The sequence below is a fragment of the Stenotrophomonas sp. NY11291 genome (assembly GCF_023277365.1).
GTDB lineage: Bacteria > Pseudomonadota > Gammaproteobacteria > Xanthomonadales > Xanthomonadaceae > Stenotrophomonas > Stenotrophomonas geniculata.
Genome location: NZ_CP096975.1, coordinates 226,947 through 282,886 on the forward strand (window position 1 = coordinate 226,947; position 55,940 = coordinate 282,886).

The 55,940-nt window shown below is 67.2% G+C and carries 50 protein-coding genes and 1 riboswitch (1 of these 51 only partly in view); of the genes, 32 read left to right on the top strand and 18 right to left on the bottom strand.

The window, feature by feature from the left end:
• The 3 genes from M1L61_RS00995 to M1L61_RS01005 form a co-directional block, all read left to right on the top strand.
• Window positions 1–173: the 3' portion of a DUF4156 domain-containing protein gene (locus M1L61_RS00995; protein ID WP_005407628.1), read on the top strand. It extends 145 nt beyond the left edge of the window; only the last 173 of its 318 coding nucleotides appear in the window; its start codon lies beyond the left edge, outside the window; the stop codon is at window positions 171–173.
• Window positions 174–275: 102 nt separating this feature from the next.
• Window positions 276–1,292 (top strand): 3-oxoacyl-ACP synthase III, encoded by a 1,017-nt coding sequence (locus tag M1L61_RS01000; protein WP_010487115.1) that lies wholly within the window; start codon window positions 276–278, stop codon window positions 1,290–1,292.
• A gap of 140 nt (window positions 1,293–1,432) precedes the next feature.
• On the top strand, window positions 1,433–2,323 hold the full coding sequence (locus tag M1L61_RS01005; protein WP_049410028.1) for an alpha/beta fold hydrolase: 891 nt from the start codon (window positions 1,433–1,435) through the stop codon (window positions 2,321–2,323).
• Between the two features lie 76 nt (window positions 2,324–2,399).
• Here the strand turns inward: M1L61_RS01005 and M1L61_RS01010 are convergent, their stop codons facing one another.
• Window positions 2,400–2,831, bottom strand: a complete 432-nt coding sequence (locus M1L61_RS01010) for a YkgJ family cysteine cluster protein (protein ID WP_029380125.1) — start codon at window positions 2,829–2,831, stop codon at window positions 2,400–2,402.
• Window positions 2,832–2,935: 104 nt separating this feature from the next.
• Between M1L61_RS01010 and oleC the strand changes: the two genes are divergently transcribed.
• The 3 genes from oleC (at window position 2,936) to M1L61_RS01025 (ending at window position 5,821) form a co-directional block, all read left to right on the top strand.
• The gene (gene oleC / locus M1L61_RS01015) at window positions 2,936–4,594 is read left to right on the top strand and encodes an olefin beta-lactone synthetase (protein ID WP_071306512.1); all 1,659 of its coding nucleotides are present in this window, start codon (window positions 2,936–2,938) and stop codon (window positions 4,592–4,594) included.
• On the top strand, window positions 4,591–5,583 hold the full coding sequence (gene oleD / locus M1L61_RS01020; protein ID WP_191850446.1) for a 2-alkyl-3-oxoalkanoate reductase: 993 nt from the start codon (window positions 4,591–4,593) through the stop codon (window positions 5,581–5,583). Before oleC ends, oleD begins: the two co-directional genes overlap by 4 nt.
• 82 nt (window positions 5,584–5,665) lie before the next feature.
• Window positions 5,666–5,821, top strand: a complete 156-nt coding sequence (locus M1L61_RS01025; RefSeq protein WP_004153593.1) for a DUF1328 domain-containing protein — start codon at window positions 5,666–5,668, stop codon at window positions 5,819–5,821.
• Window positions 5,822–5,903: 82 nt separating this feature from the next.
• Here M1L61_RS01025 and ddlA read toward each other — a convergent pair whose 3' ends face one another.
• Window positions 5,904–6,998 (bottom strand): D-alanine--D-alanine ligase, encoded by a 1,095-nt coding sequence (ddlA, locus tag M1L61_RS01030; RefSeq protein WP_248854197.1) that lies wholly within the window; start codon window positions 6,996–6,998, stop codon window positions 5,904–5,906.
• Window positions 6,999–7,399: 401 nt separating this feature from the next.
• Here ddlA and M1L61_RS01035 point away from each other — a divergent pair, with 401 nt between their 5' ends.
• The 4 genes from M1L61_RS01035 to M1L61_RS01050 all read left to right on the top strand — a co-directional run bounded on the left by M1L61_RS01035 (window position 7,400) and on the right by M1L61_RS01050 (window position 11,122).
• Entirely contained in the window at window positions 7,400–8,035 is a 636-nt protein-coding gene (locus M1L61_RS01035; RefSeq protein WP_019337432.1) for an SCP2 sterol-binding domain-containing protein, read from the top strand.
• Window positions 8,032–9,687, top strand: a complete 1,656-nt coding sequence (ubiB, locus tag M1L61_RS01040) for a ubiquinone biosynthesis regulatory protein kinase UbiB (protein ID WP_126560772.1) — start codon at window positions 8,032–8,034, stop codon at window positions 9,685–9,687. The genes M1L61_RS01035 and ubiB overlap by 4 nt, the downstream gene beginning before the upstream one ends.
• Window positions 9,688–9,692: 5 nt before the next feature.
• Window positions 9,693–10,271 carry an O-methyltransferase gene (locus M1L61_RS01045; protein ID WP_248854198.1) on the top strand — a complete coding sequence of 193 codons (579 nt, stop codon included), beginning with the start codon at window positions 9,693–9,695 and terminating at the stop codon, window positions 10,269–10,271.
• A 107-nt stretch (window positions 10,272–10,378) separates the two neighbouring features.
• Window positions 10,379–11,122: a pseudouridine synthase gene (locus M1L61_RS01050; protein ID WP_057503920.1), complete on the top strand. Its 744-nt coding sequence runs from the start codon at window positions 10,379–10,381 to the stop codon at window positions 11,120–11,122.
• Window positions 11,123–11,192: 70 nt separating this feature from the next.
• On the opposite strand, the gene M1L61_RS01055 is transcribed toward M1L61_RS01050, so the two are convergent.
• Window positions 11,193–11,720, bottom strand: a complete 528-nt coding sequence (locus M1L61_RS01055) for a DUF2059 domain-containing protein (protein WP_010487093.1) — start codon at window positions 11,718–11,720, stop codon at window positions 11,193–11,195.
• A gap of 133 nt (window positions 11,721–11,853) precedes the next feature.
• On the opposite strand from M1L61_RS01055, the gene arfB reads away from it, so the two are divergent.
• The 3 genes from arfB (at window position 11,854) to dcp (ending at window position 15,160) form a co-directional block, all read left to right on the top strand.
• Entirely contained in the window at window positions 11,854–12,285 is a 432-nt protein-coding gene (gene arfB, locus M1L61_RS01060) for an alternative ribosome rescue aminoacyl-tRNA hydrolase ArfB (RefSeq protein ID WP_005420755.1), read from the top strand.
• A gap of 4 nt (window positions 12,286–12,289) precedes the next feature.
• Window positions 12,290–12,892 carry a lysophospholipid acyltransferase family protein gene (locus M1L61_RS01065; protein ID WP_043400664.1) on the top strand — a complete coding sequence of 201 codons (603 nt, stop codon included), beginning with the start codon at window positions 12,290–12,292 and terminating at the stop codon, window positions 12,890–12,892.
• Window positions 12,893–13,003: 111 nt separating this feature from the next.
• Window positions 13,004–15,160 (top strand): peptidyl-dipeptidase Dcp, encoded by a 2,157-nt coding sequence (dcp, locus tag M1L61_RS01070; RefSeq protein ID WP_019337438.1) that lies wholly within the window; start codon window positions 13,004–13,006, stop codon window positions 15,158–15,160.
• A gap of 135 nt (window positions 15,161–15,295) precedes the next feature.
• On the opposite strand, the gene M1L61_RS01075 is transcribed toward dcp, so the two are convergent.
• Window positions 15,296–15,742 carry a 3-dehydroquinate dehydratase gene (locus tag M1L61_RS01075; RefSeq protein ID WP_004153636.1) on the bottom strand — a complete coding sequence of 149 codons (447 nt, stop codon included), beginning with the start codon at window positions 15,740–15,742 and terminating at the stop codon, window positions 15,296–15,298.
• Window positions 15,743–15,745: 3 nt separating this feature from the next.
• Entirely contained in the window at window positions 15,746–16,147 is a 402-nt protein-coding gene (locus M1L61_RS01080) for a hypothetical protein (RefSeq protein ID WP_248854199.1), read from the bottom strand.
• Between the two features lie 257 nt (window positions 16,148–16,404).
• Here M1L61_RS01080 and lepB point away from each other — a divergent pair, with 257 nt between their 5' ends.
• Window positions 16,405–17,031: a signal peptidase I gene (gene lepB, locus M1L61_RS01085; RefSeq protein WP_171954756.1), complete on the top strand. Its 627-nt coding sequence runs from the start codon at window positions 16,405–16,407 to the stop codon at window positions 17,029–17,031.
• 124 nt (window positions 17,032–17,155) lie between these two features.
• The gene (locus M1L61_RS01090; protein WP_164192496.1) at window positions 17,156–18,412 is read left to right on the top strand and encodes an MFS transporter; all 1,257 of its coding nucleotides are present in this window, start codon (window positions 17,156–17,158) and stop codon (window positions 18,410–18,412) included.
• Between the two features lie 83 nt (window positions 18,413–18,495).
• Here the strand turns inward: M1L61_RS01090 and M1L61_RS01095 are convergent, their stop codons facing one another.
• Together M1L61_RS01095 and M1L61_RS01100 are read right to left on the bottom strand one after the other, a co-directional pair.
• The gene (locus M1L61_RS01095; RefSeq protein ID WP_019337440.1) at window positions 18,496–19,404 is read right to left on the bottom strand and encodes a LysR family transcriptional regulator; all 909 of its coding nucleotides are present in this window, start codon (window positions 19,402–19,404) and stop codon (window positions 18,496–18,498) included.
• 332 nt (window positions 19,405–19,736) lie between these two features.
• Entirely contained in the window at window positions 19,737–20,705 is a 969-nt protein-coding gene (locus M1L61_RS01100) for a LysR family transcriptional regulator (RefSeq protein WP_071306331.1), read from the bottom strand.
• Between the two features lie 110 nt (window positions 20,706–20,815).
• Between M1L61_RS01100 and aceB the strand changes: the two genes are divergently transcribed.
• The 4 genes from aceB (at window position 20,816) to M1L61_RS01120 (ending at window position 27,766) form a co-directional block, all read left to right on the top strand.
• Window positions 20,816–22,438: a malate synthase A gene (gene aceB, locus M1L61_RS01105; RefSeq protein ID WP_248854200.1), complete on the top strand. Its 1,623-nt coding sequence runs from the start codon at window positions 20,816–20,818 to the stop codon at window positions 22,436–22,438.
• Between the two features lie 65 nt (window positions 22,439–22,503).
• Complete coding sequence (aceA, locus tag M1L61_RS01110; RefSeq protein ID WP_019337654.1) at window positions 22,504–23,805, top strand: isocitrate lyase; 1,302 nt, start codon at window positions 22,504–22,506, stop codon at window positions 23,803–23,805.
• A 417-nt stretch (window positions 23,806–24,222) separates the two neighbouring features.
• Entirely contained in the window at window positions 24,223–25,263 is a 1,041-nt protein-coding gene (locus M1L61_RS01115; RefSeq protein WP_019337655.1) for a GGDEF domain-containing protein, read from the top strand.
• Between the two features lie 4 nt (window positions 25,264–25,267).
• Complete coding sequence (locus M1L61_RS01120) at window positions 25,268–27,766, top strand: putative peptide modification system cyclase (RefSeq protein WP_248854201.1); 2,499 nt, start codon at window positions 25,268–25,270, stop codon at window positions 27,764–27,766.
• Between the two features lie 7 nt (window positions 27,767–27,773).
• On the opposite strand, the gene M1L61_RS01125 is transcribed toward M1L61_RS01120, so the two are convergent.
• Entirely contained in the window at window positions 27,774–28,070 is a 297-nt protein-coding gene (locus tag M1L61_RS01125; protein ID WP_010487062.1) for an NHLP-related RiPP peptide, read from the bottom strand.
• A 138-nt stretch (window positions 28,071–28,208) separates the two neighbouring features.
• Between M1L61_RS01125 and M1L61_RS01130 the strand changes: the two genes are divergently transcribed.
• Window positions 28,209–29,375, top strand: coding sequence for a putative peptide maturation dehydrogenase (locus tag M1L61_RS01130; protein WP_010487060.1), 1,167 nt, complete (start codon window positions 28,209–28,211; stop codon window positions 29,373–29,375).
• Between the two features lie 19 nt (window positions 29,376–29,394).
• On the opposite strand, the gene M1L61_RS01135 is transcribed toward M1L61_RS01130, so the two are convergent.
• From M1L61_RS01135 to M1L61_RS01145, 3 genes are read right to left on the bottom strand one after another with little or no spacing between them, the layout of a single operon-like run.
• Entirely contained in the window at window positions 29,395–31,377 is a 1,983-nt protein-coding gene (locus tag M1L61_RS01135) for an acetyl/propionyl/methylcrotonyl-CoA carboxylase subunit alpha (RefSeq protein ID WP_029380121.1), read from the bottom strand.
• A 26-nt stretch (window positions 31,378–31,403) separates the two neighbouring features.
• Complete coding sequence (locus M1L61_RS01140; RefSeq protein WP_010487057.1) at window positions 31,404–33,014, bottom strand: carboxyl transferase domain-containing protein; 1,611 nt, start codon at window positions 33,012–33,014, stop codon at window positions 31,404–31,406.
• Between the two features lie 10 nt (window positions 33,015–33,024).
• Complete coding sequence (locus M1L61_RS01145) at window positions 33,025–34,188, bottom strand: isovaleryl-CoA dehydrogenase (protein WP_019337659.1); 1,164 nt, start codon at window positions 34,186–34,188, stop codon at window positions 33,025–33,027.
• A 161-nt stretch (window positions 34,189–34,349) separates the two neighbouring features.
• Between M1L61_RS01145 and M1L61_RS01150 the strand changes: the two genes are divergently transcribed.
• From M1L61_RS01150 to M1L61_RS01160, 3 genes are all read left to right on the top strand, one after another.
• A complete protein-coding gene (locus M1L61_RS01150) occupies window positions 34,350–34,967 on the top strand; it encodes a TetR/AcrR family transcriptional regulator (protein ID WP_019337660.1) in 618 nt (205 codons plus the stop codon).
• A 219-nt stretch (window positions 34,968–35,186) separates the two neighbouring features.
• On the top strand, window positions 35,187–35,705 hold the full coding sequence (locus M1L61_RS01155; protein ID WP_043400625.1) for a c-type cytochrome: 519 nt from the start codon (window positions 35,187–35,189) through the stop codon (window positions 35,703–35,705).
• Window positions 35,706–35,913: 208 nt separating this feature from the next.
• Window positions 35,914–37,359 (top strand): ExeM/NucH family extracellular endonuclease, encoded by a 1,446-nt coding sequence (locus tag M1L61_RS01160; RefSeq protein ID WP_197602214.1) that lies wholly within the window; start codon window positions 35,914–35,916, stop codon window positions 37,357–37,359.
• A 301-nt stretch (window positions 37,360–37,660) separates the two neighbouring features.
• Here M1L61_RS01160 and M1L61_RS01165 read toward each other — a convergent pair whose 3' ends face one another.
• On the bottom strand, window positions 37,661–38,518 hold the full coding sequence (locus tag M1L61_RS01165) for an EamA/RhaT family transporter (RefSeq protein ID WP_248854202.1): 858 nt from the start codon (window positions 38,516–38,518) through the stop codon (window positions 37,661–37,663).
• A gap of 43 nt (window positions 38,519–38,561) precedes the next feature.
• Between M1L61_RS01165 and M1L61_RS01170 the strand changes: the two genes are divergently transcribed.
• Together M1L61_RS01170 and zapE are read left to right on the top strand one after the other, a co-directional pair.
• Window positions 38,562–39,233 carry a CocE/NonD family hydrolase gene (locus tag M1L61_RS01170; protein WP_043400616.1) on the top strand — a complete coding sequence of 224 codons (672 nt, stop codon included), beginning with the start codon at window positions 38,562–38,564 and terminating at the stop codon, window positions 39,231–39,233.
• Window positions 39,230–40,330, top strand: coding sequence for a cell division protein ZapE (gene zapE, locus M1L61_RS01175; protein WP_029380119.1), 1,101 nt, complete (start codon window positions 39,230–39,232; stop codon window positions 40,328–40,330). The genes M1L61_RS01170 and zapE overlap by 4 nt, the downstream gene beginning before the upstream one ends.
• A gap of 102 nt (window positions 40,331–40,432) precedes the next feature.
• Here zapE and M1L61_RS01180 read toward each other — a convergent pair whose 3' ends face one another.
• Window positions 40,433–41,269, bottom strand: a complete 837-nt coding sequence (locus M1L61_RS01180) for a DUF2884 family protein (RefSeq protein WP_248854203.1) — start codon at window positions 41,267–41,269, stop codon at window positions 40,433–40,435.
• A 530-nt stretch (window positions 41,270–41,799) separates the two neighbouring features.
• Between M1L61_RS01180 and M1L61_RS01185 the strand changes: the two genes are divergently transcribed.
• Window positions 41,800–44,202, top strand: coding sequence for a ribonucleoside-diphosphate reductase subunit alpha (locus M1L61_RS01185; RefSeq protein ID WP_049409985.1), 2,403 nt, complete (start codon window positions 41,800–41,802; stop codon window positions 44,200–44,202).
• 430 nt (window positions 44,203–44,632) lie between these two features.
• A complete protein-coding gene (locus M1L61_RS01190; RefSeq protein WP_005407669.1) occupies window positions 44,633–45,652 on the top strand; it encodes a ribonucleotide-diphosphate reductase subunit beta in 1,020 nt (339 codons plus the stop codon).
• A 144-nt stretch (window positions 45,653–45,796) separates the two neighbouring features.
• Here the strand turns inward: M1L61_RS01190 and M1L61_RS01195 are convergent, their stop codons facing one another.
• The gene (locus M1L61_RS01195; RefSeq protein WP_043400609.1) at window positions 45,797–46,432 is read right to left on the bottom strand and encodes a LysE family translocator; all 636 of its coding nucleotides are present in this window, start codon (window positions 46,430–46,432) and stop codon (window positions 45,797–45,799) included.
• Window positions 46,433–46,585: 153 nt separating this feature from the next.
• On the opposite strand from M1L61_RS01195, the gene M1L61_RS01200 reads away from it, so the two are divergent.
• From M1L61_RS01200 to M1L61_RS01210, 3 genes are all read left to right on the top strand, one after another.
• Complete coding sequence (locus M1L61_RS01200; RefSeq protein ID WP_049435481.1) at window positions 46,586–46,987, top strand: acyl-CoA thioesterase; 402 nt, start codon at window positions 46,586–46,588, stop codon at window positions 46,985–46,987.
• 56 nt (window positions 46,988–47,043) lie between these two features.
• Window positions 47,044–47,850: an NAD-dependent protein deacetylase gene (locus M1L61_RS01205; protein WP_248854204.1), complete on the top strand. Its 807-nt coding sequence runs from the start codon at window positions 47,044–47,046 to the stop codon at window positions 47,848–47,850.
• A gap of 160 nt (window positions 47,851–48,010) precedes the next feature.
• A complete protein-coding gene (locus M1L61_RS01210; RefSeq protein WP_248854205.1) occupies window positions 48,011–49,111 on the top strand; it encodes an NADH:flavin oxidoreductase/NADH oxidase in 1,101 nt (366 codons plus the stop codon).
• Between the two features lie 3 nt (window positions 49,112–49,114).
• On the opposite strand, the gene M1L61_RS01215 is transcribed toward M1L61_RS01210, so the two are convergent.
• Window positions 49,115–50,026 carry a LysR family transcriptional regulator gene (locus M1L61_RS01215; RefSeq protein WP_010487028.1) on the bottom strand — a complete coding sequence of 304 codons (912 nt, stop codon included), beginning with the start codon at window positions 50,024–50,026 and terminating at the stop codon, window positions 49,115–49,117.
• Window positions 50,027–50,140: 114 nt separating this feature from the next.
• Here M1L61_RS01215 and purU point away from each other — a divergent pair, with 114 nt between their 5' ends.
• Window positions 50,141–50,992, top strand: a complete 852-nt coding sequence (purU, locus tag M1L61_RS01220; protein WP_248854758.1) for a formyltetrahydrofolate deformylase — start codon at window positions 50,141–50,143, stop codon at window positions 50,990–50,992.
• On the opposite strand, the gene M1L61_RS01225 is transcribed toward purU, so the two are convergent.
• The 3 genes from M1L61_RS01225 to M1L61_RS01235 all read right to left on the bottom strand — a co-directional run bounded on the left by M1L61_RS01225 (window position 50,989) and on the right by M1L61_RS01235 (window position 53,254).
• Complete coding sequence (locus M1L61_RS01225) at window positions 50,989–51,798, bottom strand: NYN domain-containing protein (protein WP_241888918.1); 810 nt, start codon at window positions 51,796–51,798, stop codon at window positions 50,989–50,991. The two genes, purU and M1L61_RS01225, sit on opposite strands and share 4 nt — an antisense overlap.
• Before the next feature lie 101 nt (window positions 51,799–51,899).
• Window positions 51,900–52,526: a bifunctional nicotinamidase/pyrazinamidase gene (gene pncA, locus M1L61_RS01230; RefSeq protein ID WP_049409976.1), complete on the bottom strand. Its 627-nt coding sequence runs from the start codon at window positions 52,524–52,526 to the stop codon at window positions 51,900–51,902.
• A 56-nt stretch (window positions 52,527–52,582) separates the two neighbouring features.
• Entirely contained in the window at window positions 52,583–53,254 is a 672-nt protein-coding gene (locus M1L61_RS01235) for an epoxyqueuosine reductase QueH (protein ID WP_032952814.1), read from the bottom strand.
• 175 nt (window positions 53,255–53,429) lie between these two features.
• Window positions 53,430–53,645, bottom strand: a riboswitch (cobalamin riboswitch).
• Window positions 53,646–53,799: 154 nt separating this feature from the next.
• Between M1L61_RS01235 and M1L61_RS01240 the strand changes: the two genes are divergently transcribed.
• Window positions 53,800–55,647, top strand: coding sequence for a patatin-like phospholipase family protein (locus M1L61_RS01240; RefSeq protein WP_248854206.1), 1,848 nt, complete (start codon window positions 53,800–53,802; stop codon window positions 55,645–55,647).
• Window positions 55,648–55,940: the final 293 nt, after the last annotated feature.

Below are 55,940 nucleotides of genomic sequence, written 5' to 3' on the forward strand. Positions count from 1 at the left end.
CCGTGAAGAGCAAGGTCGGCTTCTACAACCGCAACCCGCTGCGGGTGCAGGAAGAGCTGGAAACCCTGGCCCGCAACGAGGCCCCGAGCGCCGGCGCCAATGCCGTGCAGGCCGCTGCGGCCCCGGCCGATGGCAGCCAGCGCTTCGCCGCCTTCCAGTGCCCGCCGCGCTGAACGCTTCACCATACGGGCAAGGCTGAATTCGTAAAGATGCGGTGAAAGCCCGGGGGTTATAGAATAGCGCCCCCTTTTGCCTGAGCCTTGGCGCTAACCTCGATGCTCTTCAAGAATGTCTCGATCGCCGGCCTGGCACACGTCGACGCGCCGCATACGCTGACGACCAAGGAAATCAACGAACGCCTGCAGCCGACGTTGGATCGCCTCGGTATCCGCACCGACGTGCTCGGCGATATCGCCGGCATCCATGCCCGCCGCCTGTGGGACAACGGCGTGCTGGCGTCGGACGCCGCCACCATGGCCGGCCGCAAGGCACTGGAAGACGCGGGCATCACCGCGACCCAGGTCGGCCTGCTGGTCAACACCTCGGTCAGCCGTGACTACCTGGAGCCGTCCACGGCCTCCATCGTGTCCGGCAACCTCGGCGTCAGCGACGAATGCATGACCTTCGACGTCGCCAATGCCTGCCTGGCCTTCATCAACGGCATGGATATCGCGGCGCGCATGATCGAGCGCGGTGATATCGACTACGCGCTGGTGGTGGATGGCGAGACCGCCAACCTGGTGTACGAGAAGACCCTGGAGCGCATGACCGCCCCGGACGTCACCGCTGACGATTTCCGCAACGAGCTGGCGGCGCTGACCACCGGTTCGGGTGCTGCGGCCATGGTGATGGCGCGCTCGGAACTGGTGCCGGACGCCCCGCGCTACAAGGGCGGCGTGACCCGCTCGGCCACCGAGTGGAACCAGCTGTGCCTGGGCAACCTGGACCGCATGGTCACCGATACCCGCCTGCTGCTGATCGAAGGCATCAAGCTGGCGCAGAAGACCTTCAGCGCCGCCAAGATTGCACTCGGCTGGGCCGTGGAAGAGCTGGACCAGTTCGTGATCCACCAGGTCAGCCAGCCGCACACTGCCGCGTTCATCAAGAACTTCGGCATCGACCCGAAGAAGGTCATGACCATCTTCGGCGAGCACGGCAACATCGGCCCGGCCTCGGTGCCGATCGTGCTGAGCAAGCTCAAGCAGCTGGGCAAGCTGAAGAAGGGCGATCGCATCGCGCTTCTGGGCATTGGTTCCGGCCTGAACTGTTCGATGGCTGAAGTGGTCTGGTAAGCAGCCCGCTGCCCGACCTCCTGTAGAGCCGAGCCATGCTCGGCTCACGCGCGCAGCGCGGCTCTTCCGCAGCGGACCGGAGAGCAGCCGAGCATCGGCTCGGCTCTACACCGCGCCGCGATTCTCCTTAGGTGCTCCGCATGCGCGATCTCCCCGGTTACCCCGCCCACCCGCAGCGCTTCGAAGTGCGCCCTGGCCTGTCGATGAACTATCTCGACGAAGGCCCGCGCGACGGCGAGGTGGTGGTGATGGTGCACGGCAACCCGTCGTGGAGCTATTACTGGCGCACGCTGGTGGCTGGCCTGTCGGACACTTACCGCTGCATCGTGCCGGACCACATCGGCATGGGCCTGTCGGACAAGCCGGACGACAGCCGCTATGAGTACACGCTGCAGTCGCGCGTGGACGATCTCGATGCACTGCTCAGGCACCTGGGCATCACCGGCCCGGTGACCCTGGCCGTGCACGACTGGGGCGGCATGATCGGCTTCGGCTGGGCGCTGTCGCACCACGACCAGGTGAAGCGCCTGGTGGTGCTCAACACCGCCGCCTTCCCGATGCCGGCCGCGAAGAAGATGCCGTGGCAGATCGCGCTGGGCCGCCACTGGAAGATCGGCGAGTGGATCATCCGCAGTTTCAACGCATTCTCGTCCGGCGCCTCGTGGCTGGGCGTGGAGCGGAAGATGCCGGCCGACGTGCGCCGCGCCTACGTGTCGCCGTACAACAGCTACGCCAACCGCATCAGCACCATCCGCTTCATGCAGGACATCCCGCTGTCGCCGGCCGACAAGGCGTGGTCGCTGCTGGAGCGTGCCGGCAAGGCGCTGCCGTCGTTCGCCGACCGCCCCGCCTTCCTCGGCTGGGGCCTGCGCGACTTCGTGTTCGACCACCACTTCCTGAAGGGTTTCCAGGCCGCGCTGCCGAAGGCCCAGGTGCATGCCTTCGAGGATGCCGGGCATTACGTGCTGGAAGACAAGCACGAGGTGCTGGTGCCGGAGATCCGCGCGTTCCTGGACAAGAACCCGATCTGAGGGGCGTGCCGACCAACGGTCGGCACCCACCGGAAGAGGTAATGGGCAGGTGCCGACCGTTGGTCGGCACACCGGACTACGCCGCGACCGGCGCCTGCGGCGGCGAAGACGGGCTGTTGCCGTTGTCGTCCGGATGATCGTCATCATTGTCGGCGTCATCGCGCCAACGCCAGTCGGCCAGCGTCAGTGGATCCAGGCCATAGGCGATGCGCGCCTTGTCGCACTGCGGGCTGGCTTTGCCGTACTCCCACGATGCATCCACCTCACGGCACACGCTGGGCCGGTTGGGGTGGATGGTGCAGCGTGAATACACGCCGATCTGCGCATCCAGCGCCACGCAGCGCACCGGCTTGGAATGGGTGCCACGCATGCACAGGCGATGCGGGTCCAGCACTTCGGTGAGCTGGTGTGGCACGCCGCCGGGGGTGACCTCGTCTGATTCCATCCAGTGGAAGGCCACGCGGTATTGGGTGCAGCAGGCGCCGCAGGTCATGCAGGGATGTTGCATGGGCAAGCCGCCTCGGGCGGCAGTCGGAATCAGGAACGAGGGTGCGGATTTTCCACGAAGTGGGGCGCCGCGCAAGAAATTCCGTAAGCGGCGACAATGAGCGGATGAACCGACCCTGCAATATTGCGGCCCGTTTGCCTGAACTGGCGCGTGAACGCCCCGACCAGATTGCTATCCGCTGCCCCGGCCGCCGGGGCGCCGGCAACGGCATGGCCGCCTACGACGTCACCCTGGATTACCGCCAGCTGGACGCCCGCAGCGATGCCATGGCCGCCGGCCTGGCCGGCTACGGGATCGGCCGAGGGGTGCGCACGGTGGTGATGGTGCGGCCCTCGCCGGAGTTCTTCCTGTTGATGTTCGCCCTGTTCAAGCTGGGCGCGGTGCCAGTGCTGGTCGATCCGGGCATCGACAAGCGCGCGCTGAAACAGTGTCTGGACGAGGCGCAGCCGGAAGCCTTCATCGGCATTCCGCTGGCCCATGTGGCGCGGCTGGTGCTGCGCTGGGCGCCGTCGGCGGCGCGCTTGGTGACCGTCGGCCGCCGCCTCGGCTGGGGCGGAACCACCCTGGCCGCGCTGGAGCGCGCCGGCGCCAATGGTGGGCCGATGCTGGCCGCCACTGACGGCGAGGACATGGCCGCGATCCTGTTCACGAGTGGCTCCACCGGCGTGCCCAAGGGCGTGGTCTACCGCCATCGCCACTTCGTCGGCCAGATCCAGCTGCTGGGCAGTGCCTTCGGCATGGAAGCGGGCGGGGTGGACCTGCCGACCTTCCCGCCGTTCGCGCTGTTCGATCCTGCGCTGGGCCTGACCTCGGTCATCCCGGACATGGACCCGACCCGGCCGGCACAGGCCGACCCGGCGCGCCTCCACGACGCCATCCAGCGTTTCGGCGTCACCCAGCTGTTCGGCTCGCCGGCACTGATGCGGGTGCTGGCGAAGCATGGCCGGCCGCTGCCGACGGTGACCCGGGTGACCTCGGCGGGTGCGCCGGTGCCGCCGGACGTGGTCGCCACCATCCGCAGCCTGCTGCCGGCCGACGCGCAGTTCTGGACGCCGTATGGCGCCACCGAGTGCCTGCCGGTGGCCGTGGTCGAGGGCCGCGAGCTGGAGCGTACGCGCGCCGCTACCGAGGCTGGCGCAGGGACCTGCGTGGGCAGCGTGGTGGCGCCGAACGAAGTGCGCATCATCGCCATCGATGACGCGCCGCTGCCGGACTGGTCGCAGGCACGCGTGCTGGCCACCGGCGAGGTCGGCGAGATCACCGTAGCCGGGCCGACCGCCACCGACAGTTATTTCAACCGCCCGCAGGCCACGGCGGCGGCAAAGATCCACGAGACGCTGGCCGATGGCAGCACGCGCGTGGTCCATCGCATGGGCGACGTCGGTTACTTCGATGCGCAGGGCCGACTGTGGTTCTGCGGGCGCAAGACGCAGCGCGTGGAGACCACGCGCGGACCGCTGTACACCGAACAGGTCGAGCCGGTGTTCAACACCGTGGCCGGGGTGGCGCGCACGGCGCTGGTCGGTGTCGGCGCCCCGGGTGCACAGGTGCCGGTGCTGTGCGTGGAACTGCAGCGTGGCCAGGCAGACAGCCCGGCGCTGCAGGAAGCGCTGCGTGCGCATGCCGCAGCGCGCACGCCTGAGGCCGGCCTGCAGCACTTCCTGGTGCATCCGGCGTTCCCCGTCGATATCCGTCACAACGCCAAGATCGGCCGCGAGAAGCTCGCCGTCTGGGCCAGCGCCGAACTGGAGAAGCGCGCATGAAGATCCTGGTCACCGGTGGTGGTGGTTTCCTCGGCCAGGCGCTGTGCCGCGGGCTGGTCGAACGTGGCCACCAGGTACTGGCGTTCAACCGCAGCCATTACCCGGAACTGCAGGCGATGGGCGTGGGCCAGATCCGTGGCGACCTGGCCGATGCGCAGGCAGTGCTGCACGCGGTGGCCGGCGTTGACGCGGTGTTCCACAACGGTGCCAAGGCCGGTGCGTGGGGCAGCTATGACAGCTACCACCAGGCCAACGTGGTCGGCACTGACAATGTGATCGCCGCCTGCCGCGCGCACGGCATCAGCCGGCTGGTCTACACCTCCACGCCCAGCGTGACGCACCGTGCCACCCACCCGGTGGAAGGTCTGGGCGCGGATGAAGTGCCCTACGGTGAGGACTTCCAGGCCCCGTATGCGGCGACCAAGGCGATTGCCGAACAGCGCGTGCTGGCGGCCAACGACGCCTCGCTGGCGACGGTGGCACTGCGCCCGCGCCTGATCTGGGGCCCGGGCGATCAGCAGCTGGTGCCGCGCCTGGCCGAACGTGCACGGCAGGGCCGCCTGCGTCTGGTGGGCGATGGCAACAACAAGGTGGATACCACCTACATCGACAACGCCGCGCTCGCACACTTTCTCGCTTTCGAGGCATTGGCGCCGGGGGCCGCGTGTGCGGGCAAGGCCTACTTCATTTCCAACGGCGAACCGCTGCCGATGCGCGAGCTGGTCAACAAGCTGCTGGCCGCCGTTGGTGCGCCGACGGTGGACAAGGCGATCAGCTTCAAGGCCGCTTACCGCATCGGTGCGCTCTGCGAGCGCCTGTGGCCGCTGCTGCGCCTGCGCGGCGAGCCGCCATTGACCCGCTTCCTGGCCGAGCAGCTGTGCACGCCGCACTGGTACAGCATGGAGCCGGCACGCCGTGACTTCGGCTACGTGCCGCAGGTCAGCGTCGAAGAAGGGCTGCGCAGGCTGAAGGCTTCATCTGCTGCATAGATCGCCGTCACTGGCTGCACACCGCCAGATCGGGAGGATGGACCCACGCCATCCAACGGCCCGGACATCTGCGAGGAGCGCCATGCTGCATTACGCCGTCATCTTTTTCGTCATCGCCATCATCGCCGCTGTGCTCGGCTTCTCCGGCATTGCCGGCGCTGCCAGCAACATTGCCTGGATCCTGTTCGTTGTGTTCCTGGTACTGGCAGTGATCTCGATGTTCCGCAAGCGCGGGTAGAAGACCGCAGGGTAGTGCCGGCCTCTGGCCGGCACGCCCTCTTTGTAGCGTCGAGCATGGCTCGACGCTACACACAGCGCCGCTACACGGCGCTGTGCAATCCGCGATCGGCTTCATGGCGCTCCAGCGCCAGTTCGATCAGCCGCGTGATCAGCGTCGTGTAGCCCACACCGCTGGCGCCCCACAGCTTCGGGTACATGCTGATGCGGGTGAAGCCCGGCAGTGTGTTGACCTCGTTGATGACGATCTCACCGTCTGTGGTGAGGAACACATCCACGCGCGCCATGCCCGCACACTCCAGCGCCTGGTAGGCCCGCAGCGCGGTCTGCTGGATGCGCGCCTGGGTTGCAGCATCGATATCCGCCGGCACCACCACCTCGGCGCCGTAGGTGTTGATGTACTTGGTGTCGTAGGCGTAGAACTCGTCGTGCACCACCACTTCCCCACACAGGCTGGCCTGAGGATGTTCGTTGCCCAGCACCGCGCACTCGATCTCGCGACCGACCACCGCCGATTCCACCAGCACCTTGTGGTCGTAGCGCAGCGCCAATGCCAGCGCCTCGGCGAAGCCCGCTGCATCCTTGACCTTGCTCACCCCCACCGACGAACCCTGGTTGGCCGGCTTCACGAACAACGGCAGGCCGAGCTGCGCGATCACCGCATCGACATCGACTGCCGCCGCCTGATGGCGACGGATGCACAGCCACGGTGCCACCTGCAGCCCGGCGTCGCGCAGCAGGCGCTTGGTCACGTCCTTGTCCATCGCCACCGCCGAGCCCAGTACCGGTGAACCGACGAAGGGCAGGTTGGCCATGCGCAGCAGCCCCTGCAGCGCACCGTCCTCGCCCAGCGGCCCGTGCACGATCGGCAGCACCACATCGATCTGGCCGAGCGCGCTGGCCGCATCGGACGGCTGCAGCTGCGCCTGCTCGGCGCCCGGGCGCACCGCCAGCGACGTACCGGACCGATGCAGGGCGATGCGCGACGGATCATCGGCATTGATCAGGAAGGTATCCGGCTGGCTCAGATGCCACTGGCCCTGCTTGTCGATACCGACCAGCACCGGCTCGAAGCGCTCGCGATCGAGCGCATCGAGGATGTTCTTCGCCGACTGCAGCGAAACTTCGTGCTCGGAAGACTTGCCACCGAAGATGATGCCGACCCGGGTCCGTGCCATGGGGAATGCGATGTCCTGTGCGTTGCGTGGCCTCATAGCATGAACCTTCATCGGCCTTCCGCGTGAGGCACAGATGAACCAGAAATCCATCCTCGCATGGCGTGGATCTACCGTGTCGACCAAGGTCGACACCCACCACAGCAACACAGAAAGCCGCCCTGACAGCAGCGGGAAACTGTCGAAGGCGGGGTGGGTCCGGTTGTGGGGGTGTCCGCGGCATGGATGCCGCGGCCAAGCCCCCACGGATGGGTTTACGGCGTCCCCCGCAACCGGACCCATCCCGCCAACCCACGGAATGCCCGCTGTTGCTGTTGCTTCGGCTACTGCTGTTGCCGTTGCCTCTGCGGGTGCCGGGCGGCAGCCCGGCCCAAGCCCCCCACCCACGCAGGTAGAATGCACACATGGCTCTCTCCCTGCTCAAGTCCCTCAAGCCGGTCGCCGGCCGCGCCCTGCAGATCGCCCTGAACCGCGCGCTGGCGCTGGATCCGGATACCCGCCATGCGCTGACCAGCCTGGATGGCCGGCATATCGATCTGACCCTGGAAGCGCCGTCGCTGGCCATGCGCATCAGCGTCGACGGCGACCAGCTGCGGGTCGGCCCGGTGGATGCGCAGGAAGCCGACCTGGCCGTGCGCAGCAGCCTGGCCGGCGTGCTCGCGCAGCTGCCGCTGCTGGCCAACGCACGGCGCGGTGACAACAACGGCAAGGGCCGCGTGCGCGTGGCCGGCGACGCCGAACTGGCACGCCGCCTGCAGCAGCTCGCCAAGGGCTTCGACCCGGACTGGCAGCAGCCCTTCGTCAGCGTGTTCGGCGAGGTACTGGGCGTGCAGGTCGCCAATACCCTGCGCAGCGCCCTGCAGCACGCACGCCAGGGCGCGGTCGACCTGGCCCACAGCGCCGCAGAATTCATCACCGAGGAATCGCGCGATGTAGTGCCGCGCGCTGAACTGGATGCCTTCCACGATGATGTGGACGTGCTGCGCGACGACGTGGAGCGCCTTGGTGCACGCGTACAGCGCCTGCGGGGTGCCGCATGAAGGCCGTGCTGCGCGCCAGCCGCATCGGCCGGGTGATCCTGCGTTACCGCCTCGACGACCTGCTGCAGGGCACACCGGCCGAGCGCTGGTTGCGCCTGGCCAAGCCGTTCGTGCCGCGCGCCTCGGCCGACATCGCCGCACAGTCGCGCGGTGCGCGCCTGCGCCTGGCGCTGCAGGATCTCGGCCCGATCTTCGTCAAGTTCGGCCAGATCCTGTCCACCCGCCGCGATCTGGTCCCACCGGATGTGGCCAACGAACTGACCCTGCTGCAGGACCGGGTCAAGCCGTTTGATGGCGAGACCGCGCGTCGCATCGTCGAGGAAGCGCTCGGCCTGCCGGTCAGCGAGGCATTTGCCAGCTTCGACACCGAACCGCTGGCCTCGGCCTCGATCGCGCAGGTGCACGCGGCCACGCTGGCCGATGGCCGCCAGGTCGTGGTCAAGGTGCTGCGCCCGGGCATCGAGAAGCAGATCGACGCTGATATCGCCCTGCTCAATTCGCTGGCCGCCCTGGTCGAGCGCACCCATCCGCGCGCCGACAAGATCCGTCCGCGCGAAGTGGTGGCCGAGGTCGAAAACACCCTGTCCGCCGAGCTGGACCTGCAGCGCGAAGGCGCCAATGCCAGCGTGCTGCGCCGCTTCTGGGAAAACAGCGACGACCTGTACGTGCCGGAAGTGATCTGGAGCCACACCGCCGAGCGCGCGCTGACCCTGGAGCGCGTGTGGGGCATTCCGTCCGACGACATCGCCGCGCTGGACAAGGCCGGCATCGACCGCAAGGCGCTGGCCGCCAAGGGCGTGCGGGTGTTCTACACCCAGGTGTTCCGCGACAACTTCTTCCATGCCGACGCGCACGCCGGCAACATCTGGGTCGACACCGATCCGTCGCGTCGCGCCAACCCGCGCTTCATCGCGCTGGACTTCGGCATCATGGGCCAGCTCTCGCAGGAAGATCAGTACTACCTGGCCGAGAACTTCATGGCCATCTTCAACCGCGACTACCGCCGCATCGCCGAACTACATGTGCAGGCGCGCTGGATGCCGGATAACGTGCGCATCGATGACCTGGAAGCGGCCGTGCGTTCGGTGTGCGAGCCGTACTTTACCCGGCCGCTATCGCAGATCTCGCTGGCCGAAGTGCTGATGAAGCTGTTCCGCGTGGCCCAGCGTTACCAGCTGACGTTGCAGCCGCAGCTGATCCTGCTGCAGAAAACCCTGCTGAACATCGAGGGCGTCGGCCGCCAGCTGGACCCGCAGATCGACATCTGGGCGGTGGCCAAGCCGGTGCTGGCGAAGATCCTGCGCGAGCGCTACAGCCCGCGCCGGGTGGTGCGCGAGCTCGGCAAGCGCCTGCCGGAAATCATGACCCATGCGCCGGACATGCCACGCCTGGTACACGCCTGGCTGACCCAGCAGGTGGAAGGCCGCCACGAACTGTCGATGCGTTCGCGCGACCTGGCCGCACTGGATGCCAGCGTGCAGCGCCTGCAGAAGCGTGCGGTGGGCGCGATCACCGGTGTCGGCCTGCTGGCCATCGCCGCGCTGATCTATGTGGTGCAGCCGCCGGGCTGGTACTGGGGCGACCTGCCGATGTGGAGCTGGCTGTCCGGTGTGGTCGGCGTGGTGGCGCTGGCGCGCGCGTGGTGGAAGTAGGTCCCATGCTGCAGGCACTCAAGGACGAACTGGCCCGCTTCGGCGCCGACAACGATGCCCGCGAAAGCGCGCGCGGGCGCCGCATGCTCAACATCACGCCGGAGACGGGTGAATTCCTGTCCGTGCTGGTCCGCTTCGGCGCTGCGCGCCGGGTGCTGGAGATCGGCACCTCCAACGGCTATTCGACGCTGTGGCTGGCCGAGGCTGCCGCCGCCATCGACGGCCACGTGACCACGCTGGAATACGCGGAGGACAAGGTGGCGATGGCGCGTGACACCTTCGCGCGCAGTGGCTTGGCCGATCGCATCACGCTGGTCCACGACGATGCAGGACCGTGGCTGGCGCTGGTCGCGGATGCCAGCGTCGACCTGCTGTTCCTCGATTCGGACCGCGGGCAATACGCCGGCTGGTGGCCGCAGTTGCGCCGCGTGCTGCGGCCCGGCGGCCTGCTGGTGGTGGACAACGCCACCTCGCATGCAGAACAGATGGAACCGCTGCGGGCGCTGCTGGAGGCTGATCCGGACTTCAGCACCAGCCTGGTGCCGGTGGGCAATGGCGAGCTGTTGGCCGTACGCAGCGCCTGACTGCTCTACAGGCAGGTGCCAACCTTGGTTGGCACGCCGTTGCCGGTCGCGCAGAGTCGCCGAGCGCGGGCTCGGCTCTACAGAAGGCAGGCCTTTATAATCCCGCGGTGAGCACCGAACCCGAGACCCTCGCCGCGGTCGAGACCGACACCGCGCCCCTGCAGCTGCTGCACCTGGATGAACGCCTGGCCGTGGTCAACAAGCCTGCCGGGCTGATGGTCCACGACAGCAAGCTGGCCCGTGGCGAAGACGACTTCCTGGCCGACCGCCTGCGCGAGCAGCTGGGCCGCCCGATCTTCCTCGTGCATCGCCTGGACCGGGCCACCAGCGGCTGCCTGCTGCTGGCCTTCGACCGCGAAACCGCCAGCGCGCTGGGCAAGGCGTTGATGGGCGGTGAAGTGCTGAAGGACTACCTGACCGTCTGCCGTGGCTGGCCGGCAGAACTGTCCTGGCGGGTCGACCACGACCTCGACGGTGGCCCGGGCAAGCCGGTGAAGAAGCCGGCGGTCACCGACTTCCAGCGCCTGGCCACCGGCGAGCTGTCGGTCCCGGTCGGTGAGTTCACCCGTTCGCGCTACGCGCTGCTGCGTTGCCAGCCGCAGACCGGGCGCTTCCGGCAGATCCGCCGGCACCTGAAGCATCTCTCGCATCACATGATCGGCGACACCAGCCACGGTGATGGTCGCCACAACCGCATCTTCCGCATGCAGGGCGTGCACCGCATGCTGCTGCATGCCGAGCGCCTGCGTTTCCCGCATCCGGACGGTGGCACGGTGGATGTGCGTGCGCCGCTGGACCGCGAGTTCCAGAAGGCGCTGGGCCTGTTCGGCTGGCAGGTGGACGACGCCTGATGCTGCTGCGGTAAGCCGAGCGTGGGCTCGGCTCTACAGCCAGCGGCCGGGCGTGGCCCGGCGCACCCCGTTATTTCTTTTCCGGCTCGTTGACGATCGCTTCCAGGTCCTTCTGCAGATCCGCGAACAGCGGCTGCATGCGCGCCTGGATGGCCACCATCACGTTCTGCATCAGCGCCGGGGTCTTGTCCAGCAGGCTCTGGCCGGCCGCGCTCTCGTAGAACTCGGCCATCGCCAGCACGTCTTCCTTGCTGAAGGTCTTCTTGTAGAGGTCCACGTACATCGGCCGCAGCTGCTGCCACGACAGGGCCTGGCGCAGGGTCTGGCTGGTCCGCGCCTGGATCCGCTTCAGCTGTTCCTGCTGCTGGGCGTTGAGCTGGCGCTGTGCGGCCACCTGCTGGAACTGCTGCTGCTGCATCGCCTCGATCTGCGGCAGCATGGTGTCGATCATGCTCTGCGCCCGTGACGCGGACAGCAGGCGGTTGATGTCGCCATCGGTCGGTGGCGCGGCCAGGGCCGGAACGCTGGCCACGGCCAGCGCCAGCAGCAGGGCGGCGCGGCGCAGCAGGGACGGCAGGGCGGGTGCGGTGCGGGTCATGCGGGCTTCCTGCGGTACATGGGACAGCCAGCATACCCGCAGCCAAGGCGAAGGCGGCGTGTTCGGTACCTGATCGGCGGCATACGGTGCGCGATGCCGCACTCCGGCACGTGGCTGCCGCTACAATGCGCGGATGGGCAGTGGACCGGTCACCATCAGCGCGCAGCTTGAAATCCCCGACGGCGAGATCGTCGAGCGGTTCGTGCGTGCCAGCGGTGCCGGTGGCCAGAACGTCAACAAGGTCTCCACCGCGGTGGAACTGCGTTTCGATGTGGCCAACTCGCCCTCGTTGCCCGAACCGTTGCGCGCGCGCCTGTTGGCGCGGCGTGACCGGCGCATGACCGGCGAAGGCGTGCTGGTCATCGACGCGCAACGTTTCCGGACCCAGGATCGCAATCGCGAGGATGCGCGCGAGCGGCTGGCGGCCTTCATCCAGGCCGGGCTGAGCGTGCCCAAGCCGCGCAAGGCCACCAAGCCGACCCTCGGGTCGAAACTGCGTCGTCTGGACGCCAAACGCGGGCGCGCGCAGATCAAGCGCGGGCGCTCATCACGTGACTGGGAGTGATTGCTTGAACAACCCGACTTCGTTGCTGCCGGCCGTGCCGCCGCAGATGCCGCAGGTCAAACCCAACGCCTTCCTGCGCTGGCTGGCGCGCTGCACCCTGCGCATGGGCGGCTGGAAGGTGACCGGCACCCTGCCTGACATTCCCCGCCTGGTGTTCATCATCGCGCCGCATTCGTCCAACTGGGACGGCCTGTGGGGCATGGCGGCCAAGATCGCGCTGGGAATGAAGGTCAAGGTGCTGGGCAAGGCATCGCTGTTCTGGTGGCCGCTGGGCCCGCTGCTGCACAAGCTGGGCGTGATCCCGCTGGACCGCAGCTCGCCGCAGGGCACGGTGGGCCAGGCGGTGGACCTGCTGCGCAACAACGAGAAGATGTGGTTCGCCATCACCCCCGAGGGCACCCGCAAGGCCGTGAAGGACTGGAAGGCCGGCTTCCTGAAGATCGCCCGGATGGCCGACGTGCCGATCCTGGCCGCGTATTTCCACTACCCGGAAAAGACCATCGGCATCGGCCCGCTGTTCACGCCCAGCGGCGATGATGCCGCCGACATGGCCGCCATCCGCGAGTTCTACCGGCCGTGGATGGGCAAGACCCGCGGTACGGTCTGAGCCTGCCGCAGGCCGCCGCATAGACGCCACGTCCGGCACATGCCGGGCGAGCGCGACAGGAGTAGGGTGGAGGGCTGGTATCCCGTACCGTCTGCCCAAGGAGTGTTTTACATGTCGCGTACCGTAGTCCTGGCCGCCGCCATCAGCCTGGCGCTGGCGGCCTGTTCCGGCAAGGAGTCCACCCCCGTGTCCGATGCCCAGAAAGCCCCGGCCCAGCAGCCGGCCGAAGCCTCCACCAATCCGCTGCTGAGCGCCAGCACGTTGCCGTTCCAGGCGCCGCAGTTCGACAAGATCAAGGACAGCGACTACCTGCCGGCGTTCGAGGAAGGCATGCGCCAGCACCTGGCCGACGTGCGCAAGATCGCCGACAGCAGCGAGCCGGCCACCTTCGACAACACCATCGTGGCGATGGAGCGCAGCGGCGAGACCCTGAACCGCGTGTCGCGCATTTTCTTCGGCCTGGTCCAGGCCGATACCAACGATGCACGCCAGAAGATCCAGGAAGAAGTGGCGCCGAAGCTGGCCGCGCACCAGGACGAGATCAACCTCGATCCGAAGCTGTTCGCGCGCGTGAAGTCGCTGTACGACCAGCGTGACACGCTGGAACTGGACCCGGTGCAGAAGCGCCTGGTCGAGCATTACTACGACGGCCTGGTGCGCGCTGGCGCACAGCTGTCCGACGCCGACAAGGCGAGCCTGCGCAAGCTCAACGTGGAAGAAACCACCCTTTCCACCCAGTTCCATACCCGTCTGGTGGCCGCCACCGCCGCTGCGGCCGTCGTTGTCGACGACAAGGCCAAGCTGGCCGGCCTGGACGAGAATGCGATCAACAACGCTGCCACCGCCGCCAAGGATCGCAAGCTGGATGGCAAGTTCCTGCTGCCGTTGCAGAACACCACACAGCAGCCGGTGCTCGGCTCGCTGAGCGACCGCGACCAGCGCGCCGCCGTGCTGAAGGCTTCGGAAACCCGCGCCGAGCGCGGCGATGCCAACGACACCCGGCAGACCGTGCAGCGCCTGGCCCAGCTGCGTGCACAGAAGGCCAAGCTGCTCGGCTTCGACACCTTCGCCGACTACCAGCTGGGTGACCAGATGGCCAAGACCCCGGCTGCCGCGCTCAAGCTGCTGACCGACACCGTGCCGGCCGCCACTGCCAAGGCACGCGCCGAAGCCGGCGAGATCCAGAAGGTGATCGACGCGCAGAAGGGTGGTTTCCAGGTCGCCGCTTCGGACTGGGACTTCTACGCCGAGCAGGTGCGCAAGGCCAAGTACGATCTGGACGAATCGCAGATCAAGCCGTACTTCGAACTGGACAACGTGCTGCAGAACGGCGTCTTCTACGCCGCCACCCAGCTGTACGGCATCACCTTCAAGCCGCGTACCGACATTCCGACCTACAACCCGGACATGAAGGTGTACGAAGTGTTCGACAAGGACGGCACCTCGCTGGCGCTGTTCTACACCGACTACTTCAAGCGTGACAGCAAGTCCGGCGGCGCCTGGATGGACGTGTTCGTCGAGCAGGACGGCCTGACCGGTGCCAAGCCGGTGGTCTACAACGTCTGCAACTTCACCAAGCCGGCCGCCGGCCAGCCTGCGCTGATCAGCTTCGACGACGTCACCACCATGTTCCATGAGTTCGGCCATGCGCTGCACGGCATGTTCTCGAACGTGAAGTACCCGTCGATTGCCGGCACCGCCACCTCGCGTGATTTCGTCGAGTTCCCGTCGCAGTTCAACGAGCACTGGGCGCTGGATCCAAAGGTGTTCGCCAACTACGCCAAGCACTACAAGACCGGCGAGGCGATGCCGCAGGAACTGGTCGACAAGATCCTCAAGGCGCGCAGCTTCAACCAGGGCTACGCGACCACCGAGTACCTGTCGGCCGCACTGCTGGACCTGGCCTGGCACACGCAGAAGGCCGACGCGCCGCTGCAGGATGTCGGCGCCTTTGAAGCCAGCGCGCTGAAGAAGTTCAAGGTCGACCTGCCGCAGGTGCCGCCGCGTTACCGTACCACCTACTTCGACCACATCTGGGGCGGTGGTTACTCGGCCGGCTACTACGCCTACTTCTGGGCCGAAGTGCTGGACCATGACGCCTACCAGTGGTTCACCGAACACGGTGGCCTGACCGCGGCCAACGGCCAGGAATTCCGCGACAAGATCCTCTCGCGCGGCAACAGTGTGGAGCTGTCGACCCTGTACCGCGATTTCCGCGGCAAGGACCCGTCGGTGGAACCGCTGCTGAAGTTCCGCGGGCTGAAATAAGAAAGCGAAAACGGCGGGGGCAACCCCGCCGTTTTTCTTTGCTCTTCTTGTAGAGCCGAGCCTACGCTCGGCTGCCTTTCGCGCCCTTGTAGAGCCGAGCCCATGCTCGGCTGGTTTCCCACGAAAGGAAGCGCGCTACGTCCCCACATGCACCCGGTTGGCCTGCTCGGCCAGCCCCAGGTGATCCAGTGCGATGTCCAGCGCCAGCACATAGCTCTGCGCGCCATAGCCGGCGGCGATGCCCAGGCGCTGGCCGACACCGGCCGGCAGGCACGGCTCGGCCACCGCGCCGTCGTCATGCACTTCCACGTACGCGTTGTGCAGATAGGGCAGCAACCGTTGCAGGCGCAGGCTGTTGGCACATGCACCCGGATCGAGCAGCGTCACCTCGCCGCGACTGTGGTCGGCCACGCGCAGTGCGTCCAGCAGTTCCTGTTCCGAACCGCAGGCACGGATCGCCACGCTGGTGCCGGCATCGATCGCACGATGCACCAGCGACTTCAGTACCGGCGCCGGCAGTGGCATCGCCGTGCGGATCAAGGCGCCGGCCGCTTCCGGGCCACGGATGATGAAGATCGACATGGCTCAGCCCTCCTGCGCCAGGCGACGGCCGACGATGGCCAGCGACAGCGGATAGCCGGCCTGCTGGCTGCGCTGGTCGAGCACCACCGCGGCGGGGCCGTGCTGCAGGCGCAGGCGCGCATCCAGGCCGGGCTCGCTGGGCGACTGCAGCTCGATGTACTGCGCCGGCAGCCGTTCCAGCGCCGCCTGCAGTGCGCCACCCTCGGCCTGCCATTGCGCCTCGTCGGCCACGCCGACATCCAGCAGCACCCAGTCGGCCGAGTGCGCCTGCGGCTGGCACAGGCACTGGCGCACTTCGGACAGACTCGCGCAGTCGCTGCACAGCACGCGATGGCCGCTCAGCTGCGCCGGCAACTGCGGGCGCGGCGCCGACGGAGACGCGTGGCGGATCACCAGGAGGGTCATACAACACCTTGCGGAATGCGCCCTGCGGCGCGGTGGGCACACGATGCACGTGCTGGCCGTAAAGGTGCGATGCCCGTGGCCGGGGCACGGCGTAAAACCTGCGTAACCCATCCTGTAGAGCCGAGCCTACGCTCGGCTGGCGTGCACCGACGCTTGAAGAGCAGCCGAGCGCGGGCTCGGCTCTACAGCAAGCCGGTGCGGGAACCTCTTCGGCCCGGATGTGGTCTGATGCAGCTACCACTGACCCGGAGCCTGCCATGGACGCTGTTGCCCGCCCTCCCTTTTCCGAACGCGCGCTGGCCTGGCTGAAGAAAGAGGCGCTGCCGTTGCTGGTGATGCTCGGCCTGCTCGCCGCCGCCCGCGATACCCTGGCCAACCACTACGTAGTGCCCAGCGGCTCGATGCAGCCGACCCTGCAGCCCGGCGACCGGGTGGTGGTGGACATGCGTGCCTATGGGCTGCGCCTGCCGTTTACCGGCAAGGAACTGATGGCGACCGGCACCCCGCAGCGCGGCGAGGTGGCGGTGTTCGATTCGCCGGCCGACGGTACCCGCCTGATCAAGCGGGTGGCCGCGGTGGCCGGTGACCATGTGCAGCTGCACGAAGGGCACCTGAGCATCAACGGCCAGCCACTGCAGACCGCCGACCTGCAGGACGTGGAAGCCTTCGGTGAACGCCGTGCCCGCCTCGATCTGGACATGGGCGGCGGCCCGGACATCGCCGATCTGGTGGTGCCCAACGGTAAGGTGCTGGTGCTGGGTGACCACCGCGGCAACAGCTTCGATGGCCGCTTCTTCGGCTTCGTCGACGCTGACAAGGTCTACGGCCGCGCTGTGGCGGTGTACTACCGCCGGGGCGCCGGCTTCGAGTGGCAGCGCCTGTAAGCTGAATTGATACTTTCTGTGTATCAATCCTGACCTATCAGGTTATGGATCGACTGGATGGACGGGCCTAGTCTGAGGCCCGTTCCCTCCCATACCCGGCCGTCCCCACCGGCCCACCGATCCCATGACTGGCGAAACCGCCGCGACCGTCGAACGCCGCCCCCACGCTGTTGACCCCGCTTCCGACACCCGCATCCAGCAGGGCACGCCGGCTTTCCGCCGCACCGCGCTGGCGCTGTTCCTGGCCGGCTTCTCCACCTTCGGGCTGCTGTACACGGTGCAGCCGCTGCTGCCCGAATTCAGCCGCCACTTCGGCGTGTCCGCCGCCGGCAGCGCAATGTCGCTGTCGCTGACCACCGGCACGCTGGCGGTGGCCATGCTGCTGGCCGGCCTGCTGTCCGACGCGGTCGGCCGCCGCCCGTTGATGATTGCTGCGCTGCTGGCCTCGGCCATGCTGTCGCTGAGCACCGCGCTGGTGGACGACTGGACCACGTTGCTGGTGCTGCGCACCCTGCTGGGCCTGGCGCTGAGCGGCGTGCCGGCCGTGGCGATGACCTACCTGGTCGAGGAAATGGACAGCCGCGCGCTGGGCCTGGCGATGGGCCTGTACATCGGCGGTAACGCCATCGGTGGCATGAGCGGGCGACTGCTGGCAGGCATCATCGCCGACCACTGGGGCTGGCGCTGGGGCATCGGCGTGGTCTCGATCATCGCCGTGGCCAGCACCGTGCTGCTGTGGCTGCAGCTGCCGCCGTCGCGTCACTTCCACCCCCGCCGTGATGGACTGCGCCAGTTGCCGTCACGCTGGCGCATGCTGTTCGCCGACCCGGGCCTGCCGTGGCTGTTCGCCACCTCGTTCGTGCTGATGGGCGTGTTCGTCACCCTCTACAACTACCTGGGCTACCACCTGCTGGCGCCGCCGTACCACCTCAGCCAGACCGTGGTAGGCCTGATCTTCAGCGTCTACCTGGTGGGCACCTTCAGTTCGGCGTGGATGGGCCAGCAGGCTACGCGTTACGGACGCGGCCGCATCCTGTCGATCTCGTTCGCGCTGATCGGTGCCGGCATCGCGCTGCTGGCACTGCCTTGGCTGAGCACGATGGCACTCGGCATCGCGCTGGTCACGTTCGGCTTCTTCGGTGGTCACTCGGTGGCCAGCAGCTGGGTTGGCAGCCGTGCCGGCACGATGCGCGCGGAAGCCTCGGCGCTGTATCTGTTTGCCTATTACCTGGGTTCGAGTGTGCTCGGTGGTTTAGGCGGCCTGGCTTATGCGGCGTGGGACTGGCGGGGTGTGTGCCTGTTCGCCGCCGTGCTGACCCTGATCGGCGGTGGCATTGTCTGGGCGCTGCAGCAGCGCGCCCCGCAGCCGGTGACGGCGTGATCCTGGTCTGGTAGAGGCCGACCTTGGTCGGCGTTGTGGTCGTGGGCCAACCAAGGTTGGCCACTACCGGGTGGGTTGCACGCTCAGCCCTCCACGAACGCCTCGCGCAACAACCCGGCGAAATTGCGGATCAGCGGCGTCACCCCCTCGCGGTGCCACGCCAGCTGCACCTCCGAATGCGCACCGGCATCGGCCAGCGCCACGAAGCGCGCGCCCTCCACCCGGATGTGATCGCATGACGACGGCAGGATCGCCGCACCCAGGCCGGCAGCAGCAAGACTGATCAGGGTCGAGGCTTCGCCCGCCTCCTGCGCGATGCGCGGCGTGAACCCGGCGGCCGCGCACAACGCGATCATGTGGTCATGGATGCCCGCACCGGCGCTGCGGCGAAATGCCACGAACGGCTCCTGCGCGAAGTCGCGCAGCGACAGCGTTCCTTGTTTCGACAGTTTGCGCAGGGCGGGGTGGTCGGCATGCACGATCAACGCCAGCGGGTCGACGAACAGGCTGTGCGCCACCAGTTCCGGCGGCAACGCGCGCTTGCGGATGATGCCCACGTCCAGGCTGCCGTCGAGCAGCGCATCGATCTGCTGCAGCGTGTTCATCTCGCTCAGCTGCAGCCGTACCTGCGGGTACTGCTGGCGGTAGCGCAGGATCGAACGCGGAATCTGCGGTGACAGTGGCGTGGCCCGGGTCAGGCCGATACGCAGTTCGCCCTGCTCGCCGCGCTGCGCGCGCTGCACCTCGTCCACCGCTGTTTCCACCTGCTGCACGATGGCGCGTGCACGCTCCTGCAGCAGCTCACCGGCAGGCGTCAGCTGCACACGACGGTGGCTGCGCACGAACAGGCGCGCCCCGATCAGATCTTCCAGCTGGCGGATCTGCTGGCTGAGCGGCGGCTGCGACATGCCCAACCGCTCCGCCGCCTGGCCGAAGTGCAGCGTATCGGCGACGGCAAGGAAGTAGCGCAGGTGGCGGAGTTCGACGGACATGGCGCCAGTCTAGCCAGACCGGCACCGTGCCTGGCGTCTTCTTTGATCGTTTCTCCGCCAGTCGAGCATGGCTCGACTCTACAAAAGCCCATTTCGATCATTGATGACGTGTCGACCAAGGTCGACACCTACCAACAGCCGCGGAGAACTGTCAGAGGCGGTGCGCTGTGGGTGGGCAGGACCGTTGGCGCCATGGATGGCGCCATCGAGCCCCCAGGGATGGGTTCACGGCGTGTCCTGCCCACCCACAGCGCACCGCCATCCCACGGATAGCCCGCTGTTGCCGTTGCTTCGGCCTCGGCAGGTGCAGGGCGCAGCCCTGCCGAACACCCCTACCGCTCGGAATGCCCGCTCTGGTCGTAATCGCGCGGACTGAACAACTCCGGCTGGATCAGCTCGATGAACGCCCGCGCCTGCGCCGACAACGCCTTGCCACGCCGCACGATCACCCCGTAGCTGCGCTCGGGGAACCAGCGCTTCATCGACCGCGCCGCCAGCCGCTCGTGGTCGGCCTCGTTCAGGCACAGCGCCGGCACGATGGAAATGCCCATGCCCATCGCCACGTACTGCTTGATCACTTCCCAGCCCCCCACCTCCAGCGCCACGGTGTAGGCGATGCGGTGGCGCTGGAACACCTGGTCCACCAGCCGGTAGGTGATCTGCCGCTTCGGCGGCAGCACCAGCGGATAGCGCGCGATGTCGGCCAACTCCAGCTCGCCGCCCTTGGCCAGCGGATGGTCATGCGGCGCGATCAGCACCTGTTCGAAGCGGTAGGCCGGGGCGTAGGTCAGGTCGGCCGGCACATCGGTCATCGAACCGATCGCCAGGTCGGCGGCATCCTCGCGCAGCAGGTCGGTGCCGTCGGCGCTGATCGCGTTGTGCAGGGTCAGGCGCACGTCCGGGTAGTGCAGGCGGAAGCGTTCGACGATCTTCGGCAGCAGGTACAGGATGGTCGAGCTGTTGGCGGCGATGTTCAGCTCGCCCGCATCCAGGCCGCGTACCTTGTCGCGGAAGCGTGCCTCCAGCCCGTCCAGGTTTTCCACCAGCGGCTGCGCCATTTCATACAGCAGCTGGCCCTCGCGGCTGGGCACCAGGCGCCGCCCGCTGCGCTCGAACAACGGCACCCCCAGCTCCCGTTCCAGCGCCTGCAACTGCAGGCTGATGGCCGGCTGGCTGACGAACAATGCCTCAGCCGCCCGTGAGACCGAGCCCAGGCGCACCGTCTGGCAGAACGCGCGCAGCGGCTTCAACCGGTCGGATTTGTAGGAAAAACGCGGACTTGGCGAGGGGCGCGTGGTCATGGCGTTACAAGTATTAGCACAACTTATGTAGAGCATTGCAAAAACTGTTTTGCCAAATACTCGGCCCGGGCGGCACCGTGGAGGCGTTCCCCCACCGCTGGAGTTGCCCCATGTCCGCCGTCGCTTCCGCTGTTCCCACCCCTGCCAGCAAGGCCACCCCCGGCATCGCCCTGGCGACCCGCGTGGCCGGCCAGGACACCGTGCTGCCGGCGCCGCTGCTGGCCCTGCTGGTGTCGCTGCACCGTGCGGTGGAACCGGGCCGGCAGGCACGGCTGCAGGCCCGCCGCGAGCGCCAGGCGTTCTTCGACCAGGGCGGCCTGCCGGATTTCCGCGAAGACACTGCCGCCATCCGCAGTGGCGACTGGACCGTCGCGCCGCTGCCGGCCGCGCTGCAGGACCGCCGCGTCGAGATCACCGGCCCGACCGACCCGAAGATGGTCATCAACGCGCTGAACTCGGGCGCCAAGGTGTTCATGGCCGACTTCGAGGATTCGACCTCGCCGACCTGGCGCAACCTGCTGGCCGGCCAGCAGTCGCTGGCGGCGGCGGTGCGTGGTGATCTGGAATTCACCGCCGCCCATGGCAAGCACTACACCCTGCGCCCGTACGACGAACAGGCCGTGCTGATCGTGCGCCCGCGCGGCTGGCATCTGGACGAGAAGCACGTGCGCATCGATGGCCAGTTCATCGCCGGCGGCCTGTTCGACGCGGCGGTGTTCGCCTTCCACAACGCCCGCACCCTGCAGGCCAAGGACCGCGGCCCGTACTTCTACCTGCCCAAGCTGCAGAGCATGGAAGAGGCGGCGCTGTGGGAGACCGCGCTGTCGCACATCGAAGGCATGCTCGGCCTGCCGCACGGCCAGATCAAGGTGACCGTGCTGATCGAAACGCTGCCGGCGGTGTTCGAGATGGACGAGATCCTGCACGCGCTGCGTGACCGCATCGTCGGCCTGAACTGCGGGCGCTGGGATTACATCTTTTCCTACCTGAAGACCTTCCGCCGCCACGCCGACCGCGTGCTGCCCGAGCGCGGCCAGGTGACCATGACCCAGCCGTTCCTGAAGGCCTATTCGGAGCTGCTGATCCAGACCTGCCACCGCCGTGGTGCGCATGCGATGGGCGGCATGGCCGCGCAGATCCCGATCAACAACGATGCCGCCGCCAACGAACAGGCGATGGCCCGGGTGCGCGCCGACAAGCTGCGCGAAGTCACCGCCGGCCATGACGGCACCTGGGTTGCGCACCCGGCGCTGATTCCGGTGGCGATGGCGATCTTCGACGAACACATGCCCGGTGCGAACCAGCACAGCGTGCTGCGCCAGGATGTGCGCGTGGGCCGCGATGAACTGATCGCGCGCCCGCCGGGCACCATCACCCGTGCCGGCTTCGAAGGCAACGTGGAAGTCTGCGTGCGCTACCTGGCGGCGTGGCTGGATGGCAACGGTTGCGTGCCGATCCACCACCTGATGGAGGACGCGGCCACCGCCGAGATCAGCCGCAGCCAGCTGTGGCAGTGGCTGCATACGCCGGGCCAGCAACTGGACGACGGCACCGCGATCGATCTGGCGCTGCTGGATTCCACTCTCTCGCAGCTGCCGGCACGGCTGGGCGATACCGCCGCGCTGCCCGGTGGTGCACGCATCGGGGAGGCCATCACCCTGCTCGGCGAACTGAGCCGCAGCGACGAACTGACCGATTTCCTGACCCTGCCGGCCTACGCGCGCATCGATTGACTCCCGCCCGCGTTTCCACGCCGTTTCCCTCCCCGCTGCACGCACGAACCGAACTGGAGAAAGACATGAGCAAGCTGCCCACTGCCGAACAGATCCAGCACGACTGGGATACCAACCCGCGTTGGGAAGGCATCCAGCGCAACTACAGCGCCGCCGACGTGGTGCGCCTGCGCGGCACCGTCCACATCGAGCACTCGCTGGCCCGCCTGGGTGCGGAGAAGCTGTGGGCGTCGCTGCATGAGCGCGAGTTCGTCAACGCGCTGGGTGCGCTGACCGGCAACCAGGCCATGCAGCAGGTCAAGGCTGGCCTGAAGGCCATCTACCTGTCCGGCTGGCAGGTGGCGGCCGACGCCAACCTGGCCGGCCAGATGTACCCGGACCAGTCGCTGTACCCGGCCGATTCGGTGCCGGCAGTGGTCAAGCGCATCAACAACACGCTGCTGCGCGCCGACCAGCTGCACCACGCCGAAGGCAAGGATGACATCGACTTCCTGCAGCCGATCGTGGCCGATGCAGAGGCCGGTTTCGGTGGCGTGCTCAATGCCTTCGAACTGATGAAGGCGATGATCGAGGCCGGTGCCGCCGGCGTGCACTTCGAGGATCAGCTGGCCTCGGTGAAGAAGTGCGGCCACATGGGCGGCAAGGTGCTGGTGCCGACCCGTGAGGCGATCGAGAAGCTCAACGCGGCGCGCCTGGCCGCCGACGTGCTGGGCGTGCCGACCCTGCTGGTCGCGCGCACCGATGCTGAAGCAGCGGATCTGCTGACCAGTGACATCGACGGCAACGACAAGCCGTTCACCACCGGTGAGCGCACCGTCGAAGGCTTCTACAAGACCCGCAATGGCCTGGACCAGGCGATCAGCCGTGGCCTGGCCTATGCACCCTACGCCGACCTGGTGTGGTGCGAGACCGGCAAGCCGGATCTGGAATTCGCACGCAGGTTCGCCGAGGCGATCCATGCGAAGTTCCCGGGCAAGCTGCTGGCCTACAACTGCTCGCCCAGCTTCAACTGGAAGAAGAACCTGGACGACGCCACCATCGCGAAGTTCCAGCGCGAGCTGGGCAGCTACGGCTACAAGTTCCAGTTCATCACCTTGGCCGGCTTCCATGCGCTGAACTACGGCATGTTCAACCTGGCCCACGGCTATGCACGCCGCCAGATGAGCGCGTTCGTGGAGCTGCAGGAAGCCGAGTTCGAAGCGGCCGAGCGTGGCTTCACTGCGGTCAAGCACCAGCGTGAGGTCGGTACCGGTTACTTCGACGCGGTGACCCAGGCGATCCAGCAGGGCCAGTCGTCGACCACCGCGCTGACCGGCTCGACCGAGGAAGAGCAGTTCCACGGCGGGCGCAGCGAACGCGCTGCGTGATGCGGTAGTGCCGGCCGCTGGCCGGCAACCCGTCGATGTTCCCGAGGTCCAGATGGTTGCCGGCCAGCGGCCGGCACTACCGGGCCTCAGAGCGATCAGGGTGGCCAGGGAAGGGCCAGACAACGCCGGCCGGTCGGGGGACCTGCCGGCGTTGTTGTATCGATGCAAAGGCGCGGCCAGCAGGCAGCGTCAATCAGGCGCACCCCGTGTGCCGGCAACTTGGCCGAAACCCTGTGAAACCCGGCATCGGATTGATCCAGCAGGGGTTTTGCCCGGACACCCGTGACCAGAACGCGCCACCATCGATCTTCACATCAATCAAGATCGGCAGAAGGGTCAAAATGAGATAGGGCGCACACTTTAAAGCGGTGCTATGCTCCGCGGCTCACCAGGGGACGCTGGCGGCGGGTGCAGGGAATGACCGGCAGGGGTGCGGCCGAGAACAGTGATGTGACGTCAGGTATCGCCCGGGTGGCGATGGCCGAGATCGTGCACGCGCTGCTGTCCGCTGCCGAGGTGGCATTGTTCGCCAGATTTGCCCGTCCATGCAAGCTTCATGCCGGACAGTGGTTGTTCCAGCGTGGCCATCGCGGCGAACGGATGTATGTGATCCTCCAGGGCCAGATCGAACTGGACTTCGGCGAGGACCTGGTGATCAAGACGCTCGGCCAGCATGAGTTCTTCGGTGAGCTTGGCCTGCTGGTCGGTGATCACCTGCGCAGCGCCAGTGCACGCGCGCTGGCCGACTGCGAAGTACTGGAGCTGGGCCCGGCCGATTTCCATCGCCTGGTGGAATCCGATCCCGGCCTGGTCGCCTACTTCCTGCGGCGCACGATCATGCGCGTGCTGACCAACGAGCAGGCCCTGATCAGCCAGCTGCGCCGGCGCAACCATGATCTGGAAACCGCGCTGGACAATCTGTACATCACCACCCATCAGCTGACCCACACCCGTGAGCTGGTGCGTACCGATGAACTGACCGGGCTGCACAACCGCCGTGGCCTGACCCTGTACCTGCAGGAGTGCCGCGCCGACGGTGACGGGTTGCCGCAGGCCCTGCTGCTGATCGACTGCGACCGCTTCAAGCAGATCAATGATCGTCACGGCCACCAGGCCGGCGACCGTGTGCTGCAGAGCATGGGCAACATCCTGCGCTCGATGGCCGGTGAGCAGGACCTGGCCTGCCGCCTCGGCGGCGATGAGTTCTGCCTGATCCTGCGCCGTGGCAATCACGAGATCGTGCAGCACGCGGCCGAGTTCATCCTCAGCGCGGTGCATGGCCTGCTCGAACGCAGTCATGGCACGCCGCATGTCAGCCTGGTCAGCATCGGTGCCAGCCTGCTGGCGCCGGAGGCCGGCTGGAGCGAGTGGTATGCCAGTGCGGACCGCGCGCTGTACCAGGCCAAGCGCGATGGCGGCAACTGCCTGCGCTGGGTGGATGCTCCGGACGGCCCATAGGGAGATGCAGGCGATGAATGGCGACAACGGAACGTCAGCCCCGCATAGCCCCCAGCTACGCGCCCTGCTGTTCACCGATCTGTGTGATTCGCTGCAGCTGGTCGAGCGGATCGGCGACGTCGCGGCCGCGAGCCTGTTCCAGGAACACGACCGCCTGGTGCTGGTGTTGCAGCACCGCTGGAATGGCCAGCTGATCGATCGCTCCGACGGCCTGTTCATGCTGTTCGAGCGCGCCATCGATGCGCTCGGTTTCGCGCTGGACTACCAGTGCGAACTGCACACGCTGGGCCAGCAGCGTTCGATTGAACTGCGTGCGCGTGCCGGCCTGCATGTGGGTGACGTACTGACCTGGGACAACAGTCCCGAAGCGGTGCGCGCCGGCGCCAAGTCGATGGAAGTGGAAGGGCTGGCCAAGCCGATGGCGGCGCGTCTGATGATGCTGGCACGGCCTGGCCAGATCCTGTTGTCGGCCGTCGCCGAATCACTGACGCGCCGCGCCACCGATGCGTTGGGCGAGCGCGGCCCGCGCCTGCTGTGGAAGTCGCACGGGCGCTGGCGCTTCAAGGGCGTGCCGGTGGTGCAGGAAGTGATCGAAGTAGGCGAGATCGGCTCGGCGCCGTTGCGCATGCCGCGTGCCAATGCCAAGGCGCGCCGTGACCTGCCGCTGTGGCGGCAGCCGCTGGTGCTGGCCGCTGAAGGTCTGGTACTGACGGTGGTGGTGCTGGGCGGCTGGCTGCTGCTGCGACCGGAACCGGCGATCGCGTTCGCCGAGCGCGACTGGGTGGTGCTCGGCGATGTCGACAACCTCACTGGCGACCCGATCTTCGACGACTCGATGCGGCACGCCATCCGGATTGCGCTGGAGCAGTCGCGTTACGTGAACGTGCTGTCGGAGGGCAAGATCCGCGAGAGCCTGGAAATGGCGCGGCTCTCGGGCGATACCCGGCTCAACCGCGATACCGCGGCCGAGGTGGCGGTGCGCGAGGGTGCGCGCGCCGTGTTGTTGCCGACCGTGCGGCAGAAGATTGGTGGCTATGAGCTGGCCATCGACGTCGCCGCACCCGGCACCGGCCAGGTGATCCAGACGTTCACCGCCACCGTGGATCGATCCGATCAGATGGTGTTCGCGGTGGACGACGTGGTCGGGCGCCTGCGGCGCGGACTGGGCGAATCGGTGGCGAGCCTGGAACAGTCGTTGCCGCTGCCGCGGGCATCGACCCAGGACCTGCGCGCACTGCGTGCGTTTGCCCTGGCCGAAAGCGCACTGGGCCAGCGTCGCTTCGAAGAAGCACGCAACCTCTACCAGGCGGCGATCGATATCGATCCCGGTTTCGCCCTGGCCTACATGGGCGTGGCCAAGCTGCTGGCCCGCACTGCGCAGGTTGCGGACGCGCGTGACGCGCTGGAGCACGCGCTGGCCCAGCAGCAGCGCTTGCCCGCGCGTGAGCGCCTGTACCTGAAGGGCTGGCAGGCCGAACTGGAACCCGGTGGCTGGCCACTGGAACAGTGGCGTGCGCTGGCCAAGATCTATCCGGATTCGTTTGCGGGGCTGTCCAATACCTCCTGGGGGCTGCTGCAGGACAATCGCTTCGCCGAGGCCGTGCCCTACGCGCGCGCCGCGACGGTGCCTCAGGACCCGTTGCGGCTGTATCCGATGATCCATCTGGCGCGGGCACAGTTGGGCCTCGGCCAGCCGCAGCAGGCAATGCGCACCTTGCACCAGGCACAGATGCTGCGCGGCAATGACGAGGCCGACGACCTGGATGTGGACGTGCTGGTTGCGCAGGGCCTGGACGCACAGGCACAGCAGCTGTTGATGCGGTTGCCGCGGGGGGATGACCTGCAACAGCGCATGCGCCTGCGGGCAAACCTGCTGGTGGCTGCGGAGCAGCGTGATTGCAGCAGCCTGCATGCCGCGATCGCTGCGGATGGCCCAGCACCGGATCTGATCGACTACCAGATCCATCAACGGCTGCAACACGCCACCGTGACCACGTTGTGCACGGCCGGCGATGCGAAGGAGCTTGAATCCATCGCCGCCATGCTGCGACCGCTGCTGCGGAAGAACGACGACTCCGCCGTGGGTAGCCGCAGTCTGCAGTTGCTGGCCCTGACCTATCTGGCCCAGCGCCAAGGCCAGCATGCGCTGGCCGCAGAGTGGCTGCGTGACCACGGCGAACTGCTGGAGCGGCAGCGCAGCCCTGTGGTGGGCAAGTGGCGCCGGGTTGTGCTGGCGATGGCCGAACTGGCGCAACAGCGTCCGCAAGCGGCACGCCATCTGCTCGAGCCCACCTTTGATGGCAGCGAACCGGTGCAGGCCCATGTTGTGCTGCTGCAGGCATTGCGTGCCGAGCAGGACACTGCCGGCGTGCGCCGCGAGCAGGCCTGGCTGGCCCGGCACCACGGTCAGGCCATTGCCGAGGTGGCGTCCATGCAGGTCTGGCAGCCCCTGAATGTGCACGACATCGCCACGGAGGCGACGTCGGTGCGGGTACCGCGCTGATGCGGACTCAGGCGTTGACGCGCTCGTCGATCCGGTCGGCTTCGAAGCAGAACACCACCGTCATCGAGGCGGTCGAGGCACTCAGGTATGCATGCAGCGAATCGCGGGTGCGGCGCAGCTCCTCGACCGAAGCCAGGGTGCCGATCTTCATGCAGTCGTTCTCGCCAACGGCACCGTCCAGGCCGATCGAGGCCAGGGCCTTGCCCGGCGATGCGGTGAAGTGGTTGCGGAAGTCGTCGTTGCCGATGAGGTGGTCCAGCAGGGTGCTGGCGTCTTCGGCGGAAAGGCGGGGATGGGTGCTCATGGAGATCGTCCGTAGGTTGAGTTTCTCGTATCGGCCGCGACAGCCTGCCATTGAGGGCGGTGGCGTGCATGTCGCTAAAGTTGGCCGCGTCGCGGTCGTTGCTGCTATGCCGGTTGTGCGGCAGAAGGAAGGAAACCCATGCGCCTGCGCCGCTGCGCCAGCCTGATGTTCGAGCCCCGCGAGTCGGTCACCCTGGACCTGCGCGCGATGCTGGCCGGCCAGGCCGAGATGGATAGCCAGATCAGCTGGGTGGCCCTGGCCGCCCATCTGGACCAGCCGCTGCCGGTGGACGCCGAGGAGCGCCAGCTGCTGGGCGAGCTCAGCGCGCACCGCTGGAGCGAACCGCCGGCCGGCACCTCTCCGGCGATGCTGGCGCGCCTGGTCGAGCAGGGGCTGGTGCTGACCGACCCGCCGGATGAGGTCGGGCACCAGATGCGTGATGAGGCATTGCGTCGCAGCCAGTGGTGGCCGTTGGCCGCACTGGCCCATCGCCATGCGCGCTGGCAGGCGGTGGACAGCGTGGAGGACATGCGTCGCCAGGGTCTGGATACCGCTGCCGGCCTGCGCCAGCGGCTGGGGCCGCCACCACCGGTGGTGCAGGCCCTGCAGGGCGACTACCAGCCGCTGCCGCGCAGTGAAGAGGCGGCGTTCGACGCGCTGCTGGCGCAGCGCACGACCTGCCGCAATTTCGACCCGCAGCGCGCGCTGCCATTGCCGCTGCTGGCCCAGGTGCTGCAGCGCACGCTGATGGCCCACGCGGTGCAGAAGGTCGAGCGTGATACCGAGTTCCTGAAGAAGAACGTGCCCTCCGGCGGCGGCCTGCATCCCACCGAAGGTTTCCTGCTGGTGCAGAACGTGGAAGGACTGGCACCGGGCCTGTACCACTACCACCCGGTGCAGCACGCCGTGCTGCCGCTGCCCTCGCCGCCGCCTGATGCATTGCCCGCGCTGGCACGGCGGATGCTGTCCGGTCAGGAGTGGTTCGCCGATGCACCGGCGCTGCTGGTGCTGGCACCGCGGTACGACCGCTGCTTCTGGAAGTACCGCAACCACGCCAAGGCGTATCGTGCGGTGACGCTGGATGTCGGCCACATCTCGCAGCTGCTGTACCTGTGCGCGACCGAGCGTGGCCTGGCGGCATTCGTCACCGCAGCCATCAACGATGCCGATGTCGATCGTGCCTTCGGTTTCGACGGCATCGGGCAGAGCGCGATGGCCATCTGCGGCCTGGGCTGGCGCAGTGCCACGCTGGACACGGCCGAATTCGATCCTGCTGGCCGGGTGGTGGTGGGCGACGACCGCTGAGCGGTCGCCGCCGCGGCGTTCACGCCGCCTCGAAGTCCACCAGTACTGCACCGTCACCCACCTGGTCGCCGGCCTTGGCGCGGTAACCCTTCACCGTGCCGTCCGCCGGTGCCTGCAGGGTGTGCTCCATCTTCATCGCTTCCAGCACCACCAGCGGCGTGCCGCGCTTGACCTCGGTACCGGCGGCGACCAGCGTCGCAACGATCTTGCCCGGCATCGGCGCCAGCAGGCTGCCGGCGTCGGCCACGGCGTGGTCCGATTCACCCACCGGATCGTGCAGGGTGAAACGGTGCTGGCCGTCGGCGCCGAACAGGTACAGCTGGTCACCGTCGCGCAGCAGCTGCAACGACCAGCGGCGCTCGCCCAGCTGCACCGTCAGGCCCTGCATACTGGCCGTGCCGATCACCTGCACCGGCGCCGCATCGTCGCACTGCACGCGCCAGCCATCGGCCTGCGCCCACACCTTCAGCGTGTGCCGGCGCTCTCCCTGCTGCAGCGGCAATACGCGCGGCGCGGACGCGCCAAGGCGCCAGCCGTCCTGCGCCTGCCACGGCGAATGCGGGTCGCGCGCATCGCTGCCGGCACCGGCAGTGCTTGCAACAGCGGCCACGGCGGCCAGCTGCCACAGGGCATCATCCGTATCGCCCGCTGCACTCAATGCCGCCTGTTCGCGTTCGATCAGCGCGGTATCCAGCTTGGCGTGCGCGAACGAATCGGTGTTCACCAGGCGGCGCAGGAAGCCGGCATTGGTGGTCACGCCCACCACCTGGCAGTCGGCCAGTGCCTGGCTCATGCGGCGCAGCGCGGCGTCGCGGTCCACGTCCCAGACGATCAGCTTGGCGATCATCGGGTCGTAGTACGGGGTGATGCTGTCGCCTTCCTCCACGCCGGTATCCACGCGCACATGGGCAGACGGAGCCGGCAGGCGCAGGCGGCGCAGGGTACCGGTGGAGGGCAGGAAGCCGCGGTCGGCATCTTCTGCGTACAGGCGTGCTTCGATGGCATGGCCGTGGATCGCCAGCTGCTCCTGGCGCAGCGGCAGCGGCAAGCCCGAGGCCACGCGCAGCTGCCATTCCACCAGGTCGGTGCCGGTGATGTACTCGGTCACAGGGTGCTCGACCTGAAGGCGGGTGTTCATTTCCATGAAGTAGAAATCGCCGTCCGGGCCGGCGATGAACTCCACCGTGCCGGCACCGACGTAGCCCACCGCGCGCGCGGCATCGACCGCCGCCTTGCCCATCGCCGCGCGACGTTCTGCGCTCATGCCCGGGGCGGGTGCTTCTTCCAGCACCTTCTGGTGGCGGCGCTGCACCGAGCAGTCGCGCTCGAACAGGTAGACCGCCTCACCGTGGCTGTCGCCGAACACCTGGATCTCGATATGGCGCGGGCGCTCGACGTACTTCTCGACCAGCACGTGGTCATTGCCGAACGCCGAGGCCGCCTCGCGCTGGCAGCTGGCCAGCGCATCGACGAAGTCCTCGCTGCGCTCGACCTTGCGCATGCCCTTGCCACCGCCACCGGCGCTGGCCTTGATCAGCACCGGGTAACCGATGGCGTCGGCCTGTTCGCGCAGGAAGGACGGTTCCTGCTGGTCGCCGTGGTAGCCCGGCGTCAGCGGCACGCCGGCTTTCGCCATCAATGCCTTGGCCGCGCTCTTGTCGCCCATCGCGCGGATGGCGCTGGCCGGCGGCCCGATGAAGGTGATGCCGGCGGCGGCGCAGGCATCGGCGAAGTCGGCATTCTCTGACAGGAAGCCGTAACCGGGGTGGATCGCCTGCGCGCCGGTCAGGCGTGCGGCGTCGAGCAGGGCATCGCCGCGCAGGTAACTTTCACGTGCAGCGGCCGGACCGATGTGGATGGCTTCGTCGGCCAGGCGCACGTGGCGCGCGTTGCGGTCGGCATCGGAATATACCGCCACGGTGGCGATGCCGAGGCGGCGGCAGGTGGCGATGACGCGACAGGCGATTTCGCCGCGATTGGCGATCAGGACTTTGGTGAACATGGCAACAGGCTCGGTCATGGCACGGGTTACATGCGGAACACGCCGAAGCGCGTCTGCTGCGGGGCGGCGTTGAGGCTGGCCGACAGCGCCAGGGCCAGTACGCGGCGGGTGTCGGCCGGATCGATCACGCCGTCGTCCCACAGGCGCGCGCTGGCGTAGTACGGGTGGCCCTGCTGCTCGAACTGCTCGCGGATCGGTGCCTTGAACGCGTCTTCCTCCGCTGCCGGCCACTGGCCGCCCTTGGCTTCGATGCCATCGCGCTTGACCGTGGCCAGCACGCTGGCGGCCTGCTCGCCACCCATCACGCCGATGCGCGCGTTGGGCCACATCCACAGGAAGTTGGGCGAGTACGCACGGCCGCACATGCCGTAGTTGCCGGCACCGAACGAGCCGCCGATGACCACGGTGAACTTGGGTACCTTGGCGCAGGCCACCGCCATCACCAGCTTGGCGCCGTCCTTGGCGATGCCGCCCTGTTCGTACTTGCGGCCGACCATGAAGCCGGTGATGTTCTGCAGGAACACCAGCGGGATGTTGCGCTGGGTGCACAGTTCGATGAAATGCGCGCCCTTCAGCGCCGACTCGGAGAACAGGATGCCGTTGTTGGCGATGATGCCGATCGGGTAGCCGTTCAGATGCGCGAAGCCAGTAACCAGTGTTGCGCCATAGCGCGGCTTGAACTCGTCAAAGCGCGAGCCATCGACCAGGCGTGCGATCACTTCGCGCACGTCGTAGGGCTTGCGCGTATCGGCGGGAATCACCCCATACAGTTCATGCGCCGGCAGCAGCGGTTCCTCGGGCGCCTGCACCGCCATCGCCGGCTCCGGCTTGCGCCAGTTCAGCTGGGCGATGATCGCGCGCACCCGTGCCAGCGCCTGCAGATCGTTGTCGGCCATGTGGTCGGCCACGCCGGAGATGCGGGTGTGTACGTCGGCACCGCCCAGTTCCTCGGCCGTCACCACTTCACCGGTGGCGGCCTTCACCAGCGGCGGGCCGCCGAGGAAGATCGTGCCCTGCTCGCGCACGATCACCGTCTCGTCGCTCATCGCCGGCACGTAGGCGCCACCGGCGGTGCAGCTGCCCATCACGCAGGCGATCTGCGGAATGCCCTGCGCCGACAGGTTGGCCTGGTTGTAGAAGATGCGGCCGAAATGATCGCGGTCGGGGAACACCTCGTCCTGCAGCGGCAGGAAGGCGCCGCCGGAATCGACCAAGTAGATGCACGGCAGGTGGTTCTGCTCGGCGATCTCCTGCGCGCGCAGGTGCTTCTTCACCGTCATCGGGTAGTAGGTGCCGCCCTTGACCGTGGCATCGTTGGCCACGATCACGCATTCCACGCCGCTCACGCGGCCGATGCCGGCCACCACGCCCGCAGCGGGCACGGCATCGTCATACATGCCGTGCGCGGCCAGCGGCGCGATTTCCAGGAAGGCGCTGCCGGGGTCGAGCAGGGCGTCGATGCGGTCGCGCACCAGCAGCTTGCCGCGCGCGGTGTGCTTGGCGCGTGCCGCCTCGCTTCCGCCCAGTGCAGTGCGGGCAAGCGTGGCGTGCAGGTCGTCAACCACGGCCTGCATGGCCGCGCGGTTGCTTTCAAAGGTTTCGCTGCCCGGTTGCAGCTGGCTGTTCAGGACGGTCATCGCGGTGGCCTTACAGGGTGCGCTGGAACAGTTCGCGGCCGATCAGCATGCGGCGGATCTCCGACGTGCCGGCGCCGATTTCATACAGCTTGGCGTCGCGCCACAAACGGCCGGTCGGGTATTCGTTGATGTAGCCGTTGCCGCCCAGGATCTGGATCGCCTGGCCGGTCAGCCAGGTCGCCTTCTCGGCGGCGTACAGGATGGCACCGGCGGCGTCCTGGCGGGTGGTGCGGCCCTGGTCGCAGGCGCGTGCCACGGCATAGACATACGCACGGCAGGCGCCCAGGCCCACGTACATGTCGGCAATCTTGCCCTGGATCAGCTGGAAGCTGCCGATCGCCTCACCGAACTGGTGGCGCTCGTGCACGTAGGGCATCACCACGTCCATCGCTGCGGCCATCAGGCCCAGCGGGCCGCCGGACAGCACCACGCGCTCGTAGTCCAGGCCGGACATCAGCACGCGCACGCCGCCACCGATCTGGCCCAGCACGTTTTCTTCCGGTACTTCGCAGTCCTGGAACACCAGCTCGCAGGTGGGCGAGGAACGCATGCCCAGCTTGTCCAGCTTCTGCGCGGTGGAGAAGCCCTTCATGCCCTTCTCGACCAGGAACGCGGTGATGCCCTTGGCGCCGGCGTCCATGTCGGTCTTGGCATAGACCACCAGCACGTCGGCATCCGGGCCGTTGGTGATCCACATCTTGTTGCCGTTGAGCACGTAGCGGTCACCACGCTTGTCGGCGCGCAGTTTCATCGACACCACGTCCGAACCGGCACCCGGCTCGCTCATCGCCAGCGCGCCGACCAGGCTGCCGTTGCACAGGCCCGGCAGGAAGCGCTGTTTCTGTTCTTCGTTGCCATTCTTGCGCAGCTGGTTCACGCACAGGTTGGAGTGCGCGCCGTAGGACAGGCCGATGCCGCCGGAAGCACGCGAGATCTCTTCCATCGCCACCACGTGGGCCAGGTAGCCCATGCCGGTGCCGCCGTATTCTTCTTCCACGGTGAGGCCGAGCAGGCCCTGTTCGCCCAGCTTCGGCCACAGGGCCAGCGGGAACTGATTGGTGGCATCGGCCTCGGCGGCCAGCGGTGCGACCTCGGCGGCGGCAAAATGGGCCACGCTCTGGCGCAGCAGGTCGATGTCTTCGCCAAGGTCGAAGTTCAGGGATGGCACGTGCATTGTGGTGGCTCCACGGCGGGATGGCAGGAAATGGACGCACCCGGCGGGGGAGCGGGCGGCGGTCTGCAGGACCGCTGCCCGCACGGGCGATTGGACCCCAGCGTAGCGGGGTTCGGGTAAGAAGTGAATACAAATTCAAAAATTGAAACTAGAATCAAAACATGGCCTACAAACGCTCTGCACTGATGGAAGAACGGCTGGCCGGGGCCCGTGAACGGATCCTGTTGGCCACCCGCGAGCTGGTCGCCACCGGCGGCTGGCGCAATGCTCCGGTAACCGCCGTGGCGACCCAGGCGGGGGTGTCCACCGGCCTGATCTACCGGCACTTCCCGTCCAAGGCCGAGTTGTTCGTGGAGGTGCTCAACGCCGCCGTGGCCCACGAGGTTGCGATCATGGAACGCATCGCCAGCGGCCCGGAGGTGGCCAGCGAGCGCCTGCGGCTGGCGATCACCGCCTTCGTCCGCCGCGCCCTGGCCGGGCCGGGGCTGGCGCACGCCTTCATCGTTGAACCGGTCGACCCGGACGTGGAAGCCGAGCGCATGCGCGGTCGCCGCGCGTTCGGTGACGTGTTCCTGCGGCTGGTGGAGGAGGGCGTGGCGGCCGGTGAGCTGCCGGCGCAGGACGCGCATGTGGCCGCCGCCTGCCTGGTCGGCGCCTTCACCGAAGCCATGGTCGGCCCGACCGCGCCCAGCCGCGAAGCACACCGCGACGAAGACGCACTGGTGGATGCGATCTGCAGCTTCTGTCTGCGTGCGATCGGCGCCCCCGCAAAACGGTAGCGCCGGGCCATGCCCGGCGGCTGTTGCCATCCTCGACCGTTGTTGCCGCGCTTCGCGCTCGCCGGGCACGCCCCGGCGCTAACCGCATGCGGCCACGGCCGCATGTTGCGCCGCACCAGCAGTGACGCCTGTTGTCGCACGCAAAGCGCGTTCTATACTCGGTCCATCACGCAGTCGCTCAGCCGTGGTCCAACGACTATCAGCCAGGGGTAACGAAGAGTGCGGAATTACGATCTGGAGTTCCTGAAACGCTTCTCCATGGTGATCGCGCTGCTGGCGACCATCACCCTCGGCCTCATCCTCCTTGCCGCCTACATCCACACCAGGATTCCGCCCGAGGTGTCGCCGGCCGCGGCCAAGCGCACCGAACAGCGCATCTCGCCCACCGGCGCGGTCTATGCCGGCAGCACCGGCGCCGCCGCGCAGGCCGCCGCCAAGGCCGCCGCGCTGGCCAAGGCCGCGTCGCAGGTGGCCTACGGCGGCACAAAGGACGGCAAGGTCATCTTCGACAACCTGTGCACCGCCTGCCACACCACCGGTGTGGGCATGGCGCCGACGCTGGACCATTCGCACTGGGACAAGCGCATCGCACAGGGCAAGGACACCCTCTACAAGCACGCCATCGAGGGCTACACCGGCCCGGACGGCGGCATCATGCCGCCCAAGGGCGGCAACCCGGCGCTGACCGAGGAACAGATCCACGCCACCGTGGACTGGATGCTGGGCAACCTGAAGTAGACGCCCCAACGCGCTGCTTCCTGTAGAGCCGAGCCCACGCTCGGCTGCTCTCCGCGCGGTGTGGCCAGGTGCAGCCGAGCATGGGCGCGGCTCTACGATTCCCAGGCTTTGCCCACCGAGGCCTGATCGCTCATATGCCCCCGCTGCGCAGGCGGGGTTTCGCATTTCAGGGTTAGTCTGTGCGCCTCTTCCATGGAGTCGCCCGTCGATGCGCCGCCGTTCCCTCGCCCTTGCCCTGTCCCTGCTGCTGCCGGCCGGCGCCTTTGCCCAGGCCCAGCCGCAGGCCGCACCGGTCGCGTCGCCTTCCACTGCGCGCAGCAGCGCCACCGTGGTGCTGACCGCCGCGCCGGCCGACTGGCGTGTGCTGGATGGCCAGCGCGTGCGCATCGCCGCACCGCTGACCCTGGCCGGTACCGACGGCCTGGAGCGCTTCGGCCAGCTCACCGTGGCCTTCGATGGCCGCCTCTGGCAGCCGACCGAAGTGGCCGCGCCGGGTACTGCCGGCTACGAGCAGGTGATGGCCGACAACCAGCGCCGCCGCCTGGTGCTGGACGACGGCAGCGATGCCCGCGACCCGGCCAGCGTGGCCTATCTGCCGGCCAGCCCGGTGCTGCGTACCGGCATGCAGCTGCGCAATGTGGAAGGTGTCGTGCACATGGACGCGCAGGGGCGGCCGCGCCTGCAGGTCGAAGGTGTGCTGAAACTGCCGGAGCTGAAGCGTCCGGCGGTGCCGACCGTGCCGGGCGGCCTGCACGTGGCGGCCTTCAACCTGGAGAACTTCTTCAACGGTGATGGCCAGGGCGGTGGCTTCCCGACCCTGCGCGGCGCGCGCACGCTGGACGAGCACAAGGCGCAGGTGGCCAAGCTGGTCACCACGGTCAACGCGCTGGGCGCCGATGTCGCCGCGCTGATGGAGCTGGAGAACGACGGCTACGGTCCGCAGTCGGCCATCGCCGAACTGGTCGATGCGCTCAACCGGGACCGCGGCGCGCAGGGCGACTGGCGCTTCGTCGACGCGGGCAACGGCCCCGGCGACAACCCGATCCGGGTCGGCATCATCTACCGCAGCGCGCGCCTGCAGCCGGTCGGCAAGCCGGCCACGCTGACCGGTGGTCCATTCGTCGAGCACAGTCGCGTGCCGCTGGCGCAGGCCTTCCAGGGCAAGCAGGGCGCACCGTTCGTGGTGGTGGCCAACCACTTCAAGTCGAAGGGCTGCCGCGACGCCGCCGGTGCCGACGCCGACCGCAACGACAACCAGGGCTGCTGGAACGCCACCCGCGTGACCTCCGCGCAGCAGCTGCACGCCTGGCTGCAGACCGACCCGACCGGTACCGGTGCAAAGGACGCGGTACTGCTGGGCGATTTCAACGCCTACGCGATGGAAGACCCGATCCGCACCCTGCATGACCTGGGCTGGCAGGACGCGTTCAAGGTCGCCAAGGTCGAGCATCCCTACAGCTACGTCTACAACGGCTACACCGGCCGCCTCGACCATGCATTGCTGAGCCCGGGCATGGCCAAGCGCCTGCGCGGCGCCGCCGAATGGCACAGCAACGCCGACGAGCAGGACGCCAGCGGCTACCAGGGCCGCAACGTGCAGGGCCCGTGGCGCAGCTCCGACCACGACCCGCTGCTGCTGGGTTTCGACAGATAAGGTTCGCCGGGGATCTGCTCTGGGAGGGACCTTGATCGGCACGGATGCCGCCTTTGCTTTTGATCTACCAGTCCGCCTTCAAGCGAGCCGAGCATCGCAGGTGAATCAGGGGCGAAGAGGCGCCGATGTCTGAGCGCAGCGAGTTCGGCGCCGTCCCCTGGTTCACCGAGAAGCGCAGGGAACCGGTGCACAGCACCGGCTCGCGGCTGGCGGCGCGTTTCTTTTGGTTACTTTTCTTTTCGCGCGAAAAGAAAAGTGACATCCCACCGCGGGCGCGGAAATGGCCCGCCGCAACCAACGCTCACCCCCAGGCGATCAACCCGATCGCCAGCACCGCCAGCGCCAGACCTGTGCGGTTCCACTTCGTGGTCGCCTCGCCGAAGACGAACACGCCCACCAGCGCGCCCAGCACCACCACGCCGATGTTCATGCCGGCGAACACGGTGGCTGGGCTCTCCGGCATCGACTGGTGCGCATGCACATAGAACAGGATGTTGCCGCCGTTGAGCAGGCCCAGCAGCGCACCCGCGCCGAGGTTGCGCCAGGCCAGCCGGCTGCGGCCACTGAAGTGCCGCCACAGCTGCAGCGCCAGCATCAGTACGAAGGCCACGCTGAAGCTGGCCAGCACCGCCGCCATCGACGGCGTGCCCGACAGCGCCACCTGCTTGAGCAGCACGTCGACCACCGCGAACCCGGCCCAGACGCCCAGCAGCCAGCCCCAGCCACCGGGTGAGGACGACACCGCCGGTCCGCGCGGGCGCAGGCTGATCGCCACCATGGCGACCAGGCCCAGCGCCAGGCCGACCAACTTCCACGGCGTGGCGGTCTGGCCGAAGAACAGGAACGCGGCGGCCAATGACAGCAGCAGCGACAGCCGCTGCGCCACGTCGCTGCGGACGATGCCGGCCACCGCCACCGCGCGGCCCAGCACCAGGAAGATCGACGGCAGCACCACCGCCAGCGCCAGCAATGACAGCCACGGCGCATGCGGCGCGCGCAGTGCATCCAGCGGCGGCTGCAGCACCCCGGCGGTGAGCGTTGCAGCCACCAGATAGTTCCAGGTGACCATCTGCGCCACATCCAGCTGGCGGCGGTTGGCCAGCTTCAACAACACCGAAACCAGCACGCTGCAGATCACGGCCAAGGACAGGTAGAGCATGGGGCGGGCACAGGGCGGGGGCAGGGGACGGTATCATGGTGCCATGCACAAGCCTTCGTTCCCCGTCGCCCCTGGCGAAACCGCCTGCCTCGAACTGGACGGCCCGGCCGGCCCGCTGGAAGTGGTCGTCGACCTGCCCAAGGCCGATGTGCCGGTGCAGCCGATCGTGGCCATCGTCTGCCATCCGCTGTCCACCGAGGGCGGCACCCTGCACAACAAGGTGGTCACCATGACCGCCACCACCCTGCGCGAGCTGGGCATCGCCACGGTGCGCTTCAACTTCCGCAGTGTTGGCGCGTCGGCCGGTGAGTTCGACCACGGCGTGGGCGAGCAGGACGACCTGAAGGCCGTCGCCGCCTGGGTGCGCAGCCAGCGTCCGGACGACCGCCTGTGGTTGGCCGGTTTCAGCTTCGGCTCGTTCGTGTCGCTGAAGGCCGCTGCCGCGCTGCAGCCGGAAGCGCTGATCTCGATTGCGCCGCCGGCCGGTCGCTGGGATTTCGATGGCATCGCACCGCCGGCGCGCTGGTTGGTGATCCAGGGCGAGCAGGACGAGATCGTCGACCCGCAGGCCGTCTACCAGTGGCTGGACACGCTGGACTTCCCGCATGAGCTGGTGCGCATGCCCGAGACCAGCCACTTCTTCCACCGCAAGCTGATCGACCTGCGCGGCGCGCTGACCCACGGCGTGAAACATTGGCTGGGCGCAGCGGCATGAGTGCAACCGAGTTGACCCCGTCGCAGCGGTACGCGGAAGGGGTCGCCCGTGGCGACTGGCAGAACGACCCGGCCCAGCATGCTGCGCTGGCCGAGCTGGACCGCATCCACCTGGGCCTGCTGGACAGCGCCGAGGACGGCTGGCTGGACCGCCTGTCCTCGTTCTGGAAAAAGCCCGAGCCGGTGAAGGGCCTGTACTTCTGGGGCGGCGTCGGCCGCGGCAAGACCTTCCTGGTCGACCTGTTCTACGACGGGCTGCCGATCAAGCAGAAGTACCGCACGCATTTCCATCGCTTCATGCGCAGCGTCCACGAGCGCCTGCGCGAGCACCAGGGGCAGAGCGACCCGCTGGCGAAGATCGCCCAGGAGTGGCGCAGCAACCTGCGCGTGCTGGTGCTGGACGAGTTCTTCGTCACCGACATCGGCGATGCGATGCTGCTGGCGCGGCTGCTGGAACGCCTGTTTGCCGAAGGCGTGACCCTGGTCACCACTTCCAACACGGCGGTGGAGAACCTGTACCTCAATGGCCTGCAGCGCGAGAGCTTCCTGCCGGCCATCGGCCTGCTGCAGCGCTTCTGCGTCGAGCTGTACGCCGAAGGCACCGAGGATTACCGCATGCGCGCGCTGACCCGCTCGCCGGTGTACCGCGCACCGCTGGCGGCCGACAGCGATGAGTGGCTGGCCACGCGCTGGAATGAGCTGAGTGGCGGCCAGCCGGCCAAGGCCGGCAACATCGAGATCGAGGGTCGCAAGATTCCGGTCCGTGGCCGCGGCAAGAGTATCGCCTGGTTCGATTTCGCCGCGCTGTGCGAGGGCCCGCGGGGGCCCTCGGACTACATCGAGATCGCGCACGAGTTCAACACGGTGCTGCTGGGCGGCATTCCGGCATTCGATCGCCTGAACGAAGATGCCGCGCGCCGCTTCGTCAACCTGATCGACGAGCTGTACGACCGCCACGTCAACCTGGTCTGCACCGCCAGCACCTCGCCGATCGAGCTGTACACCGGCCAGCGCCTGCAGGGCGCGTTCGAGCGCACTGCTTCGCGCCTGATCGAAATGCAGAGCGCCGAATACCTGGGCACCCCGCACCGGGCGTGAGGGTAGTGCCGTTTGTAGAGCCGAGCCCACGCTCGGCTGCCTTTGCATGATGTGCCGAAAAGCAGCCGAGCGTGGGCTCGGCTCTACGACAGCACGGCGCGGCTATCGGGTGGGCGCAACCGCGCTCCCCAACGGCCGCTCATCCGGCCCGGCCGACACATGCAGCCCCGAGCCGCTGCCGTGCTCCACCCGAACGCTCTCGCCGCGCTCCAGCAGCCGCAGTGGCTGTCCCTGGTAGCGCACTTCCAGCGCATCGTGGGCCTCTGCCAGTGAACGCACCATCGGGCAAAGGGCCATTGCCTTGGCTTCCAGCTGCTGGCTGCGCGCTTCCATGCGGCGGTCGACTTCGGCATCGAGGCGATCGGCGCGGCGCTCCATGGCCCCGGCGCGGCCGGTGAACACCTGCCACATCACGCTGCGGGTCATCGACCCGGCCATCGTCTCGGCCATCTGCTCGATGTGCGCGTCGAAGCCGTCGCCGAAGGCTTCCTGTTCCCAGTAGCCGCGGCCCAGGCTGGCGTCGATCCAGTCCTGCATCTCGCCGCGCATCGCCCGCATCTGGCGGTTGCGGGACTTGCCGGTGATGGCCTCGAAGGCAGCGTCCAGCGCATCGAAGGTGACCCCGGAGACTTCGTGGGCCAGTGCGGTGGCCGCCGGCATCAACTGGCGGGCACCGGCCTCCATCTGCCGCAGGCGGGCGGCGTCGGCGGCGCTGACCGTGACCATCCTGCCGTCCAGGCTCAGCTCGCCGTCGTGGAACACCACTTCATGCGGCGCCTGCGGGCCATGCCGCAGCCAGATGCCGCCGCTGTCCACCAGCACGTCATAGTCGGTATGGATGCCGCACTGGTCCGAACGCAGGTCCAGCCCCTCGGCGGCCAGCGCCGGGGCGATGAACAGGGCGGGCAGCAGGGCCAGCGCGGGCAACCGCAGGTGCATCGGAGCATCCTTTTCCGGGAGCGAGCGGCCAGCATCCGCCGTCAGCGCGCGGGCGTCACCGGCCGGAAGTCACCCGTCCACCGGATTCCCACCGGCTGCCCACCATCTATCCACAGGGTTGTCCCTAGCCAGTTTCATCACTGTCATGTGAAGCTGTCATTGTTCCGTTTTCGCGGTGCGTTGTACCACCGCAATGACGCCTTTCGGGCTTGACTGCGCAGCCCGTTCCGGCAGGTCTGAAGCGTCTGATCCGGGCGCCGATGGCACGATCCTTGCGGCGCAAGGGATTGCCGAATTTCACTACATTTGGCGTTGACGGACCCCACTACCCCCACTATCTTGTGGCCGTCGGTCGCAGCAACCCCAATTCCAGGGGATGCCCGGGGTACCCATCCGCGATCGCCAACGGCAGTGGCAGGCGCAGGGTCTCATCCCCTGCGACGCCGTCCTGCCATCCTGGGCTGTCATGTCCCGGGCTGCGTCACCCGATGCATCGAGCACCCACCAATCACGCCAAGAGGACACACGCCGTGACCACCGAATCCAGCGCCACCATCGAGAAGGAAAGCGAATTCCTGTTGACGTCGCCGCCGACGGCCAACGCGATGAGTGTGACCAAGCGCAATGGCACGACCGAACTGGTGGACCTGAACAAGATCGTGCGCGCGGTGCAGCGTTCCTCCGAAGGCCTGCACGCCGTCGATCCGATGCGCGTGGCCACCCGCACCATTTCCGGCCTGTACAACGGCGCCACCACCCGCGAGCTGGACGAACTGTCCATCCGCACCGCCGCCCTGCTGATCGGTGAAGAGCCCGAATACGGCCGCCTGGCTGCGCGCCTGCTGGCCAACTACATCGCCAAGGAAGTCTCCGGCCAGGAAATCTACGCATTCTCGCAGTCGGTCAGCCGTGGCCATGAAGTCGGCCTGATCAACGACCGCCTGCTGAACTTCGTGCAGACCAACGCACGCAAGCTCAACGATGCCATCGACATCTCGCTGGACCTGAACTTCGATTACTTCGGCCTGCGCACCCTGTACGACCGTTACCTGCTGCGCCACCCGCACACCCGCAAGGTGATCGAGACCCCGCAGCAGTTCTTCCTGCGCATCGCCAGCGCGCTGAGCGAGGACGTGTCCGAGACCCTGGCGCTGTACAAGCGCATGGGCAACCTGGACTACCTGCCGTCCAGCCCGACCCTGTTCAACTCCGGCACCACCCACGAGCAGCTGTCCTCGTGCTTCCTGCTGGACTCGCCGCAGGACTCGCTGGAGTCGATCTATTCCAAGTACGGCGACATCGCCCAGCTTTCCAAGTTCTCCGGCGGCATCGGCGTCAGCTACACCCGTGTGCGTTCGCGTGGTTCGCTGATCAAGTCGACCAACGGCCACTCCAACGGCATCGTGCCGTGGCTGAAGACCATGGATTCGTCCGTGGCCGCAGTGAACCAGGGCGGCAAGCGCAAGGGCGCGGCCTGCGTGTACCTGGAAACCTGGCACGCCGACATCGAGGACTTCCTCGAGCTGCGTGACAACACCGGTGACGAAGCCCGTCGTGCGCACAACCTGAACCTGGCCAACTGGGTGCCGGACCTGTTCATGAAGCGCGTCGAGGCCGACCAGGAATGGTCGCTGTTCGATCCGCGCGTCGTGCCGGAGTTCACCGACCTGTTCGGCGAAGCCTTCGAGCAGGCCTACCTGCAGGCCGAAGCCCAGGGCAAGGCCAACCGCACCATCTCCGCGCGCAAGCTGTACGCCCGCATGATGCGTACGCTGGCCGAGACCGGCAACGGCTGGATGACCTTCAAGGACAAGTGCAACCGCGCCAGCAACCAGACCCTGCGTCCGGGCAACGTGATCCACCTGTCCAACCTGTGCACCGAAATCCTGGAAGTCACCTCCAACGATGAAACCGCGGTGTGCAACCTGGGTTCGATCAACCTGGGCAACCACTTCGACGAGCACAACGAGTTCGACTTCGAGAAGCTGGCCGAGACCGTGCGCCTGGCCGTGCGCCAGCTCGACCGCGTCATCGACCTGAACTTCTACCCGATCGAAACCGCCCGCCGCGCCAACCTGCGCTGGCGTCCGGTCGGCCTGGGCTGCATGGGCCTGCAGGACGTGTTCTTCCGCAAGCGCCTGCCGTTCGACAGCGCCGAAGCCCGCGCCCTGTCGAAGAAGATTGCCGAAGCGATCTACTTCCACGCGCTGGAAACCTCCTGCGAGCTGGCCCAGGAACGCGGCAAGCACCCGTCGTTCAACGACACCCGTGCCGCCAGCGGCGAACTGCAGTTCGACGCCTGGAACGTGGTGCCGGAAGACACCGCACGCTGGGATGCCCTGCGTGAGCGCATCAAGGAACACGGCCTGCGCAACTCGCTGATGATCGCGATCGCCCCGACCGCAACCATCGCTTCGATCGCCGGCTGCTACGAGTGCGTCGAGCCGCAGGTGTCCAACCTGTTCAAGCGCGAGACCCTGTCCGGTGACTTCCTGCAGGTCAACCGCTACCTGGTGAACGAGCTGAAGAAGCTGGGCCTGTGGACCGCCGACATGCGCGATGCCATCAAGCTGGCCGAAGGTTCCATCGCCGGCGTGGCGCAGATTCCGGAAACGCTGCGCGAGGTCTACCGCACCGCGTGGGAACTGCCGATGCGCTCGCTGATCGACATGGCCGCCGAGCGTGGCGCCTTCATCGACCAGTCGGCCTCGCTCAACCTGTTCATGGAAAGCCCGAACATCGGCGCGATGTCCTCCATGTACATGTACGCCTGGAAGCAGGGCATCAAGACCACCTACTACCTGCGTTCGCGCCCGGCCACCAAGATCGCCAAGACCACGGTGAGCAGCGCGGCCCCGGCCAAGGTGTTCAGCCCGGACGAAGCCATCGCCTGCTCGCTGGAAAACCCGGAAGCCTGCGAGGCCTGCCAGTAAGCAAAAAAGAAGGGCCCCAAGCGGTAACTTGGGGCCCTTCTGATGCTTCACAAAACCCAAACTCCGTATCCGGATGAGGGTCTAGATCTGCCACTTCCTCTAAGAAGTGGAGCGAGTATAGCAATCCAGATCTCGTTCTGCTGGCGGGTCAAGTTGTAGTCCGGATGCCTTTTTTGTTTAGGTAAATTAACGATGGCTACTAATCCGCCGAAAAACAACGCTCGTATTGGTGCGGTTCGCGACCGCTCGCAGTTCCTGACGCCTTCCGGCTATCACGCAAAGCGTGGACCCGATGGGCGAATCATGGATGTGAAGACTAGCAGCAAGGATCCTTTCAAGGGTGTGCGGCGCGAATACAAGTGATCTACAGCTGGGGAGAGTATTCTCTCCCCAGCTTTCTGCATTTTGAAATTGAGGAAAACTGACACCCATGGCCGACAAGCCCAAGCAGATGCTGCTCGATCCCGGTTTTGAACTGACCCTGCGCCCGATGCGCTACCCGCAGTTCTATGACATGTACCGGAATGCGATCAAGAACACCTGGACGGTGGAAGAGATCAACTTCCAGATCGACATCACCGACCTGCACAGCAAGATGTCGCCGGGTGAGCGCCACCTGATCCACCGGCTGGTCGCGTTCTTCGCCACCGGCGACTCGATCGTGTCCAACAACCTGGTGCTGAACCTGTACCAGCACCTCAATGCGCCGGAAGCGCGCATGTACCTGTCGCGCCAGCTGTATGAAGAAGCGCTTCACGTGCAGTTCTACCTGACCCTGCTCGACAATTACCTGCCGGATCCGGAAGAGCGCGCCAAGGCGTTCTCGGCGGTGGAGAACATCGACTCGATCAAGAAGAAGGCCGACTTCTGCTTCAAGTGGATCGACTCGATCCAGAGCCTGACCCGCATCGAGACCCGCGAACAGCGCCGCCAGTTCCTGCTCAACCAGATCTGCTTCGCCGCTTGCATCGAAGGCCTGTTCTTCTTCGCTGCCTTCGCCTACGTGTACTACTTCCGTTCGCGTGGCCTGCTGCCGGGCCTGGCCTCGGGCACCAACTGGGTGTTCCGCGACGAGAGCGCGCACATGGAGTTCGCGTTTGAGTCGGTGCGTGTGGTGCGTGAGGAAGAACCGGACCTGTTCGACGAAGAGATGAAGCAGCAGGTCTACGACATGCTGGCCGAGGCGATCGAGTGCGAAGTGCAGTTCGCCGAGGACGTGCTGTCCGGCGGCGTGGCCGGCATTTCCACCCGCGACATGCGCCAGTACCTGCAGCACTGCGCCGACCAGCATTTCGCCAAGCTGGGCATGGAAAAGAAGTACAACGTGCGCAACCCGCTGCCGTTCATGGAACTGCAGGACGTGCAGGAACTGACCAACTTCTTCGAACGCCGCGTCTCGGCTTACCAGGTCGGCGTGCAGGGCGAAGTGGCCTTCGACATGAACTTCTGATCGAACCGGTCAAGCCTGTCGCAACGAAAAACCCCGGCGATCGCCGGGGTTTTTTGTTGCGCGCCTGGCTTTTGCAGAGTCGAGCCATGCTCGACTGCTGTCCGCGAAGATCAGTCGAGCATGGCCCGACTCTACAAAGAGCGGCTATCGCCGCCCTTCCACCGCCATGCGCACCGCCAGCCCGGCCAGTACCGTGCCCATCAGCCAACGCTGCACCATCTGCCAGGTGGGGTGCGCGGCCAGGAAACCGGCGATGCTGCCAGCGGTCAGCGCGATCATGCCGTTCACGCTGACGCTGACCAGGATCTGGGTGGAGCCCAGCACGATCGACTGCATCAGCACGCTGCCTTCGCTGTCCGGGTGCAGGAACTGCGGCAGCAGCGACAGGTACATCACCGCCACTTTGGGGTTCAGCAGATTGGTCAGGAAGCCCATCGTAAACAGCTTGCGCGGGCTGTCCTGCGGAAGGTCGCGCACTGCAAACGGCGAGCGGCCGCCGGGCTTCAGCGCCTGCCAGGCCAGGTACAGCAGGTACAGCGCGCCGCCGATGCGCAGCGCGTCGTAGGCGAACGGTACCGTCATCAGCAGGGCGGTGATGCCCAGCGCCGCGCACAGCATGTAGAACACAAAGCCCAGCGCCACCCCGCCCAGCGAGATCAGTCCCGCCATCGGCCCCTGGCAGATCGAGCGCGAGATGACGTAGATCATGTTCGGCCCGGGCGTGATCACCATGGCCAGCGAGACCAGTGCAAAGGCCAGAAGGTCGGAAGTGGCGGGCATGGGTGGTCCTGGCGGTGGGCGTGGCGCAGTGTAGCGCCTGCCACGGGCGCGGCCTGCGCAGGCACCGCTGCCAGGTGGCCATTGCACATGCGTTCCGATGGCCGTCACGCCGGTCGCATAAAATTATCGGACCCCACACACCGAAGCACCCCCATGACCCCGATCCCCGAGACCGTGCCGCCCACCGAAGTGCGCATGGCCGAAATCGTCTTCCCGAACCACACCAACCACCTCGGCACCCTGTTCGGTGGCCAGGCACTGGCGTGGATGGACAAGGCCGCCTTTCTGGCCGCAGCCCGCTACTCGCGCCGCACCGTGGTGACCGCGCGCAGTGACCAGGTCGACTTCAAGCTGCCGATCCGCATCGGCCAGATGGTGGAAACCATCGGCCGCATCGTCGAAGTCGGCCGCAGCTCGATGAAGGTCGAGGTGGAGCTGGTCGCCGAGGACCTGCACAGCGGCGAGCGCAAACTGTGTACCCGCGGCCACTTCGTGATGATCGCGCTGGACGAGGAAGGCCATCCGATCGCGGTGCCGCCGCTGCCGGTGGCCTGACCACGCCGGCTGAACCGGTGCTTGCGGGGGCGCCGCCGCGCCCCCATCTGGCAGCCATGACCCCGCCACTGACCGACTTCATCGACCGCGCCCAGCGCCTGTTCGTGCTGACCGGTGCCGGTTGCAGTACCGCCTCGGGCATTCCCGATTACCGCGACACCGATGGCCAGTGGAAACGCACGCCGCCGGTGACCTACCAGGCCTTCATGGGCGAGACGGCTACCCGCCAGCGCTACTGGGCGCGCAGCCTGCTGGGCTGGCCGCGCTTCGGCCTGGCCCGGCCCAACGGCACCCACCAGGCGCTGGCCGCCCTGGAAAGCCGCGGCAAGCTGCAGGTGCTGCTGACCCAGAATGTGGACGGCCTGCACCAGCGGGCCGGCAGCCACAACGTGATCGACCTGCATGGCCGTCTGGACCTCGTGCGCTGCATGGGCTGCGAGCGCCGCAGTGGCCGCGAGGAATTCCAGCAGCGCCTGCTGGACGCCAACCCCGGCTGGGACGCGCTGGAGGCCGGTATCGCCCCGGATGGCGATGCCGATCTGGAGACCGATTTCTCCAGCTTCGTGGTGCCCGAGTGCCCGTACTGCGGCGGCGTGTTGAAGCCGGACGTGGTGTTTTTCGGCGAAAACGTGCCCCGTGAACGCGTGGCAGCGGTGCATGAGCACCTGCAGCAGGCAGACGCCGTGCTGGTGGTGGGTTCTTCGCTGATGGTCTATTCCGGTTTCCGCTTCGTGCAGGCGGCGGCCAGGGCAGGGCTGCCGGTGGCGGCGCTGAACCGCGGCCGCACCCGTGCCGACGACCTGCTGCAGTTCAAGGACGAGCGCGATTGCGCCGAAGCCCTGGCCACGTGGGCTTCGCCCTGAGCCGAGCGTGGGCTCGGCTCTACAGGCGATTGTGGGCTTCTGTAGCACCGGGCCCATGCCCGGCTGCAGCAGGCTGCGCGAAACAGCGATCCATCCAGATGGTTGATCCGCGAGCCGCGCAGCGGTGCAATACGCACCCCCTACGTCGTTCATCACCGTCTTGAGCCAGCTGTTCTCGCCGATTTCATTCGGCCCCCTGACCCTGTCCAACCGCATCGTCATCGCGCCGATGTGCCAGTACTCCGCCGAAGACGGTCGCGCCAGCGACTGGCACGCCATGCACCTGGGCAACCTGGCGCAGTCGGGCGCTGGCCTGCTGATCCTGGAAGCCACCGCGGTCGAGCCGCGCGGCCGCATCAGCTGGGCCGATCTGGGCCTGTGGGACGACGGTACCGAAGCCGCGTTGGCACAGGTGCTGGCCAGCGTCCGCCGCTGGTCGCCGATGCCACTGGGCATCCAGCTCGGCCACGCCGGCCGCAAGGCCTCGGTGAAGCGCTCGTGGGACGGCGGCGGCCAGTTGCCAGCCGATGATGCGCGTGGCTGGTCCACCGTGGCGCCGTCGTCGCTGCCGTTCCATGCCGGCGATCCGGCACCGCAGGAACTGGACGAGGCCGGCATCGCCGAGGTCATCGCCGCCTTCGCCGCCAGTGCGGTGCGCGCCGAGCGCCTGGGCTTCGAGCTGATCGAGCTGCATGCCGCGCACGGCTATCTGCTGCACCAGTTCCTGTCGCCGCTGAGCAACCGCCGCACCGATGGCTATGGTGGCTCGCTGCCGAACCGCCTGCGCCTGCTGGTGGAAGTGTTCGACGCGGTGCGTGCGGTAGTGTCCGACAAGGTCGCCGTGGGTGTACGCATTTCCGCCAGCGACTGGGTCGACGGTGGTTGGGATCTGGTGCAGAGCGAAGCGCTGGCCCAGGTGCTGGACGCGCGCGGCTGCAATTTCCTGCATGTCTCCAGCGGCGGCCTGGACGAGCGCCAGAAGATCACCGTCGGCCCGGGCTACCAGGTGCCGTTCGCGGCGGCGATCAAGGCCAAGGTGCGCATGCCGGTCATCGCGGTGGGCATGATCACCGAGCCCGAGCAGGCCGAATCGATCCTGCGCCATCGCCACGCCGATGCCGTGGCCCTGGCGCGCGGCATCCTCTACGACCCGCGCTGGCCGTGGCATGCCGCCGCCGCGCTGCGCGACAGCGTGGAACCGGCGCCGCAGTACCTGCGCTGCGAGCCGCGCGACGCGCGCGGCGTGTTCAAGGCGCGCTGAGGCTCACACCCGCCAGGCCGGCGCCATGCCGGCCTGCAGGTGCTCGAACAGCGCGCGGATCTTGGCGGTGAAGTCGCGGCGGTCGCTGACGCAGAAATAGACCTCCATCGGCTCCGGGCGCCACGCCGTGTCGGCGCCGAACACCGCCTGCAGGCGGCCATCGCGCAGGTAGGGCTCGGCCACGAATGCGGCCAGCCGGGTGATGCCGGCACCGGTCGCGGCAAGCGTTGCCAGTGCATCGATGTCATCGCAGACCATGCTCGGCGGCAGTGCGGCGTCCACGCGCTGGCCATCCTTCAGCAGGCCCCAGCGCAGCGGCCGGCCATCGGTGGGGAAGCGGTGCAGCAGCCCGCGATGACCGCTCAGCTCGGAGGGCTGCTGCGGGGTGCCGTGCGCTTTCAGATAGGCCGGCGAGGCACAGAACACGAAGGGCACGCGTGCCAGCTGCCGTGCGACCACGCCATCTTCCAGCTGCGCACCGATGCGGATGCTGGCATCCACCGCTTCCGGGCCATGCTGCACGGCGCGGTCGGTCAGGCGCAGCTCCAGCTGCAGTTGTGGGTAACGCTGCTGCAGTGAAGGCAGCAAGGGGGCAAGCACATGGCGACCGAAGGCGCTGCTGCTGGCGATGCGCAGCGGCCCGGCCGGCTCGATGTCACCGGCAGTGACCATCGCCTGCGCGCGCGCCAGGTCGGCTTCGATGTGGCGCACCTGCGCCAGGTACAGCGCGCCGGCCTCGCTGAGGGCCAGCTGGCGCGTACTTCGGTTCAGCAACCGTACCCCCAGATGCGCCTCCAGCCGGTTGATGTTCTGGCCGACTGCGGTGGCGCTGATGCCAAGGATGCGGGCCGCGGCGGCAATGCTGCCGGTCTCTGCGGTGCGGGTGAAGCTGCGGATCAGTTGCAACAGGTTCATGACCGACCAGCTTGCCATGGAGAAACCCAAGTATCGCTTGGGACTGAACCAACCTGTTCGGTTGCATCGGTGACCATCGATCCGGCGGGCGCGGCGCTGCCCTACACTCGGGGGATGCGCCCCGATTCCATTCTCACCCTGTCCTGTCCCGACCGTACCGGCATCGTCTACCGCGTGTCCGGCCTGCTGTTCGACCACGGCTGCAACATCCTCGACGCCCAGCAGTTCGGTGACGAGGAAAGCGGCCGCTTCTTCCTGCGCGTGCACTTCGACCGCGATGCCAGCCTGCCGCTGGAGACCGTGTACGCCGCCATGGCCACGCTTGCCGAAGGCTTCGGCATGGACTGGCAGCTGCATGATGGCCGCCGCCGCGCACGCCTGCTGGTGCTGGTCAGCAAGCAGGGGCACTGCCTCAACGATCTGCTGTTCCGTGCCCACAGCGGCCAGCTGAAAGTCGACATCGCGGCAGTGGCGTCCAACCACGCCGATTTCGCGCCATTGGCCGCGTCCTACCAGGTGCCGTTCCACCATCTGCCGGTGACCGCCGATACGCGTGCGGTGCAGGAGCAGCAGATCATCGACCTGGTCGAGCGCGAGCGCATCGATCTGGTGGTATTGGCGCGCTACATGCAGATCCTGTCACCCACGCTGTGCCGCGCACTGGCCGGCCGTGCGATCAACATCCACCACAGCTTCCTGCCCAGCTTCAAGGGCGCGCAGCCGTATCACCAGGCGCACGCGCGCGGGGTCAAGATCATCGGTGCCACCGCGCACTACGTCACCGAGGATCTGGACGAAGGCGCGATCATCGAACAGGACGTGGCCCGCGTGGACCACGCGATGGCACCGCGCGAACTGGTGCGGCTGGGCAGCGATACCGAATCGCTGGTGCTGGCGCGCGCGGTGCGCCGCCATGTGGAGCACCGCATCCTGCTCAACGGGCACCGAACGGTGGTGTTCCGCTAGGATCGGGTTGAATCTACTGTCGCGTGCCCTGTCACCGTCTTTCCCTCGCTCCTGTTCGCGGGCCTGGGGCAGGTGGAGCGGACACCGTCGATATGCTCCAGAAGACCCTGAGGGATCGCCGACCACATCGGGTCCAGAACGAAGTCCACGCCTTCGCGTCGCGCGAGTTTGGCAGCGGGGATGAAGTCGGCGTCACCGGCTACCAGAACAATCTGACGAACTTGCCGTTTGAGGGAAAGTGAGGAGATGTCCAGGCCGATGCGCATATCGACGCCCTTCTGTCTGACCTCCGGGTGCAGATCCTCTGGCAGGAGTGTGGAGAATGCGCGCTTGCCTTTCAGAAGTGCATCGAGCGTTCGGGAATCAGTTGTCCATGAACTGGAATCTGCGAGATGGCCCAGGCGCAGTGCCACTTTGCGTTTCTGTTTCAGGGCTTTGTGCAAATCGATTCTGAAGAGTGCCTCGGGTGAGCGTGCATAGTCGATGCAGGCGCCCGAGATCGGGTTGTGCATCCGCTTTCGAAGCGGCGGGCAGTCGTAGAAGAAGATCCGGTAGAGATCCCGTCGCTCACACCACGACGAGGTCAGGTGTGCGAGTGCCCATCGATGCGCTACTTCTGCGGCACGTTCAGCGTTGCCGGCATTGTGAGGTTCAATCCGGCGGAATCGCTTAACGAAATAACCGCCATCGATGAGGATCGCTGTTGGCATCCCTTTGCCCTTTCGATTCCACCCAGTAAAAAGCCCTCGGTTCGGCCGTCCCGCGATCTGTAGGGGGGCGTACTTGGAGGGCTGGATCGGGTTCATTGTGTTGCCGCAGGCTGCGGCCTGCAAGCGGCAGAGGCGACATTCTCAGCATCGGTATCCCGCACCCAGCGACGACGCGTCCATTGAGCAGCGGTCGCCCGTCAGATGATCGCAATCCCCGCCTTGCCCAGCGCCTCGCGCACCATCGTATCGTTGGCCTCGGTCACCGGCCGGGTTAGCTCCCACAGGAACTTCACCCGGAAGCCGGACTTCACCGCGTCCTGCGCGCTCCACAGTACGCAGTAGTCGCGGGCCAGGCCGCACACATGCACTTCGCGGATGCGGCGCTCGTGCAGCCAGCCGGCCAGGCCGGTAGCTGGGCGCTCGCCATCGGGGCCATGGTTCTCGCGGAAGGCGCTGTACGAATCCACCTGTTGGCGCGTGCCCTTGCGCAGGATCAGGTCGGCCACGGTCCAGTCCACGCCCGGGTGCAGGGCGGCACCGGCGCTGCCCTGCACGCAGTGGTCCGGCCATAGGGTCTGCGGCTGCGCGTGCAGCAGGATGGTCTCGAAGGGGCGTTGGCCGGGGTGCTGGCTGGCGAACGAGGCATGGTCGGCCGGGTGCCAGTCCTGTGTCGCCACCACGGTGCGGTAGCGGCGCTGCGCCAGCAGACCGGCAATCGGTACCACCAGCGCATCGCCCTGGTCGCAGGCCAGCGTACCGCCGGGCATGAAGTCTGGCTGCAGGTCGATCACCAGCAGGGCGACATCGGCGGGCAGGGCGGTCATGGCAGGTCCACTACAACGTGAAGGGGCGACCAGCGTGGCCGCCCAGGCGGCACAGGTCAATCGCCCTGCGGCGTCCCAGCGTCCTGCCCGTAGTACAGCAGGCCGATCTTGATCCGCTCGCGGCCATTCTCGCGGCGATGGCGGTTGGCATCGCGCAGCGAGTACACGCAGCCGCAGTACTCCTGCTGGTAGAACTGCTCGCGCTTGCTGATCTCGATCATGCGGCTGGCACCGCCGCCCTTGCGCCAGTTGTAGTCCCAGTACTGCAGGCCCTCGTAGCGCGACGCGGCGCGGATGCCGCAGTCGTTGATCTGCGCCATGTTCTTCCAGCGCGAGATGCCCAGCGAAGAACTGATGGTGTCATAGCCGTGTTCGTGCGCGTACAGCGCAGTGCGCTCGAAACGCATGTCGAAGCACATCGTGCAGCGGATGCCGCGTTCGGGCTCGTTCTCCATGCCGCGCGCACGACTGAACCAGTTGTCGGTGTCGTAGTCGCAGTCGATGAACGGGATGTCGTGCTGCTCGGCGAAGCGGATGTTCTCCTGCTTGCGCAGCTCGTATTCCCTCACCGGGTGGATGTTGGGGTTGTAGAAGAAGATCGCGTAGTCGATCCCGGAGGCGGTGATCGCCTCCATCACTTCGCCGGAGCAGGGCGCGCAGCATGAATGCAGCAGCAGGCGCTTGCCGTCGGCGGGCAGGGTCAGGGTGGGACGTTGGAGCTCGGTCATCGTCAGGTACCGCATGGACCGCCGGCAACGGCGGTGGCCCATGCATCAGCGCGTGGGTGAACAGGTCTGGCCGGATACCGTGAAAAGGACGCGCGCGGCCGCATCGCCTGCACGCGCAGGACAAGGACGGCCCCGGCAACCTCCCCGCGGAGATTCCAGGTCGAATCAGGGGACGGTCGTGTCCCCCGGCCGGGGCCGGTATTCGGGCTGATGGACACGGGCCGCAGCCCACCTACTACCTGCCGCTTCCCAGGCGCGAGCCCAGTGCTGTTGGCAGGATTCGTTTCCATTCACCGCTGCGGGGCAGCTCCGGAATGGGCGCGCGAGGCGCCTTCACCGGATTCCCGTTTAAATCCCGGCCGCCATCAATGCCACGGCCGGGATACCTTCGGCGTGCCCACGGTGGACGCGTCGAGTCCAATGGTCAAGGGCCAATCAAAGCGCAGGGCTGTGGCTCGCTTCTCAGGCTGTGAGAGCCCCTCTTGCCATACTGTGCATCGACAGACGGGAGGTGACTCGTGGCGGCGAAGTACTGCGATCTGGTCATGAAAGGCGGCATCACCAGCGGCATCGTGTACCCCAATGCGGTACTGGCGCTGGCGCGCGAGTATCGCTTCAAGAGCATCGGCGGCACCTCGGCCGGCGCCATCGCTGCGGCGGTGGCGGCCGCGGCAGCCTGCGGTGATCGCCGCCAGCAGGCGGGCGAGCACCTGCCTGGCGATGCCGGCTATGGCGGGTTGTCGGCGGTGTCGGCGCAGCTGTCGCGGCGCGGCTTCATCTACAGCCTGTTCCAGCCGGCACGGGGCGCGCGTGCGGCCTATCGGCTGCTGGTGGTGCTGACCGGCAATGCCCGCCTGCCGCACAAGCTGCTGTGCCTGGCCATTGCCGTGTTCGAGATCGCGCCGCTGGAAGTGCTGGTGTCGCTGGCGCTGCTGCTCGGCCTGGGCTGGTGGGGTGGTGGCTGGAGCGGCGTGGCCGCCACGCTGCTGCCGTCGCTGCTGTGCGCTTACGGTGCCGGCGTGGCCGGTGCCGCGCTGCGGGTGGCGCGGGTGGCGCGGCGCAATCTGCTGGGCCTGTGCAGCGGCCTCGGCCGTGATGCACGCAAGCCGGCGTTGACCGAGTGGCTGCACGAGTGCCTGCAGCAGTTGTCCGGCAAGCCGCTGGATGCACCGCTTACCTTCGCCGACCTGCACGATGCGCCGCGCTATGCCGGCGAGCCGGACAGCCCGCATGCGATCAGCCTGCAGATGATCACCACCTGTGTGTCGCACAACGAGCCGCGTACGCTGCCGCTGGGTGGCGCGCAGTTCTGGTTCCTGCGCGAGGAGTTCGAGCAGCTGTTCCCGGCCAGCGTGGTGCAGTGGCTGGTGGATCAAGCTGGCCCGCCGTTGGAGGTGGAGGGGCGACGGTACTACCACCTGCCGCAGGGCCCGAAGCTGCCGGTGCTGGTGGCCACGCGCATGAGCCTGAGCTTCCCGTTGCTGATCAGCGCGGTGCCGCTGCATGAGCCCTCGCGGCGCGAGCGTCGCTGCGAACCCACCGCGCCTGCCGCCGACCAGGAGCACAACGTGGCCGACAGCATGGAAGGGCTGACCAGTGCCGGGCAGACCTGTGGCCCGGTGATCACCGCCTTCCGCATCTGCTGGTTCTCCGATGGCGGCATCAGCAGCAACTTCCCGATTCATCTGTTCGATGCCGCCTTGCCGCGCTGGCCGACCTTCGCCATCAACCTGGTCTACCCGCAGCACGCTGAAGAGGTGAGCCACGGCAGCAGCGGCCGCCAGTCGCTGGAACACGCGGTGTTCCTGCCCACCGAAAACCGTCATGGCTGGCAGCGCACCTATCAGTCGATCGCCACGCCGTTGGCGGCCGCGGAACTGGGGCGTTTCCTGTTCGCGGTGGTGGCGACCATGCAGAACTGGCGCGATCTGCTGCAGGCGCGCGCGCCGGGTTACCGCGACCGCATCGTGCACGTCAGCCTGCAGGGCGACGAAGGCGGCATGAACCTGGACATGCCGCAGGAGGTGCTGACCCGCATCGCCGACAAGGGCAGCCTGGCGGGCGCGCGCTTCTGCTCATTCTCGTTCGAGAACCACTACTGGATCCGCTGGCGCAATCTGGCCTCGGCCTACCAGCGCTACACGCTGGAAGTGGCGCGCACCGATGACCCGGCGCAGCAGGTGCTGGCCTACCGCGCGGCGTACGCGATGGTTGCCACTGGCCAGCCGACGCCACCGTCATACAAGCTGGGTTCGGAAGACAAGCGGCTGGCCTCGCAGCAGCTGTGGGGGTTGATGGTCGAACAGGGTCGCAGCTGGGAGGACCTCGGCCCCGACCTCACCGACGGCGCACCGCGCCCGTTGCCGCAGATGAAGGTGACGCCGATCTACTGACCCGGTAGTAGATCCACGCCTTGCGTGGATGGAACCCCATCGAAATCGAATATTTCGAACGTTCATCGAAGAACATCCACGCATGGCGTGGATCAAGCGTGTCGACCAAGGTCGACACCTACCAGAGCAATACGTCGTTCCGACAGATGGAAGGAAACCGTCGAAGGCGGGGTGGTGTCGGATTGCGGGGTGTCCGCGGCATGGATGCCGCGGCCAAGCCCCCAGGGACGGGTTCACGGCGTCCCCGCAATCCGACACCGCCCCGCCATCCCACGGAATGCCAGCTTTTGCTG

What these genes read in the sequence shown, in the direction of transcription:
- M1L61_RS01135 (WP_029380121.1), bottom strand. Translation starts at nt 31,377, where the DNA reads ATGTTCACCAAAGTCCTGATCGCCAATCGCGGCGAAATCGCCTGTCGC.
- M1L61_RS01025 (WP_004153593.1), top strand. Translation starts at nt 5,666, where the DNA reads ATGCTGCATTACGCCGTCATCTTTTTCGTCATCGCCATCATCGCCGCT.
- M1L61_RS01190 (WP_005407669.1), top strand. Translation starts at nt 44,633, where the DNA reads ATGGCCGACAAGCCCAAGCAGATGCTGCTCGATCCCGGTTTTGAACTG.
- M1L61_RS01090 (WP_164192496.1), top strand. Translation starts at nt 17,156, where the DNA reads ATGACTGGCGAAACCGCCGCGACCGTCGAACGCCGCCCCCACGCTGTT.
- M1L61_RS01075 (WP_004153636.1), bottom strand. Translation starts at nt 15,742, where the DNA reads ATGTCGATCTTCATCATCCGTGGCCCGGAAGCGGCCGGCGCCTTGATC.
- M1L61_RS01225 (WP_241888918.1), bottom strand. Translation starts at nt 51,798, where the DNA reads ATGAACCCGATCCAGCCCTCCAAGTACGCCCCCCTACAGATCGCGGGA.
- M1L61_RS01215 (WP_010487028.1), bottom strand. Translation starts at nt 50,026, where the DNA reads ATGAACCTGTTGCAACTGATCCGCAGCTTCACCCGCACCGCAGAGACC.
- M1L61_RS01150 (WP_019337660.1), top strand. Translation starts at nt 34,350, where the DNA reads ATGGCCTACAAACGCTCTGCACTGATGGAAGAACGGCTGGCCGGGGCC.
- M1L61_RS01145 (WP_019337659.1), bottom strand. Translation starts at nt 34,188, where the DNA reads ATGCACGTGCCATCCCTGAACTTCGACCTTGGCGAAGACATCGACCTG.
- ddlA (WP_248854197.1), bottom strand. Translation starts at nt 6,998, where the DNA reads ATGGCACGGACCCGGGTCGGCATCATCTTCGGTGGCAAGTCTTCCGAG.
- lepB (WP_171954756.1), top strand. Translation starts at nt 16,405, where the DNA reads ATGGACGCTGTTGCCCGCCCTCCCTTTTCCGAACGCGCGCTGGCCTGG.
- M1L61_RS01100 (WP_071306331.1), bottom strand. Translation starts at nt 20,705, where the DNA reads ATGACCACGCGCCCCTCGCCAAGTCCGCGTTTTTCCTACAAATCCGAC.
- M1L61_RS01160 (WP_197602214.1), top strand. Translation starts at nt 35,914, where the DNA reads ATGCGCCGCCGTTCCCTCGCCCTTGCCCTGTCCCTGCTGCTGCCGGCC.
- M1L61_RS01080 (WP_248854199.1), bottom strand. Translation starts at nt 16,147, where the DNA reads ATGACCCTCCTGGTGATCCGCCACGCGTCTCCGTCGGCGCCGCGCCCG.
- M1L61_RS01010 (WP_029380125.1), bottom strand. Translation starts at nt 2,831, where the DNA reads ATGCAACATCCCTGCATGACCTGCGGCGCCTGCTGCACCCAATACCGC.
- M1L61_RS01000 (WP_010487115.1), top strand. Translation starts at nt 276, where the DNA reads ATGCTCTTCAAGAATGTCTCGATCGCCGGCCTGGCACACGTCGACGCG.
- M1L61_RS01195 (WP_043400609.1), bottom strand. Translation starts at nt 46,432, where the DNA reads ATGCCCGCCACTTCCGACCTTCTGGCCTTTGCACTGGTCTCGCTGGCC.
- M1L61_RS01170 (WP_043400616.1), top strand. Translation starts at nt 38,562, where the DNA reads ATGCACAAGCCTTCGTTCCCCGTCGCCCCTGGCGAAACCGCCTGCCTC.
- M1L61_RS01035 (WP_019337432.1), top strand. Translation starts at nt 7,400, where the DNA reads ATGGCTCTCTCCCTGCTCAAGTCCCTCAAGCCGGTCGCCGGCCGCGCC.
- M1L61_RS01130 (WP_010487060.1), top strand. Translation starts at nt 28,209, where the DNA reads ATGCGCCTGCGCCGCTGCGCCAGCCTGATGTTCGAGCCCCGCGAGTCG.
- M1L61_RS01120 (WP_248854201.1), top strand. Translation starts at nt 25,268, where the DNA reads ATGCAGGCGATGAATGGCGACAACGGAACGTCAGCCCCGCATAGCCCC.
- aceB (WP_248854200.1), top strand. Translation starts at nt 20,816, where the DNA reads ATGTCCGCCGTCGCTTCCGCTGTTCCCACCCCTGCCAGCAAGGCCACC.
- M1L61_RS01095 (WP_019337440.1), bottom strand. Translation starts at nt 19,404, where the DNA reads ATGTCCGTCGAACTCCGCCACCTGCGCTACTTCCTTGCCGTCGCCGAT.
- oleC (WP_071306512.1), top strand. Translation starts at nt 2,936, where the DNA reads ATGAACCGACCCTGCAATATTGCGGCCCGTTTGCCTGAACTGGCGCGT.
- pncA (WP_049409976.1), bottom strand. Translation starts at nt 52,526, where the DNA reads ATGACCGCCCTGCCCGCCGATGTCGCCCTGCTGGTGATCGACCTGCAG.
- purU (WP_248854758.1), top strand. Translation starts at nt 50,141, where the DNA reads ATGCGCCCCGATTCCATTCTCACCCTGTCCTGTCCCGACCGTACCGGC.
- M1L61_RS01205 (WP_248854204.1), top strand. Translation starts at nt 47,044, where the DNA reads ATGACCCCGCCACTGACCGACTTCATCGACCGCGCCCAGCGCCTGTTC.
- M1L61_RS01200 (WP_049435481.1), top strand. Translation starts at nt 46,586, where the DNA reads ATGACCCCGATCCCCGAGACCGTGCCGCCCACCGAAGTGCGCATGGCC.
- M1L61_RS01055 (WP_010487093.1), bottom strand. Translation starts at nt 11,720, where the DNA reads ATGACCCGCACCGCACCCGCCCTGCCGTCCCTGCTGCGCCGCGCCGCC.
- M1L61_RS01115 (WP_019337655.1), top strand. Translation starts at nt 24,223, where the DNA reads ATGACCGGCAGGGGTGCGGCCGAGAACAGTGATGTGACGTCAGGTATC.
- M1L61_RS01125 (WP_010487062.1), bottom strand. Translation starts at nt 28,070, where the DNA reads ATGAGCACCCATCCCCGCCTTTCCGCCGAAGACGCCAGCACCCTGCTG.
- arfB (WP_005420755.1), top strand. Translation starts at nt 11,854, where the DNA reads ATGGGCAGTGGACCGGTCACCATCAGCGCGCAGCTTGAAATCCCCGAC.
- oleD (WP_191850446.1), top strand. Translation starts at nt 4,591, where the DNA reads ATGAAGATCCTGGTCACCGGTGGTGGTGGTTTCCTCGGCCAGGCGCTG.
- M1L61_RS01005 (WP_049410028.1), top strand. Translation starts at nt 1,433, where the DNA reads ATGCGCGATCTCCCCGGTTACCCCGCCCACCCGCAGCGCTTCGAAGTG.
- M1L61_RS01140 (WP_010487057.1), bottom strand. Translation starts at nt 33,014, where the DNA reads ATGACCGTCCTGAACAGCCAGCTGCAACCGGGCAGCGAAACCTTTGAA.
- zapE (WP_029380119.1), top strand. Translation starts at nt 39,230, where the DNA reads ATGAGTGCAACCGAGTTGACCCCGTCGCAGCGGTACGCGGAAGGGGTC.
- M1L61_RS01045 (WP_248854198.1), top strand. Translation starts at nt 9,693, where the DNA reads ATGCTGCAGGCACTCAAGGACGAACTGGCCCGCTTCGGCGCCGACAAC.
- aceA (WP_019337654.1), top strand. Translation starts at nt 22,504, where the DNA reads ATGAGCAAGCTGCCCACTGCCGAACAGATCCAGCACGACTGGGATACC.
- M1L61_RS01235 (WP_032952814.1), bottom strand. Translation starts at nt 53,254, where the DNA reads ATGACCGAGCTCCAACGTCCCACCCTGACCCTGCCCGCCGACGGCAAG.
- M1L61_RS01180 (WP_248854203.1), bottom strand. Translation starts at nt 41,269, where the DNA reads ATGCACCTGCGGTTGCCCGCGCTGGCCCTGCTGCCCGCCCTGTTCATC.
- dcp (WP_019337438.1), top strand. Translation starts at nt 13,004, where the DNA reads ATGTCGCGTACCGTAGTCCTGGCCGCCGCCATCAGCCTGGCGCTGGCG.
- ubiB (WP_126560772.1), top strand. Translation starts at nt 8,032, where the DNA reads ATGAAGGCCGTGCTGCGCGCCAGCCGCATCGGCCGGGTGATCCTGCGT.
- M1L61_RS01240 (WP_248854206.1), top strand. Translation starts at nt 53,800, where the DNA reads ATGAAAGGCGGCATCACCAGCGGCATCGTGTACCCCAATGCGGTACTG.
- M1L61_RS01165 (WP_248854202.1), bottom strand. Translation starts at nt 38,518, where the DNA reads ATGCTCTACCTGTCCTTGGCCGTGATCTGCAGCGTGCTGGTTTCGGTG.